The 55,375-nt window shown below is 66.3% G+C and carries 60 protein-coding genes and 1 tRNA gene (2 of these 61 only partly in view); 34 read left to right on the top strand and 27 right to left on the bottom strand.

All coding sequences use genetic code 11. From position 1 onward, the window contains the following. From tpiA to AADH62_RS08935, 3 genes are all read left to right on the top strand, one after another. Window positions 1-505: the 3' portion of a triose-phosphate isomerase gene (tpiA, locus tag AADH62_RS08945; RefSeq protein WP_341579130.1), read on the top strand. Its footprint begins 284 nt before the window's first position; only the last 505 of its 789 coding nucleotides appear in the window; the start codon falls outside the window, past its left edge; its stop codon occupies window positions 503-505. A gap of 145 nt (window positions 506-650) precedes the next feature. Continuing rightward, on the top strand, window positions 651-899 hold the full coding sequence (gene secG, locus AADH62_RS08940) for a preprotein translocase subunit SecG (RefSeq protein ID WP_292711318.1): 249 nt from the start codon (window positions 651-653) through the stop codon (window positions 897-899). After that, window positions 899-1,252 (top strand): RNA polymerase-binding protein RbpA, encoded by a 354-nt coding sequence (locus AADH62_RS08935; protein ID WP_292711320.1) that lies wholly within the window; start codon window positions 899-901, stop codon window positions 1,250-1,252. The genes secG and AADH62_RS08935 overlap by 1 nt, the downstream gene beginning before the upstream one ends. A gap of 77 nt (window positions 1,253-1,329) precedes the next feature. On the opposite strand, the gene pgl is transcribed toward AADH62_RS08935, so the two are convergent. Genes pgl through tkt form a run of 6 tightly spaced genes read right to left on the bottom strand, consistent with a single transcriptional unit; the run spans window position 1,330 to window position 9,473 of the window. Beyond that, entirely contained in the window at window positions 1,330-2,109 is a 780-nt protein-coding gene (gene pgl / locus AADH62_RS08930) for a 6-phosphogluconolactonase (RefSeq protein ID WP_292711322.1), read from the bottom strand. Continuing rightward, the gene (locus tag AADH62_RS08925) at window positions 2,102-3,049 is read right to left on the bottom strand and encodes a glucose-6-phosphate dehydrogenase assembly protein OpcA (protein WP_292711324.1); all 948 of its coding nucleotides are present in this window, start codon (window positions 3,047-3,049) and stop codon (window positions 2,102-2,104) included. Before AADH62_RS08925 ends, pgl begins: the two co-directional genes overlap by 8 nt. After that, the gene (gene zwf, locus AADH62_RS08920) at window positions 3,046-4,596 is read right to left on the bottom strand and encodes a glucose-6-phosphate dehydrogenase (RefSeq protein WP_341579127.1); all 1,551 of its coding nucleotides are present in this window, start codon (window positions 4,594-4,596) and stop codon (window positions 3,046-3,048) included. The genes AADH62_RS08925 and zwf overlap by 4 nt, the downstream gene beginning before the upstream one ends. 13 nt (window positions 4,597-4,609) lie before the next feature. Beyond that, window positions 4,610-6,229, bottom strand: coding sequence for a glucose-6-phosphate isomerase (locus tag AADH62_RS08915; RefSeq protein WP_341579125.1), 1,620 nt, complete (start codon window positions 6,227-6,229; stop codon window positions 4,610-4,612). A gap of 7 nt (window positions 6,230-6,236) precedes the next feature. Next, window positions 6,237-7,346, bottom strand: coding sequence for a transaldolase (tal, locus tag AADH62_RS08910; protein WP_341579124.1), 1,110 nt, complete (start codon window positions 7,344-7,346; stop codon window positions 6,237-6,239). A 27-nt stretch (window positions 7,347-7,373) separates the two neighbouring features. After that, window positions 7,374-9,473, bottom strand: a complete 2,100-nt coding sequence (gene tkt / locus AADH62_RS08905) for a transketolase (protein WP_341579123.1) — start codon at window positions 9,471-9,473, stop codon at window positions 7,374-7,376. Between the two features lie 225 nt (window positions 9,474-9,698). On the opposite strand from tkt, the gene AADH62_RS08900 reads away from it, so the two are divergent. Beyond that, complete coding sequence (locus AADH62_RS08900; RefSeq protein WP_341579121.1) at window positions 9,699-10,619, top strand: heme o synthase; 921 nt, start codon at window positions 9,699-9,701, stop codon at window positions 10,617-10,619. Between the two features lie 99 nt (window positions 10,620-10,718). On the opposite strand, the gene AADH62_RS08895 is transcribed toward AADH62_RS08900, so the two are convergent. Together AADH62_RS08895 and AADH62_RS08890 are read right to left on the bottom strand one after the other, a co-directional pair. Then, on the bottom strand, window positions 10,719-11,159 hold the full coding sequence (locus tag AADH62_RS08895; RefSeq protein ID WP_341579120.1) for a dinucleotide-utilizing enzyme: 441 nt from the start codon (window positions 11,157-11,159) through the stop codon (window positions 10,719-10,721). Between the two features lie 90 nt (window positions 11,160-11,249). Next, the gene (locus AADH62_RS08890; protein ID WP_341579119.1) at window positions 11,250-12,239 is read right to left on the bottom strand and encodes a COX15/CtaA family protein; all 990 of its coding nucleotides are present in this window, start codon (window positions 12,237-12,239) and stop codon (window positions 11,250-11,252) included. Between the two features lie 241 nt (window positions 12,240-12,480). Here AADH62_RS08890 and sufB point away from each other — a divergent pair, with 241 nt between their 5' ends. The 9 genes from sufB to AADH62_RS08845 all read left to right on the top strand — a co-directional run bounded on the left by sufB (window position 12,481) and on the right by AADH62_RS08845 (window position 19,346). Beyond that, complete coding sequence (gene sufB, locus AADH62_RS08885) at window positions 12,481-13,899, top strand: Fe-S cluster assembly protein SufB (protein ID WP_341579118.1); 1,419 nt, start codon at window positions 12,481-12,483, stop codon at window positions 13,897-13,899. A 1-nt stretch (window position 13,900) separates the two neighbouring features. Beyond that, window positions 13,901-15,091 carry a Fe-S cluster assembly protein SufD gene (gene sufD, locus AADH62_RS08880; RefSeq protein ID WP_341579117.1) on the top strand — a complete coding sequence of 397 codons (1,191 nt, stop codon included), beginning with the start codon at window positions 13,901-13,903 and terminating at the stop codon, window positions 15,089-15,091. Next, window positions 15,088-15,429, top strand: a complete 342-nt coding sequence (locus AADH62_RS08875; RefSeq protein ID WP_228179038.1) for a non-heme iron oxygenase ferredoxin subunit — start codon at window positions 15,088-15,090, stop codon at window positions 15,427-15,429. The genes sufD and AADH62_RS08875 overlap by 4 nt, the downstream gene beginning before the upstream one ends. Before the next feature lie 11 nt (window positions 15,430-15,440). Continuing rightward, window positions 15,441-16,211, top strand: a complete 771-nt coding sequence (gene sufC / locus AADH62_RS08870) for a Fe-S cluster assembly ATPase SufC (protein ID WP_341579116.1) — start codon at window positions 15,441-15,443, stop codon at window positions 16,209-16,211. Between the two features lie 9 nt (window positions 16,212-16,220). Beyond that, entirely contained in the window at window positions 16,221-16,550 is a 330-nt protein-coding gene (locus tag AADH62_RS08865) for a metal-sulfur cluster assembly factor (protein WP_195693758.1), read from the top strand. Between the two features lie 59 nt (window positions 16,551-16,609). Then, a complete protein-coding gene (locus AADH62_RS08860) occupies window positions 16,610-17,314 on the top strand; it encodes a lysophospholipid acyltransferase family protein (RefSeq protein ID WP_341579115.1) in 705 nt (234 codons plus the stop codon). 68 nt (window positions 17,315-17,382) lie between these two features. Beyond that, on the top strand, window positions 17,383-17,541 hold the full coding sequence (locus AADH62_RS08855; RefSeq protein ID WP_341579114.1) for a DUF5993 family protein: 159 nt from the start codon (window positions 17,383-17,385) through the stop codon (window positions 17,539-17,541). Then, window positions 17,541-18,131 carry a disulfide bond formation protein B gene (locus AADH62_RS08850; RefSeq protein WP_341579113.1) on the top strand — a complete coding sequence of 197 codons (591 nt, stop codon included), beginning with the start codon at window positions 17,541-17,543 and terminating at the stop codon, window positions 18,129-18,131. The genes AADH62_RS08855 and AADH62_RS08850 overlap by 1 nt, the downstream gene beginning before the upstream one ends. A 60-nt stretch (window positions 18,132-18,191) precedes the next feature. Beyond that, on the top strand, window positions 18,192-19,346 hold the full coding sequence (locus tag AADH62_RS08845) for a MalY/PatB family protein (RefSeq protein WP_341579112.1): 1,155 nt from the start codon (window positions 18,192-18,194) through the stop codon (window positions 19,344-19,346). Window positions 19,347-19,349: 3 nt separating this feature from the next. Here AADH62_RS08845 and AADH62_RS08840 read toward each other — a convergent pair whose 3' ends face one another. After that, entirely contained in the window at window positions 19,350-19,988 is a 639-nt protein-coding gene (locus tag AADH62_RS08840; protein WP_341579111.1) for a biotin transporter BioY, read from the bottom strand. 110 nt (window positions 19,989-20,098) lie between these two features. Between AADH62_RS08840 and AADH62_RS08835 the strand changes: the two genes are divergently transcribed. Next, window positions 20,099-21,697: an ABC-F family ATP-binding cassette domain-containing protein gene (locus tag AADH62_RS08835; protein ID WP_341579186.1), complete on the top strand. Its 1,599-nt coding sequence runs from the start codon at window positions 20,099-20,101 to the stop codon at window positions 21,695-21,697. Window positions 21,698-21,713: 16 nt separating this feature from the next. On the opposite strand, the gene AADH62_RS08830 is transcribed toward AADH62_RS08835, so the two are convergent. The 4 genes from AADH62_RS08830 to AADH62_RS08815 form a co-directional block, all read right to left on the bottom strand. Then, window positions 21,714-22,574 carry an SURF1 family protein gene (locus AADH62_RS08830; RefSeq protein ID WP_425355660.1) on the bottom strand — a complete coding sequence of 287 codons (861 nt, stop codon included), beginning with the start codon at window positions 22,572-22,574 and terminating at the stop codon, window positions 21,714-21,716. Further along, window positions 22,571-22,795: a hypothetical protein gene (locus AADH62_RS08825; RefSeq protein ID WP_341579110.1), complete on the bottom strand. Its 225-nt coding sequence runs from the start codon at window positions 22,793-22,795 to the stop codon at window positions 22,571-22,573. The genes AADH62_RS08830 and AADH62_RS08825 overlap by 4 nt, the downstream gene beginning before the upstream one ends. Continuing rightward, window positions 22,785-23,150: a DUF3099 domain-containing protein gene (locus tag AADH62_RS08820; RefSeq protein WP_341579109.1), complete on the bottom strand. Its 366-nt coding sequence runs from the start codon at window positions 23,148-23,150 to the stop codon at window positions 22,785-22,787. Before AADH62_RS08820 ends, AADH62_RS08825 begins: the two co-directional genes overlap by 11 nt. A gap of 66 nt (window positions 23,151-23,216) precedes the next feature. Next, complete coding sequence (locus AADH62_RS08815) at window positions 23,217-23,678, bottom strand: DUF4190 domain-containing protein (RefSeq protein ID WP_341579108.1); 462 nt, start codon at window positions 23,676-23,678, stop codon at window positions 23,217-23,219. Window positions 23,679-23,819: 141 nt separating this feature from the next. On the opposite strand from AADH62_RS08815, the gene fabG reads away from it, so the two are divergent. Next, window positions 23,820-24,530 (top strand): 3-oxoacyl-ACP reductase FabG, encoded by a 711-nt coding sequence (gene fabG / locus AADH62_RS08810; RefSeq protein ID WP_341579107.1) that lies wholly within the window; start codon window positions 23,820-23,822, stop codon window positions 24,528-24,530. A gap of 6 nt (window positions 24,531-24,536) precedes the next feature. Here the strand turns inward: fabG and AADH62_RS08805 are convergent, their stop codons facing one another. The 3 genes from AADH62_RS08805 to AADH62_RS08795 all read right to left on the bottom strand — a co-directional run bounded on the left by AADH62_RS08805 (window position 24,537) and on the right by AADH62_RS08795 (window position 27,232). After that, on the bottom strand, window positions 24,537-25,235 hold the full coding sequence (locus AADH62_RS08805) for an alpha/beta hydrolase (RefSeq protein ID WP_341579106.1): 699 nt from the start codon (window positions 25,233-25,235) through the stop codon (window positions 24,537-24,539). 70 nt (window positions 25,236-25,305) lie between these two features. Continuing rightward, window positions 25,306-25,944, bottom strand: a complete 639-nt coding sequence (gene serB / locus AADH62_RS08800) for a phosphoserine phosphatase SerB (protein WP_341579105.1) — start codon at window positions 25,942-25,944, stop codon at window positions 25,306-25,308. A gap of 46 nt (window positions 25,945-25,990) precedes the next feature. Beyond that, window positions 25,991-27,232 (bottom strand): glucose-1-phosphate adenylyltransferase, encoded by a 1,242-nt coding sequence (locus tag AADH62_RS08795; RefSeq protein WP_341579104.1) that lies wholly within the window; start codon window positions 27,230-27,232, stop codon window positions 25,991-25,993. A gap of 47 nt (window positions 27,233-27,279) precedes the next feature. Here AADH62_RS08795 and glgA point away from each other — a divergent pair, with 47 nt between their 5' ends. The 4 genes from glgA to AADH62_RS08775 all read left to right on the top strand — a co-directional run bounded on the left by glgA (window position 27,280) and on the right by AADH62_RS08775 (window position 30,643). Then, a complete protein-coding gene (gene glgA, locus AADH62_RS08790) occupies window positions 27,280-28,503 on the top strand; it encodes a glycogen synthase (protein WP_341579102.1) in 1,224 nt (407 codons plus the stop codon). A 10-nt stretch (window positions 28,504-28,513) separates the two neighbouring features. Further along, a complete protein-coding gene (locus AADH62_RS08785) occupies window positions 28,514-29,302 on the top strand; it encodes an ABC transporter ATP-binding protein (protein WP_341579101.1) in 789 nt (262 codons plus the stop codon). 86 nt (window positions 29,303-29,388) lie between these two features. Then, on the top strand, window positions 29,389-29,646 hold the full coding sequence (locus AADH62_RS08780; RefSeq protein WP_292735706.1) for a type B 50S ribosomal protein L31: 258 nt from the start codon (window positions 29,389-29,391) through the stop codon (window positions 29,644-29,646). 97 nt (window positions 29,647-29,743) lie between these two features. Then, complete coding sequence (locus AADH62_RS08775) at window positions 29,744-30,643, top strand: alpha/beta hydrolase (RefSeq protein WP_341579100.1); 900 nt, start codon at window positions 29,744-29,746, stop codon at window positions 30,641-30,643. Here AADH62_RS08775 and AADH62_RS08770 read toward each other — a convergent pair. Next, complete coding sequence (locus tag AADH62_RS08770) at window positions 30,603-31,157, bottom strand: CGNR zinc finger domain-containing protein (protein WP_341579099.1); 555 nt, start codon at window positions 31,155-31,157, stop codon at window positions 30,603-30,605. The two genes, AADH62_RS08775 and AADH62_RS08770, sit on opposite strands and share 41 nt — an antisense overlap. Window positions 31,158-31,245: 88 nt before the next feature. Between AADH62_RS08770 and AADH62_RS08765 the strand changes: the two genes are divergently transcribed. Beyond that, window positions 31,246-32,238 (top strand): DMT family transporter, encoded by a 993-nt coding sequence (locus AADH62_RS08765; RefSeq protein WP_341579098.1) that lies wholly within the window; start codon window positions 31,246-31,248, stop codon window positions 32,236-32,238. On the opposite strand, the gene AADH62_RS08760 is transcribed toward AADH62_RS08765, so the two are convergent. From AADH62_RS08760 to AADH62_RS08750, 3 genes are all read right to left on the bottom strand, one after another. Further along, a complete protein-coding gene (locus tag AADH62_RS08760; RefSeq protein ID WP_341579097.1) occupies window positions 32,210-32,683 on the bottom strand; it encodes an Lrp/AsnC family transcriptional regulator in 474 nt (157 codons plus the stop codon). The genes AADH62_RS08765 and AADH62_RS08760 overlap by 29 nt on opposite strands. 115 nt (window positions 32,684-32,798) lie before the next feature. Then, window positions 32,799-33,407 (bottom strand): histidine phosphatase family protein, encoded by a 609-nt coding sequence (locus tag AADH62_RS08755; protein ID WP_341579096.1) that lies wholly within the window; start codon window positions 33,405-33,407, stop codon window positions 32,799-32,801. Continuing rightward, a complete protein-coding gene (locus AADH62_RS08750; RefSeq protein WP_341579095.1) occupies window positions 33,404-34,288 on the bottom strand; it encodes a Sir2 family NAD-dependent protein deacetylase in 885 nt (294 codons plus the stop codon). The genes AADH62_RS08755 and AADH62_RS08750 overlap by 4 nt, the downstream gene beginning before the upstream one ends. Before the next feature lie 101 nt (window positions 34,289-34,389). On the opposite strand from AADH62_RS08750, the gene AADH62_RS08745 reads away from it, so the two are divergent. After that, the gene (locus tag AADH62_RS08745) at window positions 34,390-35,202 is read left to right on the top strand and encodes an RNA methyltransferase (protein WP_341579094.1); all 813 of its coding nucleotides are present in this window, start codon (window positions 34,390-34,392) and stop codon (window positions 35,200-35,202) included. Here the strand turns inward: AADH62_RS08745 and AADH62_RS08740 are convergent. Further along, window positions 35,177-36,025, bottom strand: a complete 849-nt coding sequence (locus tag AADH62_RS08740) for an SGNH/GDSL hydrolase family protein (RefSeq protein ID WP_341579093.1) — start codon at window positions 36,023-36,025, stop codon at window positions 35,177-35,179. The genes AADH62_RS08745 and AADH62_RS08740 overlap by 26 nt on opposite strands. Window positions 36,026-36,096: 71 nt before the next feature. Between AADH62_RS08740 and AADH62_RS08735 the strand changes: the two genes are divergently transcribed. From AADH62_RS08735 to AADH62_RS08710, 6 genes are all read left to right on the top strand, one after another. Continuing rightward, window positions 36,097-37,944 (top strand): DEAD/DEAH box helicase, encoded by a 1,848-nt coding sequence (locus AADH62_RS08735; protein WP_341579092.1) that lies wholly within the window; start codon window positions 36,097-36,099, stop codon window positions 37,942-37,944. A 99-nt stretch (window positions 37,945-38,043) separates the two neighbouring features. After that, window positions 38,044-39,126, top strand: coding sequence for a VIT1/CCC1 family protein (locus tag AADH62_RS08730; protein WP_341579091.1), 1,083 nt, complete (start codon window positions 38,044-38,046; stop codon window positions 39,124-39,126). A 142-nt stretch (window positions 39,127-39,268) separates the two neighbouring features. Then, window positions 39,269-39,586 (top strand): transposase, encoded by a 318-nt coding sequence (locus AADH62_RS08725; protein WP_341579090.1) that lies wholly within the window; start codon window positions 39,269-39,271, stop codon window positions 39,584-39,586. A gap of 50 nt (window positions 39,587-39,636) precedes the next feature. Further along, window positions 39,637-40,533: an integrase core domain-containing protein gene (locus AADH62_RS08720; protein WP_341579089.1), complete on the top strand. Its 897-nt coding sequence runs from the start codon at window positions 39,637-39,639 to the stop codon at window positions 40,531-40,533. Between the two features lie 24 nt (window positions 40,534-40,557). Beyond that, window positions 40,558-41,196, top strand: a complete 639-nt coding sequence (locus tag AADH62_RS08715; protein ID WP_341579183.1) for a DsbA family oxidoreductase — start codon at window positions 40,558-40,560, stop codon at window positions 41,194-41,196. Further along, window positions 41,193-41,324, top strand: a complete 132-nt coding sequence (locus tag AADH62_RS08710; protein ID WP_341579088.1) for a hypothetical protein — start codon at window positions 41,193-41,195, stop codon at window positions 41,322-41,324. Before AADH62_RS08715 ends, AADH62_RS08710 begins: the two co-directional genes overlap by 4 nt. Before the next feature lie 257 nt (window positions 41,325-41,581). Here the strand turns inward: AADH62_RS08710 and AADH62_RS14590 are convergent, their stop codons facing one another. Then, window positions 41,582-41,770, bottom strand: a complete 189-nt coding sequence (locus AADH62_RS14590) for a twin-arginine translocase TatA/TatE family subunit (RefSeq protein WP_425355659.1) — start codon at window positions 41,768-41,770, stop codon at window positions 41,582-41,584. A gap of 89 nt (window positions 41,771-41,859) precedes the next feature. Then, window positions 41,860-44,166 (bottom strand): MMPL family transporter, encoded by a 2,307-nt coding sequence (locus tag AADH62_RS08705; protein WP_341579087.1) that lies wholly within the window; start codon window positions 44,164-44,166, stop codon window positions 41,860-41,862. A 166-nt stretch (window positions 44,167-44,332) separates the two neighbouring features. On the opposite strand from AADH62_RS08705, the gene AADH62_RS08700 reads away from it, so the two are divergent. The 5 genes from AADH62_RS08700 to mobF all read left to right on the top strand — a co-directional run bounded on the left by AADH62_RS08700 (window position 44,333) and on the right by mobF (window position 51,918). Next, window positions 44,333-44,887, top strand: a complete 555-nt coding sequence (locus tag AADH62_RS08700; protein WP_341579086.1) for a TetR/AcrR family transcriptional regulator — start codon at window positions 44,333-44,335, stop codon at window positions 44,885-44,887. Between the two features lie 30 nt (window positions 44,888-44,917). Beyond that, on the top strand, window positions 44,918-45,706 hold the full coding sequence (locus AADH62_RS08695; RefSeq protein WP_341579085.1) for a patatin-like phospholipase family protein: 789 nt from the start codon (window positions 44,918-44,920) through the stop codon (window positions 45,704-45,706). Next, entirely contained in the window at window positions 45,696-46,892 is a 1,197-nt protein-coding gene (locus AADH62_RS08690; RefSeq protein ID WP_341579084.1) for a glycosyltransferase, read from the top strand. Before AADH62_RS08695 ends, AADH62_RS08690 begins: the two co-directional genes overlap by 11 nt. After that, entirely contained in the window at window positions 46,889-47,995 is a 1,107-nt protein-coding gene (locus AADH62_RS08685; RefSeq protein WP_341579083.1) for a thiamine pyrophosphate-dependent dehydrogenase E1 component subunit alpha, read from the top strand. The genes AADH62_RS08690 and AADH62_RS08685 overlap by 4 nt, the downstream gene beginning before the upstream one ends. Window positions 47,996-48,459: 464 nt before the next feature. Then, entirely contained in the window at window positions 48,460-51,918 is a 3,459-nt protein-coding gene (gene mobF / locus AADH62_RS08680) for a MobF family relaxase (protein ID WP_341579181.1), read from the top strand. Between the two features lie 15 nt (window positions 51,919-51,933). Here mobF and AADH62_RS08675 read toward each other — a convergent pair whose 3' ends face one another. The 3 genes from AADH62_RS08675 to AADH62_RS08665 form a co-directional block, all read right to left on the bottom strand. Next, entirely contained in the window at window positions 51,934-52,716 is a 783-nt protein-coding gene (locus AADH62_RS08675; RefSeq protein WP_341579082.1) for a Fic/DOC family protein, read from the bottom strand. A 21-nt stretch (window positions 52,717-52,737) separates the two neighbouring features. Continuing rightward, on the bottom strand, window positions 52,738-52,938 hold the full coding sequence (locus AADH62_RS08670; RefSeq protein ID WP_341579081.1) for a hypothetical protein: 201 nt from the start codon (window positions 52,936-52,938) through the stop codon (window positions 52,738-52,740). A gap of 110 nt (window positions 52,939-53,048) precedes the next feature. Then, entirely contained in the window at window positions 53,049-53,273 is a 225-nt protein-coding gene (locus AADH62_RS08665; RefSeq protein WP_248539278.1) for a helix-turn-helix domain-containing protein, read from the bottom strand. 98 nt (window positions 53,274-53,371) lie between these two features. Between AADH62_RS08665 and AADH62_RS08660 the strand changes: the two genes are divergently transcribed. Together AADH62_RS08660 and AADH62_RS08655 are read left to right on the top strand one after the other, a co-directional pair. Further along, entirely contained in the window at window positions 53,372-54,025 is a 654-nt protein-coding gene (locus AADH62_RS08660) for a helix-turn-helix transcriptional regulator (RefSeq protein ID WP_341579080.1), read from the top strand. After that, a complete protein-coding gene (locus tag AADH62_RS08655) occupies window positions 54,022-55,284 on the top strand; it encodes a tyrosine-type recombinase/integrase (RefSeq protein WP_341579079.1) in 1,263 nt (420 codons plus the stop codon). The genes AADH62_RS08660 and AADH62_RS08655 overlap by 4 nt, the downstream gene beginning before the upstream one ends. A gap of 79 nt (window positions 55,285-55,363) precedes the next feature. Here AADH62_RS08655 and AADH62_RS08650 read toward each other — a convergent pair. Further along, window positions 55,364-55,375: transfer RNA gene (locus tag AADH62_RS08650), tRNA-Leu, on the bottom strand; it runs 73 nt beyond the window's last position.

Genomic DNA, 55,375 nt, shown 5'->3' with positions numbered 1-55,375 from the left:
CGACGCGCGCTACGTGATCATCGGTCACTCCGAGCGCCGTGAATACCACCACGAGACCGACGAGGTCGTTGCCAGCAAGGTTCAGGCTGCGCTGCGACACGGTCTCGTGCCGGTCATCTGCGTCGGTGAGACCGCGGAGGACCTCGAGAAGTACGGCGCTAGCGCTGTGCCCGTCGGGCAGCTGAAGACCGCTCTTGCTGACGTGCCGGCTGACGCCGACATCGTTGTGGCGTACGAACCGGTCTGGGCGATCGGGTCCGGCCAGGCAGCTACTCCCGACCAGGCTCAGGATGTCTGCGCCAAGCTGCGCGCGGGCGTCGCCGAATCGTTGAGCGCAGACGCTGCCGAGCGCACTCGTGTGCTCTACGGCGGCTCGGTGAAGGCCGCGAACATCGCGAGCTTCATGCGCGAGCCGGATGTCGATGGCGCGCTGGTGGGTGGTGCGAGTCTCGTCGTGGATGAGTTCGCCGCCATCATCCGTTACCAGAAGCACGTCGGCGTCTGAGGCCGTTCCGACTACTGCTGTGGCTGGGCAGCCGGAGGACCGGTCGCCCAGCCACAGCGCGGCGGGCCGAGGCGAAGCGCGCGCCTCTTTCCGTATACTGGACGCTTGTGCGACGAGACACCGTCGCGACGAAAGGTTTCACGTCTTGGCGATTCTCGAACTGATCCTGCAGGTGATCCTCGGCATCACGAGCCTGCTGCTCACCCTGCTGATCCTGCTGCACAAGGGCCGAGGCGGTGGCCTGTCCGACATGTTCGGCGGGGGAATGACGTCGGCTCTGGGGTCCTCGGGTCTGGCTGAACGAAACCTCAACCGATTCACGATCGTGCTGGCCCTCGTATGGTTCATCACCATCGTGGGACTTGGCCTCATTACGAAGTTCCAGGTGATCTGATGGCAACCGGCGGCAATGCAATCCGCGGCACCCGGGTGGGTGCCGGACCCATGGGCGAACAGGATCACGGCTATCACGCAGACCGTGTCGCCGTCTCGTACTGGGATGCCCTGGGCAACGAGACTGTGCGCTACTTCGCGGCTGGCATCCCCGACGAGGAGATCCCCGAGACGATCGATTCGCCGCACTCCGGGCTTCCCGCAGGTCGCGACAAAGACAACCCGCCTCAGCTGGCGAAGGCTGAGCCGTACAAGACGCACCTTGCCTACGTGAAGGAGCGTCGCACGGAAGAAGAAGCCGACGCGCTCCTGGATGACGCGCTGAAGTCCCTGCGCGAGCGCCGCGGCCTCTGAGACTTTTCGCAGGGCAGCCTGCATGACAATGGCCCCGGTCTCCCCTGAGGGAGGTCCGGGGCCATTGTCATGAATGGTCAGTACTCCTGGTCGATCAGCTCCGGGGGAACTTGCTCGGCCGCTTCTCGGTCGACGAAGAACACGGTGCGTCGCCGTCCTTTGGCGCCTCCGGCGGGGACGCTCGTGTAGTTGGCGCCGGCGAGGGCAAGACCGAGAGCTGCGGCCTTGTCAGGGCCGGACATGACCAGCCAGACGCGCTGCGACGCGTTGATCACCGGTCGGGTGAAGGTCACGCGTTCGGGCGGGGGCTTGGGCGAATTCCGGACCGGGAGCACCGCGTGCTCGGTGTCACGGATCTCGGGGTGATCGGGAAACAGCGAAGCGATGTGGGCGTCGGGACCGACCCCGAGAAAGCACATGTCGAACGAGGGCCACGCGGGTCCGCCAGGCTGCCCGTAGCGCGCGAGCTCTGCCGCATAGGCGCGCGCAGCTTCGTCGAGGTCCACGCCTTCATCGCTGGCGGCAACGCTGTGGATGTTGCCTACCGGGATGTCCAGTCGGTCGAGAAGAGCCTCGCGTGCCTGCTTGTCGTTGCGCTCGGAGTCGTGACGTGGGACGAAGCGTTCGTCGCTCCACCAGAAGTGCACATTGTCGAAGCGGAGGCCCGCAAGCCGCGGGCTTGCCGCAGCAGCCTCGAGCACCGCGATGCCCATGGTTCCGCCCGTGAGGGAGACATGAACGGCGGGTTCATCAGCCTGCTTCTCGATACGGCGCAGGAACCGGTTCGCCACGTACTCCGCGAGCGCAGTCCGGTCGGGGCTGATGAGCACCCGCTTCTCGTTCGTGATCTCAGCCATGGGTCTCCTGCGACGGTGTCGGGTCGAGCAGCGCCCAGCCCTCGGTGATCACTCGACCATACAAGAGGTCTGCATCGAGTCGGCGCAGCTCCTCGGCGAGGCACTCGCGCAGTGTACGGCGCGGCAGCACCAGGTCATGCTGCGGTTGCCCGGGCTGCGACAACCGGGCGATCGCGGCTGAGGAACGCTCGAGAACGATGTCTCCGCTGGCGCGTGTGAGGCGGACCGACTTGATGCCGTCGCTCCATTCGTCGGCGGAGAGGTAGTGCCAGTCCACCGGCACGCCGAGAGTGAGACGCAGCCACGCAGCCAACAGCGCAGTCGAGGGCGATGTTGCAGCGCCCCGAACCTCCACGCCGGTGATCGGCTCGTACGGCGGCTGGTCGAGCACGGCGGCGAGCTGCTCGCGCCAGTGCGTGAGGCGCGTCCAGGCGAGGTCGGTGTCGCCCGGCGAGTAGCAGTCGCCGAGGTGTGCGACGCGCGAGGTCTCGTAGGGCACCGTGGAGGCATCCGTGATGCGTCGCTGTGCGATCCGGCCGAGCGGGGAGTGGGAGGGAGTCGCGGGCGGGTTGTCTGGCCACCATACGACGACGGGCGCGTCGGGCAGCAGCAGACCGGTCACGAGGCTCTCGACGTTGGATGCTGCAGCGCCAGAGGCGCGCAACACGACGACCTCGCTCGCGCCGGCGTCGCCGCCCACGCGGATCTCGGCATCCAGCTTCGGCTCGCCCTCGGGGTCGAGGCGCAGGCTGATGACCCGCATGGGATGCTCGCGCGAGGCGTCGTTGGCTGCCTCGATGCCGTCCTCGGTGCCGCCGTTCGTCGTGACGATGATGAGGGTGAGCACTCGTCCCAGCGCTACGGCACCGCCCTCCTCACGCACGTCGATGAGTGCGCGGGAGATTTTGCTGACTGTCGTATCGGGAAGATCGACGATCATGGCCGCCTCCAGGTGCGTCCGTCGCGGGCAAGGAGCTGGTCTGCCGACTTCGGCCCCCAGGACCCAGGTTCGTATTGGTCGAGCGGTCCGCCTTGCTGTGCCCAGAAATCCTCGACCGGGTCGAGGATCTTCCACGAGAGCTCGACCTCTTCGTGGCGCGGGAACAGCGGGGGGTCGCCGAGCAGAACGTCGAGAATGAGCCGCTCGTAGGCCTCGGGGCTGGCCTCGGTGAAGGCGTGCCCGTAGCCGAAGTCCATCGTGACGTCGCGTACGTGGGTGCTCGCGCCGGGCACCTTGGAGCCGAAGCGGATCGTGACGCCCTCATCCGGTTGCACGCGGATCACGAGCGCGTTCTCACCGAGCCCGGATGTCTGCGACCGCGTGAACAGGTGCTCAGGGGCGCGCTTGAACACCACGGCGATCTCGGTCACACGGCGGCCCAGTCGCTTGCCGGTGCGCAGGTAGAAGGGCACGTCGGCCCACCGCCGCGTGTTGATCTCGAGCTTGAGCGCGGCGTACGTCTCGGTCGTCGAATCCGGCTTCATGCCGTCTTCGTCGAGGAATCCGGTGACGTGCTCGCCACCCTGCCAGCCGCCGGCGTACTGGCCGCGCGCTGTCGCGAGCGACAGGTCTGCGGGAAGCGTGACGGCCGCGAGTACCTTCTCTTTCTCGGCACGCAGGTGGCTCGCATCAAAGCTGATGGGCTCCTCCATTGCCGTCAGTGCGAGAAGCTGCAGCAGGTGGTTCTGGATGACATCGCGCGCCGCCCCGATACCGTCGTAGTAGCCGGCGCGGCCGCCCACGCCGATGTCTTCGGCCATCGTGATCTGCACGTGGTCGACGTAGTTGCGGTTCCAGATGGGTTCGAACAGCTCGTTCGCGAACCGCAGCGCGAGGATGTTCTGGACCGTCTCTTTGCCGAGGTAGTGGTCGATCCGGAAAATGGAGTCGGCCGGGAAGGTCGAGCGCAGTGCGTCGTTGAGCTCGCGGGCCGAGGCGAGGTCGTGACCGAACGGCTTTTCGATGACGACTCGGCGCCACCGTTCCGGCCGGTCGGCGGTGTCATCCACGAGGCCCGAGGTGCGCAACTGACGAGCGACAACCGGAAAGTCCTTCGGGGGGATGGACAGGTAGAACGCGTGGTTACCCATGGTGCCGCGCTCTTCGTCCAGGCTCTGCACAGTCTCGCGCAGCCGCGCAAAGGCGTCATCGTCGCCGAACTCGCCCGAAACGAATCGGATGCCCTGCAGCAACTGCTGCCAGGTCTCTTCGCGGAATGCGGTGCGCGCGTGCTGTCGCACCGCATCGTGCACGACCTGGGCGAAGTCCTGATCCTCCCAGTCTCGGCGGGCAAACCCGACGAGACCGAACCCGGGCGGGAGCAGGCCACGGTTCGCGAGGTCGTATACGGCCGGCATGAGCTTCTTACGCGAGAGGTCGCCGGTCACACCGAAGATCACGAGAGCACTGGGCCCCGCGATCCGATTCAGGCGTGCGTCTTCAGGGTCGCGCAGCGGATTGTGCCCGCGAGAGATCTCGACTGTCATCGGGTGGGATGCCTTACTGAGCCGCTTCGAATAGGGAGAGGACCTCGACCTGGGGGTCGGTGAGGGTGAGCGTGACAACGGGACGCCCGTGTGCAGCCAACACCTCAGCGTCGCCCGCGGCCTGCGCGGCGATCAGCTGGCCGAAGGTGAACGGGCGGCCGGGGATCTCGACATCCACGTCGGTGCGCTCCACAATCTGCAGGAACACGCCGTTCGCAGGCCCGCCCTTGTGATACTGCCCTGTTGAGTGCAGGAACCTGGGGCCCCAGCCGAACGTGGCGGGCCTGCCCGAATCCGCCGCGACGAGCTCTCGAAGGCCCTGGAGTTGGGGGATTGCGAGGCGGTTGACGTAAGCCTGCACCGAGACGTAGCCGTCAGCCGGGAGCTGTGCCCACAGTGCGTCGAGGACCCCGGCAATCGTGCCGGATGCCGCGAGGGCGGCATCCGTGACCCGCACCTCGACGCCCTCGACGGTGAACGCCGGTGCCGTTGGTTCGGGCGTGCGCTCGAGGAGTCCCCGCGTCGCCTCCTTGGCAGACTCGACGTCGGGCTGATCAAACGGGTTGATTCCCAGCATCCTGCCCGCGATCGCGGTGGCGTACTCCCACACGACGAACTGGGCCCCGAGGGATCCGCTGACCAGGATCTCGCCCTGGTGGTGCTCGAACAGGTGGAACTCGTTAGCCTCGTCGACCAGGCGCAGCACCCGCAGGTCTGCGGGCTTGGTTTCGAGTTCGGGGGAGACGGGCAGCATGACGACGGGCAGGATGCCGGTGCCGTCCTTCCCGGTGGATTCCGCGATCAGCTGCTCGATCCAGTCGGGCAGCCCCACGATGTGCGTGCCGTCGCTGATGAGGGCGAGCTTGTCGCGTCGTGGATCGCCGCCGGCGATCGCTGCGGCGAGCACCAGCGCGGGGTTCTCGGGGCTGTCGATCGCCACTTCAAGCAGCGTCGCATCGGCTTCGGCGAGCAACTCCTCGATGTCGACACCGGCAAGGCCTGCTGGGACGAGCCCGAAAGCCGTGAGCGCGGAGTACCGCCCGCCGACGTTCGGATCGGCGTTGAACACCCGGTATCCATCGGCGCGAGCTGCTTCGTCGAGGGGTGAACCGGGGTCGGTGACCACGATGATCCGCTCGGTCGGGTCGATACCGAGATCCCGGAAGGCAGCCTCGAAGGCGCGCTTCGCGGAGTCCGTCTCGACCGTGGACCCGGATTTGGACGACACCACGAGAACGGTGCGCTCGAGGCCGCCGGCCTCGGGGTCGCCGTCGAGGGCCGCGAGCACCTGACCGGGTGCTGTCGAGTCCAGGATGACGAGCGGTACTCCGGCGGTCTGCGTGATGACCTCGGGCGCGAGCGAAGAACCTCCCATGCCCGCGAGCACGATGCGTGTCAGTCCCTTGGCAGTGAGCTCCTCGCGGAGCGCGACGATCTGCGGGACCAGTGGCAGCGAGACCGTGACGGCCTCGAGCCACCCAAGCCGGTGGGATGCCTCGGCCTCGGCATCCGGACCCCACAGCGAACTGTCGCCCGCGGTCAGGCCGGAGGCGACGAGATCGCCGATGAGACCGGGCAGCGTCGCCTCGACGACTGACTTGACGTGCCCGGTCAGGTGGATGTCGAATGCCATCGCCGGCTCAGACGTCCGCGTTCTCGAGGGCGGTTGTCACCGTCGCTTGCAGTTCGTGCCACGAGGCGATGAACTTCTCGACGCCTTCGTCCTCGAGCACCTGCGTGACATCGGCGAAATCGATACCCACCGACGCGAGGCCGTCGAAGACGGCGTGAGCATCGGCGTAGTTGCCGGTGATCGTGTCACCGACGACGTCGGCGTGATCGAAGGTCGCCTCGAGGGTCTTCTCGGGCATGGTGTTCACGGTGCCGCGGGCCACGAGCTCGGTGACGTACAGCGTGTCGGGAAGAGCGGGGTCCTTCACTCCCGTGGATGCCCACAGGGGGCGCTGCACGGTGGCGCCGGCGGCCACGAGCGCCGTTGCGCGCTCGGTAGCGAACTCCTTCGCGAACAGCTCGAACGCGAGTCGCGCGTTCGCGATACCCGCGCGTGACTTCAGCGCCTCTGCGGCATCCGTCCCGATAGCCGTGAGCCGCTTGTCGACTTCGGTGTCCACGCGCGATACGAAGAACGAGGCCACCGAGTGAATGGTGCTGATGTCGTGTCCGGCCGCCTTGGCCTGCTCGATACCCGTGAGGTACGCGTCGATGACCGCCGCGTAGCGCTCGAGGCTGAAGATCAGGGTCACGTTGACCGAAATACCCGAAGCGATGGCCTCGGTGATCGCGGGGAGCCCCGCCTTGGTCGCCGGGATCTTGATGAGCGCGTTCGGCCGGTCGACGACCTTCCACAGTTCCTTCGCCTGCGCGATCGTTCCGGCGGTGTCGTGCGCGAGCTCGGGGGAGACCTCGATCGACACACGGCCATCCACGCCGCCGGTCGCGTCGTAGACGGGGCGGAAAATGTCAGCCGCGTCACGCACATCGGTCGTCGTGATGGTGAAGATCGACGTCTCGGTGTCGGCGCCCTGGGACTTCAGCTCCCGGATCGTCTCGTCGTAGGCGCTGCCCTTGGCCAGCGCGCCGGCGAAGATCGTCGGGTTGGTGGTGACGCCGGTGACGTTGCGATCGGTGATCAGCGCTGCCAGGTTGCCGGAGTTGATCCGCTCGCGCGACAGGTCGTCGAGCCAGATGCTGACGCCCTCGGCGACAAGCTTCTCGGTGGGGGTGGTCATGTCTTCTCCTTCGTGTGCAGCCGCGCCTCAGGCGCCGGCGGCAGCAATCGTCTCGTGAGCGGCGGCCACGACTGCTTCGGTCGTGATGCCGAACTTCTGGAACAGCGTCTTGTAGTCGGCCGAGGCACCGAAGTGCTCGATCGACACGGAGCGACCGGCGTCGCCGACGATCCCGCGCCACGGCATCGCGAGGCCCGCCTCGACCGAGACGCGCGCTTTGACGGATGCCGGCAGCACACTCTCGCGGTACGCATCGTCCTGCTCGGCGAACCACTCGAGCGACGGAGCCGAGACGACGCGTGCGCCGATACCCTGCTCGGCAAGCTGCGAGCGAGCGTCCACGGCGAGCTGCACCTCGGAGCCCGTCGCGATGAGCAGCACGTCAACGGTTCCGGTGGGCGAGTCCGCCAGCACGTACGCGCCCTTGGCGGCGAGGTCGGCCGACGCGAACTCGTCGCCGGATGCCTCACCCGTCCCGCGCGCGAACGTGGGAACGTTCTGGCGGGTCAGCGCGATTCCCGCGGGGCCCTCGTGACGGCGGACGAGCTCGAGCCATACGGCCGCGGTTTCGTTCGCGTCTGCCGGGCGGACGACAGCGAAGTTGGGGATCGCCCGCAGTGCCGCGAGCTGCTCGATCGGCTGGTGAGTCGGACCGTCTTCACCCAGCGCGACGGAATCGTGCGTCCATACGAACAGCGTCGGGATGTTCATCAGAGCAGCCAGACGCACCGGGGGGCGCATGTAGTCGCTGAAGATGAGGAACGTGCCGCCGAACGGGCGGGTGGGACCGTGCAGGACGATGCCGTTGAGGATCGAGCCCATCGCGTGCTCCCGGATGCCGAAGTGCAGCACCCGACCGTACGGTGAGCCGCTCCACTCGTGTGTGGACCACTCCTCGGGAATGAACGACGCTGCATTCTTGATCGTCGTCAGGTTCGACTCCGCGAGGTCGGCCGAACCGCCCCACAGCTCGGGCAGTTCGGCAGCGAGTGCGTTGATGACCAGGCCCGACGCTGCACGGGTCGAGACATCCTTGCCCGCCTCAAACTGGGGAAGCGCGTCGGCGATGTCGGCGGGGAGTTCGCGGGCGTGCAGGCGGTCCCACAGCGCCTTGCGCTCCGGGCTCGCCGCAGCCCACGCATCGAACTTCTCCTGCCAGGCAGCCTTTTCGGCCTCGCCGCGCTCGACAAGTGAACGCGTGTGGGCGATGACCTCGTCGGGAACATCGAACGTCGTGTCGGGGTCCCAGCCGAGGACCCTCTTGGTCGCGGCGAGCTCTTCGCCGCCGAGTGCGGCGCCGTGGATCTTGCCGCTGTTCTGCTTGCCGGGGGAGGGCCAGCCGATGATCGTCTTGAGGATGATGAGCGAGGGCTTGTCGGTGACGCCCTTGGCCTTCTCGATTGCCTCGTACAGCTCGTGCACGTCCTCGACGTACTGGCCCGACTTCTTCCAGTCGACGGTCTGCACGTGCCAGTCGTAAGCCTCGTAGCGCGCCGCGACATCCTCGGTGAGGGCGACGTTCGTGTCGTCTTCGATCGAGATCTGGTTTGAGTCGTAGATGACGACGAGGTTGCCGAGCTGCTGGTGTCCAGCAAGCGAGGATGCTTCGCTTGTCACGCCTTCTTCGAGGTCGCCATCTGACGCGATGACGTAGATGAAGTGGTCGAAGGGTGACTCGCCGGCCGGTGCCTCGGGGTCGAAGAGGCCCCGCTCGTACCGCGCGGCGTAGGCGAAGCCGACCGAGGATGCCAGACCCTGGCCGAGCGGCCCTGTCGTGATCTCAACGCCCTTGGTGTGGCCGTACTCGGGGTGGCCCGGGGTCAGCGAGCCCCAGGTGCGCAGCGCCTTCAGGTCGTCGAGCTCGAGGCCGAATCCGCCGAGGTAGAGCTGGACGTACTGCGTGAGCGAGGAGTGACCGCACGAGAGGATGAAGCGGTCGCGGCCGGGCCAGTGCGTGTCAGCCGGGTCGTGCTTCATGACCCGCTGGTACAGCAGATAGGCCGCGGGAGCGAGGCTCATCGCCGTCCCGGGGTGTCCGTTGCCGACCTTCTCTACGGCATCCGCCGCGAGAACACGAGCGGTGTCCACCGCGCGCTTGTCGATCTCATCCCAACGCAGTTCCGTCACCGGATTGCCTTCCGTTCGAGAGGGGTGCGCCCTGAGACCACCGGTCCGCAGACCGCGTCACCACGGGAAGAGCAGCCGGCGCAGAGCGCGCGTGTGCTTTCAGCATAGCGATTCCGCTTCCCCCAGGGGGCCGTGTTTCGAAGCCGCAGAGGGGACCTCAGAGCACCAGCCTGCGGGCGATGCCATAGACTGGAAATCCCTGGGTGACGGCCGATAGTGAGGGCAATGGACATTTCCACGACGACGCGTGCGCAGCTCGCACCCGCATCGTTCGGCCGCACCGTCCGCGCATATGTCGCCCTGACCAAGCCGCGCGTTCTCGAGCTGTTGCTGGTGACGACGGTTCCTGTGATGATCCTTGCGCAGCAGGGGTTCCCGCCGCTGTGGCTGGTTGTCGCCACTGTGATCGGCGGATCGGCAAGCGCCGGATCTGCAGCGGCGTTCAACATGTACCTGGACCGGGATATCGACGCGCACATGCAGCGCACCGAGAACCGTCCCCTCGTCACCGGCGAGGTCTCGCCGCGCGGGGCACTGATCTTCGCCTGGTCGCTCGCGGTCGCCTCGACGCTGTGGCTGGGCTTCACGACGAACTGGCTCGCGGCGGCGCTGTCGGCAGGTGCCATCTTCTTCTATGTCGTCATCTACACGATGATCCTCAAGCGCCGCACCGAACAGAACATCGTGTGGGGCGGCATCGCCGGATGCTTCCCCGTCCTGATCGGCTGGAGCGCCGTCACCGGATCGCTGGCGTGGCCGGCGCTCATCCTGTTCTTGCTCGTGTTCCTGTGGACTCCGCCGCACTACTGGCCGCTGTCGATGAAGTACCGCGACCAGTACGACGAGGTCGACGTTCCCATGCTCGGCGCCACGCGCTCGGGCTCGCAGGTCGGCCTTCAGGTCATCCTCTACGCGTGGGCGACCGTCGTCACCTCCCTCCTTCTGATTCCCGTCGCTTCGATGGGGATCGTCTACACGGCATCAGCGTTGGCGTTCGGCGGCTGGTTCATCTACGAGTCACACGTCCTCTATGCTCGCGCGGTGCGCGGCACGGAGCCGCGGCCGATGCGTGTCTTCCACGCATCCATCACCTACTTGACGCTGCTGTTCGTCGCGATCGCCGTCGACCCGCTGCTTCCGTTCTAGGATCGCCATCGCCCGGGCAGCCGACGCGCACGAGAGAAGGCCCCGTCCGTCGAACGATGTTCGGCGAGCGGGGCCTTCTCTATCGGCCGGGGCCGGAGGTCAGCGGTTCTCCGGTGCCTCAGTGTCGGCCTGAGCGGCGGCGTCTGCTGCAGCGGCGGGCGGGGCGGCATCGGTCGTTGACGTCTCGACATCGGCATCCTCGAAGACCGGAGCCTGCTCGGCGAGAGGAGCCGCCTCCTCGACGATGACGGTTTCTTCGACGAACGCCGTTTCGGCGACGGGGGTGGGCAGGGCCGAGCGGAGCGCGGCGAGGGTCAGCACGAGCAGCAGACCGAGGATGCCGGCGCCCACCAGGACACCGCCGAATCCGATCCACGCGGGGCTCACGTACACCTGCTCGTAGGTGGCCGAACCATCCGCGAGCGTCGCACTCATCTCGCTCACCTTGGTCAGCACGAGCCAGAGCCCGACGCCGATGCTGGCGAGGGAGGCGAGAAGCAGCACCCAGAAGGGGACGCTGCGGGCAAGGCGATTGGTCATAGGGAAACTCCTGCGAAGGGATGGATTACGGTCACGCCGAAGAGATCGGCGCGACCAGTCTGGTCCCTGGACGCGTGCCGCGTCGATGCGTCAGCTATGGATCGCCTGTGCGTGGGCGGGGTCCTCCGCGGTGCCAGAGACGCTGACCGGCTGCTTGAGGTTCAGGACGAGTGCGGTCATCGCTGCGGCCAGAAGGGAAGCCAGCACCATGTGGATGCCTACCGCCAGTGGGGGCAGTCCGTTGCGTGCTTGGAAGAGTCCGACGGCGATCTGAAGCACTTCCACCCCGAGAACTGCCTGGGTCCACGCCACCACGCGCGGGATCTCCCGGCGCCGACGATAGGCGAAACCGAGCAGGACCAGGGTCATCGCGAAAAGCGCGTACGACGGCCAGGCGTGGATGTGTTCGAGGATCTCTGCGTTGAAGCCATTGCGTCCGGCATCTGCGTCGCCCGAGTGTGGGCCGGCCCCGGTGGTCAGAATGCCGAAGAAGATCGTGACAGCCAGCACTGCGGTGGTGGCATGCACCCAGATTGCGTGAGCTTTCGAGACGACGCGTACGCGGGCGCCGCCCGGCGTGCGCATGAGAACGAGGAAGGCGGCACACACCGCAACGAGGATGACCGAAGCGACGTAGTGGAATCCGACGATGAACGGGTTGAGTCCCGTCAGCACCGTGATGCCTCCGACCAGGGCCTGAGCAATGATGCCCAGCAACACCACCAGGGAGAGGACGAAAAGGTCACGGCGTTCGCGCCGCATCTTCAGAACGAAGACTAGGACGATGATCGCGAGGATCCCGACGAGCCCGGTGAGGGTCCGGTTACCGAACTCGATGACCCCGTGTATTCCCATCTCTGGTGTGTTTACGAGCGACTCCGCGGTGCAGGTGGGCCAGGTCGGGCATCCGAGCCCCGACCCGGTCAGACGCACCGCGCCGCCGGTTCCGATGATCAGCACCTCGGCAAGGAACGACAACCACGCGGCGACGCGGACGCGCCGATCGACGTGGTCGGGAAGCCAGGCCCAGAACCTCCCGAGCAATGAAACGCGGGCGGGGGACGGGGACGGTGCGGACACGGTCTTCACTCCTGGGATCGCCCTGTGGGGGCGCGGCGTGCTCGGCCCGGGGCTGGGTCGATGCCTGTAGACTCGAAGGGTCTGATTCCGCGGAGAAATGCCGCAGGATCATCACCAGTCTAGGCGCGAGAATCCGCCGACGACGTGAAAGGGCCCGTAAGCGACATCCCCTCCGGTACTCCGCCGGGGGCGACGGATGTCGGTGCGGATGACACCGCAATGGCCGCGAAGGAGAAAACCGATGTCCGATGTGCTGATCGAGCGCCCGGAGCTCGAAGGCCTGGGAGTCTACGAGTTCGGCTGGCACGACACCGACGCCGCCGGCGCGGTGGCCCAGCGCGGAATCAACGAGGACGTGGTCCGCGGGATCTCGTCGTTGAAGTCCGAGCCCGAGTGGATGCTGAAGACCCGCCTCAAGGGCCTGCAGCTGTTCGCCCGCAAACCCATGCCCACGTGGGGTGCCGACCTCAGCGCGATCGACTTCGACAACATCAAGTACTTCGTGCGCTCCACCGAGAAGCAAGCGCAGACCTGGGAAGACCTTCCCGAAGAGATCCGGAACACCTACGAGCGTCTCGGCATCCCCGAGGCCGAGCGCCAGCGACTGGTCGCCGGTGTTGCGGCGCAGTACGAGTCCGAGGTCGTCTACCACCAGATCCGCGAGGACCTGGAGGCCCAGGGTGTCATCTTCATGGACACCGACACCGCTCTGCGGGAGCACCCCGAGTTCTTCGAGGAGTACTTCGGCACGGTCATCCCTGCCGGCGACAACAAGTTCGCAGCTCTCAACACCGCCGTCTGGTCGGGTGGTTCCTTCGTCTACGTGCCGCCGGGCGTGCACGTCGAGATCCCGCTGCAGGCCTACTTCCGGATCAACACCGAGAACATGGGCCAGTTCGAGCGGACGCTGATCATCGCCGACGAGGGCTCGTACGTCCACTACATCGAGGGCTGCACGGCTCCCATCTACAAGAGTGACTCGCTGCACTCCGCGGTCGTCGAGATCATCGTGAAGAAGAACGCGCGCGTGCGCTACACGACGATCCAGAACTGGTCGAACAACGTCTACAACCTCGTCACCAAGCGTGCCGTTGCCCACGAGGGCGCCACGATGGAATGGATCGACGGCAACATCGGCTCCAAAGTCACGATGAAGTACCCGTCGGTCTTCCTCATGGGAGAGCACGCGAAGGGCGAGACCCTTTCCGTTGCCTTCGCCGGCCCGGGACAGCACCAGGATGCCGGCGCGAAGATGATCCACATGGCGCCGTACACGACATCCTCGATCGTCTCGAAGTCGATCGCGCGTGGCGGTGGACGTGCTGGCTATCGGGGTGAGGTCCGCGTTGACCCGAACGCTCACCACTCCGCCAACACGGTTCGCTGTGACGCGCTGCTGGTCGACACCGTTTCCCGCTCCGACACCTACCCGGCGATCGACATCCGCGTGGACGATGTGCAGCTCGGCCACGAGGCGACGGTCTCGCGCGTCAGCGAGGAACAGCTTTTCTACCTGCAGTCGCGCGGGCTTCCCGAAGACGAGGCGATGGCCATGATCGTGCGCGGATTCATCGAGCCGATCGCGCGTGAACTGCCGATGGAGTACGCGCTGGAGCTGAACAAGCTCATCGAGATGAGCATGGAAGGCAGCGTCGGCTGAGATGACGACTACCGCACAGGCGTCGGCGACGGCGCCCGGATCGACCGCGCACACCGACGGGGGCTGGGACCTCGTTCCCGTCCAGACACGCTCCGAACGCCCGCGTTCCTACGACCCCGCGGCGTTCGGTGCACCGACTGGCCGCGAGGTCAATTGGAAGCACAGCCCCATCGCGGCTGTCGCTCCGCTGTTTGCCGACGAGCCCGGCGACGAGGGTGCTGTCGGCATCACGGTCACCGGCCCGCTCGCTGCCGCTGGCCTCGCCATCGGCGAGGCCCCGCGCGGCGAGGCATTCACGCCCGAGGACCTGCCGAGTGCCATCGCCTGGCAGCGCTCGGCGGAAGCCCTGTACCTGAAGGTGCCAGCTGATGCCGAGCTCGATGAGCCGGTCGAAGTCGTCTTCACGGGGGCTGGCGCGTCGTTGCGTGCACACTCCCACGTCGTGATCGAAGCGGCCCCTCACTCGCGCGCGACAGTCGTGCTGCGCCACGAAGGTTCGGCGCAGTTCGCCCAGAACGTCGAGATCATCGTCCGTGACGGTGCGAACCTGACGCTCGTCTCGCTGCAGCGGTGGGACGACGACGCCGTGCATGTCGCCGCGCACCAGGCTGTTGTGGGACGCGACGCGACCCTGCGCCACACCGTGGTGAGCCTCGGTGGCGCAGTCGTGCGGGTGAACCCGTCGGTCGATCTCGCCGGTGCCGGATCCGAGGGCAATCTCTACGGTCTGTCTTTCGCCGACTCCGGTCAGCACCTTGAAAGCCAGGTGTACGTCCACCACCGCGGCCCCAACACGACGGCCGACGTCCTCTACAAGGGAGCCTTGCAGGGCTTGAGCGCGCGCAGCGTCTGGGTCGGGGATGTGCTCATCGGTCGCGACGCCGTCGGTACCGACTCGTACGAAGCCAACCGCAACCTCGTGCTGACCGACGGTGCGCGCGCGGACTCGATCCCGAACCTCGAGATCGAGACCGGCGACATCCAGGGTGCGGGGCACGCGAGCGCCACCGGCCGTTTCGACGACGAGCAGCTCTTCTACCTGCAGGCACGAGGCATCCCCGAAGAGGAAGCCCGCAGGCTCGTTGTGATCGGGTTCCTCAGCGACATCATCCAGCGCCTCGGCATCCCTGAGCTCGAGGCAGAACTCACCGAGGCGGTCACCGCCGAACTCGAACAGGAGGCGGCTGCGTGAGCGCGACCCGCGTGTGCTCGCTGAGCGAGCTGGAACAGGATGCCGCCAAGCGCGTCGTGATCGACGGTGTCGCGATCGCTGTCGTCAAGGACTCAAACGGTGACGTCCACGCCATCGGCGACACCTGCACGCACGGCGACATTTCGCTGTCGGACGGCTTCGTCGAGGGCGAGACATTGGAATGCTGGGCGCACGGCTCGGCGTTCTCTCTTCTGACAGGCCGCCCACTGAACCTTCCCGCGTACGAGCCGGTGCCGGTGTACGAGGTCACGATCGAGGGCGACGACGTCCTGATCGACCCCGCCGTCACCAAGGCCGTCACCCCAGACATCCACTGAAAAGGAACCCCATGGCTGTTCTCGAGATCCGCGACCTGCACGTCACGGTCGACACGGATGCCGGTGAGACCCAGATCCTCAACGGCATGACCCTCACGATCCGCACCGGGGAGACCCACGCGATCATGGGCCCCAACGGGTCGGGCAAGTCGACCCTCGCGTACACGATCGCCGGGCACCCCAAGTACGCGGTGACGAGCGGCTCGATCACGCTCGATGGTGAAGACGTCCTCGAGATGTCGGTCGACGAGCGTGCACGCGCCGGCCTCTTCCTCGCGATGCAGTACCCCGTCGAGATCCCCGGCGTGACAGTGACGAACTTCTTGCGCACGGCGAAGTCCGCGATCGACGGGCAGGCACCCGCGATCCGCACGTGGACCAAGGACGTCAAGAAGGCCATGGCGGACCTCCGCATGGACGAGAAGTTTGCACAGCGCAATGTCAACGAGGGTTTCTCGGGCGGCGAGAAGAAGCGTCACGAGATCCTCCAGCTCGAACTCCTGAAGCCGAAGATCGCCGTACTCGACGAGACCGACTCGGGCCTGGACGTCGACGCGCTCAAGATCGTTTCCGAGGGCGTCAACCGCGCCAAGGTCGAGACTGACATGGGCGTGCTGCTGATCACGCACTACACCCGCATCCTTCGCTACATCCACCCGGACTTCGTGCACGTCGTTGTCGGGGGGCGCATCGTCGAAGAAGGTGGTCCGGAGCTCGCAGACCGGCTCGAGTCCGAAGGATACGATCGCTTCCTCGAGCCCGCCGCTGGTTCCGGCGCCTAGGATCAAGTCATGACCGCGACTCTCAGCCCTGAGAAGTTCGACGAGGTCACCGAGGCTCTCAAAGACGTGATGGATCCCGAGCTCGGGATCAACGTCGTCGACCTCGGACTGATCTACGACCTCAGCTGGGATGACGAGAACGACGCTCTCGTCATCCACATGACGTTGACCTCTGCCGGGTGCCCGCTCACCGACGTTCTCGAGGAGCAGACCGCACAGGCTCTCGACGATGTCGTGGAACGCTTCCGCATCAACTGGGTGTGGATGCCGCCGTGGGGGCCCGAGCGCATCACCGATGACGGCCGCGACATGATGCGCGCTCTCGGCTTCGCCATCTGAACCGATCACTCGTCCGGCGTCGTGATCTCACGCAGCGGTGCCGCGGATAAGGTGGCGACGTGACAGCTCCCGCTCCGGCTCGCGCCACAACCCGGCCCGGCTTCATCTACTTCCTCGGGCGGCTCGTGCTTCGGCCGCTGTTCTGGATCCTGTATCGCCCGCGCATTGTCGGACGAGTAAACGTGCCCGCACGCGGACCCGTTCTGCTTGCGAGCAACCATCTGTCATCCCTTGACACCGTCATCATCCCGACCTCGGCTGCGCGTCCGGTGCAGTTCCTGATCAAGTCGTCGTACTTCACCCGGTCCGGCGTACTCGGGCGGTTCATGCGCTGGTTTTTCACGTCGATCGGCGGCGTGCCGGTCTATCGGGCAACAGGCCGCGACGCGCGCGCGGCTCTCGACGCCGGTGCCAGCATCCTGCGAGCCGGCAGTGTCTTCGCCGTCTTCCCCGAAGGCACTCGGTCTCGCGACGGCAAGTTGCACGAGGGGCACGGGGGAGCGGCGTGGATGGCGTATGACACCGGCGCGACGGTCGTCCCCGTGGGACTGATTGGTACCGGCACCATCAGGCCCTTTAGTCATCTGGTGCCGGGCAGGCCGCGAATCGAAGTGCGCTTCGGTGAGCCGCTCGACCTCTCCGATCTCGATGGCACCCCGGCAGGCAAGGCGCGACGGGAGACCACTGAGCGCACGATGAGCGCCATCGCCGCCCTCACCGGGCAGGAGCGTTCCGGCCAGGTGAACGCGAGCTCGCGCGACTGAACGCCAGGCGGCGCGCCGGAATCCGCGTTCCTCTGGATGCCGGACTCGGCCCCCACTATGGTGAGGCCGTGGACACCCTCATCTTCGGCCTGCTGCTCGCGGTGGCCCTCGTCATCATCTTCTCCAAGAGTCGGTGGTTGGTAATCGGCTCGTGGGCCATCGCCGCGCTTGCTGTGCTCGGTCTGTTCGCGTACCACGCGACCGACGTGTTGGAGTTGAGCTTCTGATGGCCGTCTCGATCATCGTTCGCAAGCTCTCGTTCTGGGCCTTCGTGGCATTCCTCGTTGCCTATGTCGGCATCCTGTCGATGGCGATGTTCGTCTTCCAGTTCGGGCTCGGCGAACTACCGTGCCCGCTGTGCATCCTGCAGAGGATGGGCATGATGTTGGCAAGCCTCGGCGCGCTGTACGTCGTCGTGCGGGCGCTGCGTGGCGAGCTGCTGCTGCGCGACCTCGCAACGGGCCTCGGACTTGCCATCCTCGGTGCCGTCGTGGGCGCGGCGATCTCGATCCGGCAGATCCTGCTGCACATCCTGCCCGGAGACCCGGGATACGGCGAGGCGGTGCTTGGCCTGCACCTGTACACCTGGGCGCTCATTACGTTCGTGGTCGTCATCGTGTTCGCGGGCGTCGTGGCGGTCTTCGCGCAGGACCTGCTGCCGATCGCTCCCGCCACTGGCTGGCTGCGCACTCTCGCCTGGGTCGTGGTGTGGGCGTTCGTCGCAACGATCGCGATCAACCTCGTTGTCGTGTTCGCCGAAGAGGGCTTCAACTGGGTGCTTCCCGACGACCCGATGCGGTATCTCTTGTTCGGCTGAATCTGATGTCCGCCGGGAAGGGCCACCAGCGGTCTTACCTCGCAGGGCTAGGCTCGGAGAATGACCGTGAGCCCCCTCCAGGCCCTCCCGATCGAGCGACTGCGTGAGCGGACGAGCACGAAATGGCGTGCCTATCCCGCCGACGTGCTGCCCCTCTTCGTCGCCGAGACCGACTTTCCGCTCGCACCGGCCATCACGGCGCGTCTGAGGGCAGCAGTCGAGGTCGGTGACACGGGATACACGCCGCCGAAGCCGGGGATCGCTGAGGCGTACGCCGGGTTCGCGCGGCGGCGATACGGCTGGGAGATCGACCCCGCGCACGTTCGCTCAACCGGCGATGTCGTGATGGGCCTCGTCGAGATCCTGAGGGCCGCGATCTCGCCCGGTGACCGCGTCGTCATCACGCCTCCCGTGTACCCGCCGTTCTATGACCTCATTCCGGAAGCGGGGGGAGTCGTCGAGCGGGTGCCGTTGCTCGCGGATGCCGGATACACGCTCGACCTGGCCGGTATCGACGCGGCACTGGCCGGAGGCGCGCGCGCCGTCCTCCTGTGCAACCCGCACAACCCGACAGGTACCGTGCACTCCCGTGAGACGCTCGCTGAGCTGGCCGAGATCGTCGCACGCCACGGTGCGATCGTCGTCAGCGACGAGATCCACGCGCCCCTGGTTCATGCGCCTGCGACGTTCACGCCGTTTCTGAGCGCATCGCCACTCGCGGCATCCGTCGGATACGCGGTTGCGAGCGCGAGCAAGGCCTTCAATCTTGCGGGTCTGAAGTGCGCGCTCATGCTCACTGCCGCTGATGACACGCGACGTGTCGTGCAGGAGCTGCCGAAGGAGGTCGAGTGGCGAACGGGTCACTTCGGAGCACTGGCAGGCGTTGCGGCCTTCGCGCCCGAGAGCGATGAGTGGCTGGATGCCTTGCTTGCCGCGCTCGACGCGAACCGGCGCCTGCTCGCTGACCTGCTCGCCGAACACGTACCGGCGGCGCGGTATGAGATCCCCGATGCGGGATACCTCGCGTGGGTCGATCTGTCGGGTCTGGGGTGGGGCGAGGACCCCGCAGAGCGGATTCTCACCGAGGCGCGAGTCGCCGTCCACCACGGTCCGACCTTCGGCGACGAGGGTCGAGGGTTCGTGCGGGTCAACTTCGGATGCTCGCCGGAAGTGCTCCGCGACGCGATCGAACGAATCGGCGCCCTTTCCCGCTGAACCTCAGCGCTTCTTTGCGGCGTCGATCCGCCGCACGAGGGCCCACGCGCCGGGGATCAGCAGCGCGGCAAAGCCGGCCTTGATCAGGCCGGGAACGATGAACGGCCATAGACCTGCGTCGAGCACGCCCGCCGGCGAAATATCCTGACCCATCACGGTCGAGAGGATAAAGGCCATGTAGGGGACGCCGATGACGAACGGGATGATGCTGGCGATGACGAATCCCGTGAAGGCGAGCAGGGGCTTTCGATCCCAGGCGCGCTCAGCGAACCATCCGGCGACGAACGCCGCGGGAATGAAACCCAGGATGAACCCGAATGCGGGAGCCAGCAGATAGGCAGGACCTGCGACCGGCCCCGCGAAAACCGGCAGACCGAGCAGACCGACGAACATGTAGGTCGTCATCGCAGCAGCACCTCGAGCAGACCCGAGAGCAGCGCCGACGAGGATGACGCCGAGAGTCTGCCCCGTGATCGGGATCGGCCCGATGAAGAACGACACCTTCGCCAGCAGCGTCACGACGGCGACTCCCGCCAGCACGAGGCCGGCGTCGATGGCGAACGCACGTGCCTGCGAGGAGGGTCGGACGATGATGTCGGCGAGAACCCGGGTGTGCGTGGCCGGTACAGCGGCAGTCGTCATGGTGCTCCTTGGTCGGTGGGAAGCCAGGCAGAGGGGTATTGCGACTTATACTAGGGGGCTGGCCATCGGCCCCCTTGTACCCTTCTCACCGAATGAAACGGAGCTTTGCTGTGCTCTCCGTGCACGACCTCGAGATTCGCGTGGGCGCCCGGGTTCTCATGTCGGACGTCACGTTCCGCGTGGGCGCGGGCGACAAGGTCGGGCTCGTGGGCCGCAATGGTGCAGGCAAGACCACACTCACGAAGGTGCTCTCGGGTGACCTTCTGCCGGCCGCCGGTCGCGTGGACCGCAGCGGGGAGCTCGGGTACCTGCCCCAGGACCCGCGGTCGGGCAATCCCGAAGACCTGGCACGCACCCGCATCCTGGATGCGCGGGGGCTGGGTCAGCTTGCCATCGGGATGCACGAGGCGAGCCTCGCGATGGCCGATGACGGCGACGATGTCGCGGCGCGCGCCATGCGCCGGTATGGATCGCTCACCGAGCGCTTCGAGGCGCTGGGCGGGTACGCCGCCGAGGCCGAAGCCGCCTCGATCGCCCACAACCTCGCGTTGCCTGATCGCATCCTCGACCAGCCCCTGAGTACGCTTTCGGGTGGCCAGCGCCGTCGCATCGAACTTGCCCGCATCCTGTTCTCGGACGCGCAGACGATGATTCTCGATGAGCCGACGAACCACCTGGATGCCGATAGCGTCGTGTGGCTGCGAGAGTTCCTGAAGAACTACAAGGGCGGCCTCATCGTCATTTCGCACGACGTCGAGCTCGTCGGTGAGACCGTCAACCGGGTCTTCTATCTCGACGCGAACCGTCAGGTGATCGACATCTACAACATGTCGTGGAAGAACTACCTGCGCCAGCGGGTCGCCGACGAGGAGCGACGCAAGAAAGAGCGCGCGAACGCCGAGAAGAAGGCGACAGCGCTCCAGCAGCAGGCAGCGAAGTTCGGGGCTAAGGCGACCAAGGCGGCCGCTGCCCACCAGATGCTCGCACGGGCAGAGAAGCTGCTCTCGGGGCTCGACGAGGTGCGGCAAGAAGACCGCGTCGCCAAGCTCCGCTTCCCGAAGCCCGCAGCGTGCGGCAAGACGCCGCTTATGGCGTCCGGCCTGTCGAAGTCGTATGGGTCGCTGGAGATCTTCACGGATGTCGACCTCGCGATCGACCGCGGATCCAAGGTTGTCGTGCTGGGTCTCAACGGCGCCGGGAAGACGACACTGCTGCGCATCCTGGCCGGAGTCGATCGTCCCGACACCGGGCAGATCGAGCCCGGGCACGGTCTGAAGATCGGGTACTACGCGCAGGAGCATGAGAACCTCGACGTGGGTCGCTCCGTACTCGACAACATGATGTCCGCGGCGCCCGACATCACCGCGACCGAAGCGCGCAAGGTGCTCGGGTCGTTCCTGTTCACAGGGGACGACGTGCTCAAGCCCGCCGGCGTGCTCTCCGGCGGGGAGAAGACCCGACTGTCGCTCGCGACACTGGTGGTCTCGAGCGCCAACGTGCTGCTGCTGGATGAGCCGACCAACAACCTCGACCCGGCATCCCGCGACGAGATCCTCGGCGCGCTTGCTCACTACGAGGGTGCCGTCATCCTGGTCTCGCACGACGAGGGTGCTGTCGAGGCGCTCAACCCCGAGCGGGTCCTCATCCTGCCCGACGGCGTCGAGGACATCTGGGGTCGCGACTACATCGACCTCATCACGCTCGCCTAGCGCGGCATCCTCGCGCTTACTGCGGGAGCCGGTCCAGGATCTCGTCTTCCTCGGCCATGTCGCGGTCGCGACGGCGCTGGCCGCGCGGGGGACGGGGGGAGTCGTCTGCTTCCTCCCGACGGTGACGGACCTCGGTGCGAATCACATAACCGATGAAGAAGAAGCCCATGACGGCGAACAGGATCCACTGAATCGCATACGACAGGTAGGGACCGGGGTCATCGGAGGGGGACTCCAGCGGATTCGGGAGGGATGCCGCGGCCGGCGACTCCGAGACCATCACACCGTAGGCGCTGGTGATGAAGGCGGGATCGCCGCCGAACTCTTCCGCGATGAGCGGCAGGTGGATCGTCGGCACTTGGCCCTCGGGGGCGTCGGTACGTCCCGATCGGGGAAGGGACTCGCCCGGCCGCAGCCGTGCGATCACCTCGACGGTCCCCGCCGGGGGCGCGGGGATCGCACTCGGATCACTGTCTTCGGCGGGCGGCACCCAGCCGCGGTTGATGAGCAGGATCCGGCCATCCGTGGTCTGGAACGGCACCAGGACCTCGAAGGCTGCAGTACCGCCGTGGGGGCGGTTCCTCACCAGCACGGTGTCGTCGACGAGATAGGTTCCCTCGAGCGCCACCGGGTGCCACTCGTTGTCGACCGGTAGCTCCCCGGTCTGGGGAACCAGACCATCGAGCGTGCCCGGTTCGGCGTCGTAGTTGGCCTCGACGAGAGCAAGCTGCGTCGAGCGCTCAGCGTTGCGGGTGAACTGCCAGTTGGAGAGAAACCCGCACGCTATCGCGAACAGCACCGCGACGGCGACGTACGCCGTCCACCGCATCGCCGCTGGCGCCTTGTGCTCTGCCGCCGGCGCCTTGTGCCCACTCACGCCTGTTCCGCCGCGAAAGCGTCAACGCTCAGCGGAAACGAGCGGGCAGCGAGGAACTCGCGCAGGTAACCGACATGGTCATCGCAGGCGAGCCAGGTCTTGCTGCGATCTCCCGTGTGGATTCGCGGGTTTCGCCAGCGGATGCTCCAGCGCGCCGTCTCTCGGCATCCGGCGCGCGAACAGATCGTCTCGGAGTTCGGTGACGCGGATTCAGCTCTCACCCGCGCGCTCCTGCGGAGTCTCGTCGATACGAATGACCTGCGGTGTTTGCGTAGCAGCGGGCGATGGTGCCGTGCTGGGCGTGGGAGCCTCGATCATGCGCTCCGGTCCGAGCGCCGTCGGTGCCGTCATATCTGCGCTGACATTGGCGATGACGACGGCCAGATACGGCAGGAATATCGCCATGGCCGCAAAGACCCAGGTGTACCAGCTGTAGGGCGTGACGAACAGGACGAGGGCGAAGCACACGAGACGGATCGCCATCATCACGAGATACGTCGTTGACCGCTTGCCAGCGTCCTCTTTCGGTGCCCGGGGGAGGGACGTCGCCGGTTGCGGCTTTGCTGATGATTTCACGGTGCTACCAGAGTACGCCGCGCGGCCCCGACGGGATCCGTCGGGGCCGTGCTGCTGTGGTACGTCTCAGGAGCGGTAGCTCGTCATCCCCGCGGTGCCGACGGCGACGAAGAACAGGACGAATGCGATGATCCCCAGGATCCACAGGCCGAGCGAGACCCAGCCGATGATGACGCCTGCGAGCCCCAGTCCACGGCCGCCCTCGCCCGTCTGCTTGATCTGGCTCAGCGACATGTGGCCGGTGATGATCCCGACGATCTGGCCGATGATGGGGATCACGAACACGCCGACGAGCGATGACACGAGCGACACGATCGCCAGCGTGTTGGTCTTGGGACCTTGCGGGTACGCGGCGTACGCCGGAGCCGCACCGTAAGCGGGCGGAGCCGCCGGCGCACTGTAGGCGGGGGGTGCTGGCGGGGCCGGCGGCGGATACGCAGCGGGAGCCGTCGGCGCCGGGGCAGGCGGTACCGGAGCTGCCGCTGGCGGCTGTTCCTCGGGGGTTGCGGGGGAGTTCTGGTCGCTCACAGTTCGGCCTTTCTGACACGCATCCGCACGATGGTTCGTGCTGCCACCAGCGTTCCAGTCGCCTCCGGGCGTGTCAACGTGGACGGTAGTCTGGGGCGGTCCCGCTCACCCGCGGGTCGAATCGACCGCAGGAGCTGCTTCATGTCCACCGATCACGTCGTTCTCGTTACCGGAGGCAATCGCGGCATCGGTCGCGCCATCGCCGAGCGTTTCGTCGCGGAGGGGTACCCCGTCGCCGTGACCGCGCGTTCTGGCGAGGGCCCCGCCGGTACGCTGACGGTTCGCGCTGATGTCACGGATGCCGCGGCCGTTGACGCCGCGTTCGCCGAGGTGGAAGAGAAGCTCGGACCCGTGACGATCGTCGTCGCAAACGCCGGGATCACGAAGGACACGTTGCTGCTGCGCATGAGCGAAGACGACTTCGATTCGGTGGTGGCGACGAATCTCGGCGGCGCATTCCGTGTCGTCAAGCGGGCGGCGAAGGGGATGCTGCGAGCAAAGTGGGGACGCGTCATCCTGATCTCGAGCGTCGTCGGCCTTTACGGCTCGCCCGGACAGATCAACTACGCCTCGTCGAAGAGTGGGCTTGTGGGCTTCGCTCGATCGCTGACGCGCGAGTTGGGTGGCCGCGCTATCACCGCGAACGTGGTTGCGCCCGGCTTCATCGAAACCGACATGACTGCTGAGCTCCCGGCGGAGACCCAGGCTCAGTACAAGGCAACGATTCCCGCGGGCCGGTTCGCGACGCCCGACGAGGTCGCCGGCGTCGTCACCTGGCTCGCCTCAGACGATGCCGCCTACATCTCGGGAGCGGTCATCCCGGTCGATGGCGGATTGGGTATGGGGCACTGACGCCGCTCAGGTCTCCCTGATGGCGCTGATGAGGTGCCTCGCGAGCTGATCGGGAACCGAGAACTGCGGCCAGTGGCCCGCGTCGATCTCGACGATTGAGAGGTGCTCGCTGGCGGCGAGCTCTGCTGCCCACGCCGGCGGTTCCTCGAGCAGGCCACTGATCTCGTCGGCGCTGGCAGTACCCATGAGGATGGTCATCGGCACGCGGTGACGTCCCTCGTCGGTGAGCGTGATCGCGTCGGTCGGCACGCGTGCTGGCACCGAGAGCGCCCGCTGCGCTACCTCGGCCCGTACCGCCTCTGAGAGATCCCGGACCTCCGGGGTCTCGAAGGTTTCCCACCCGGGGAACGGCACCACGCCATCGACGATGGGGAACTCCCAGATCATCCCGCCGGGGGTCGGTGGGAGCGTGTCGACCAGGATTACCCGCGCCACCCGGTCCACGCGACGGTCTGCGGCGCCCCATGCGACGTTGCCCCCGCCGCTGTGGCCGACGAGCACGACGTCACCCTCGAGCCCGTCGATCAGATTGACGACGGCATCCACCCAGTCGGCGATGCCGATCTCACCGGATGCGTCGGCCGGTTCGCCAACCCCCGGAAGCGTCACAGGATGCGGCTCGTGGTCGGCATCGCGAAGCGCCGGAACGACGTCGTCCCACGAGGACGCGTCCAGCCAGAGGCCGGGGATCAGGATGATGTGCATGTCGTAACGCTATTCCTGGCATCCGACACCGACCATTGATCGAGGCGCGACCCATGGTGCGCGGTGGCGCTCAGCGGGGGAGGAGCGGCAGGATCTCGCGCAGATCGACCGGGTCGATCACGACATTCGCACGCTCTCGGACTGCCGGCTTCGCGTTGAAAGCCACGCCCAAGCCGGCCGCCGCCATCATCCGTAGATCATTGGCGCCGTCGCCCACCGCGATCGTCCGCGAGAGGGGCAGTGCGAGCGTACGCGCCCACTCGCGCAGGGTTTCTGCTTTGCCCTCGGCATCGACGATCTCACCGTCCACGGCTCCTGTCAGAGCGCCATCGGAGGCGGATAGGCGATTCGCCCGCCAGCGATCCACCCCGAGTACCGGTGCGATGTGATCGAGAATCTCGTGGAAACCGCCGGACACGACGCCCACAACGCCGCCGCGCTCGTGGACGCCCGCGATGAACTCGGATGCCCCGAGCGTCGGCTCCACGCGCGCCAGCACGCGCTCGAACGCATCGAGCGGAACTCCGGTCAGAGCAGCCACGCGGGTTCGCAGGCTCTCGGCGAAGTCCACCTCGCCGCGCATCGCGGCCTCCGTCGCGGCAGCAACCTCGGCACCACGGCCCGCCTCATCGGCGATCAGCTCGATCACCTCGTTGCGCAGCAGTGTCGAATCGGCATCGAGGACGACAAGGAAGCGGGCTGGGATCACCCGACTACGCTACCGGCCCGGCCGTGCTGAGCCGCTACGGGAAGGATCAGCGCTCGACGACGACGCCCTTGCCGACCACCGTGATCCCGGAGTCGGTGACGGTGAACCCACGCTCGAGGTCATGGGCGCGGTCGACCCCGATCGTCGCTCCGTCGGCGACCACGACGTTCTTGTCGAGGATCGCGCGGTGCACACGCGCACCCGGACCAACGCGCACATAGTCGAACAGCACGGCATCCGTGATGGTCGACCCGCCAGCTGCCAGAGTCCACGGCCCGACGACGCTTCGCTCCAGGTGAGTCCCCGACAGCACCGATCCGAGCGAAACCACCGAATCTATGGCGGTCCCGATCCGTCCCACCGAATCGCGCACGAACTTCGCCGGCGGCGAGTTGACAGTCTGCGAGTGAATCGGCCAGTCGGTGTTGTAGAGATTGAAGACCGGGAGCGTCGAGATCAGATCCATGTGCGCGTCGAAGAACGAGTCAATGGTTCCGACGTCGCGCCAGTACGACCGGTCCCGATCCGTAGAGCCCGGAACGTCGTTGAGCTTCATGTCGTACACGCTCGCTTCGCCGCGGTCGACGAAGTAGGGCACGATGTCGCCGCCCATGTCATGGTTCGATGTCGGGATCTCGCCATCGGCCTCGACGGCCTCGACGAGGGCATCCGTGTCGAAGATGTAGTTACCCATCGACGCCAGCACTTCGTGCGGAGCATCCGCCAACCCGCTCGGATTCTGCGGCTTCTCGAGGAACTCGCGGATCCGCGTCGAACCGGGCTCGACATCGATCACACCGAACTGGTTCGCCAGGCCGATCGGTTGGCGGATGCCGGCAATAGTCGCCCGCGCGCCCGAGGCGATGTGGGCGTCGAGCATCTGGCGGAAGTCCATGCGGTAGACGTGGTCGGCGCCGATGACGATGACGATGTCGGGCTGCTCGTCGATGATGAGGTTCATCGACTGCAAGATCGCATCGGCAGACCCCGAGAACCAGCGCTTGCCCAGCCGCTGTTGAGCCGGCACCGACGTCACGTAAGAGCTCAGCATCGGGGACATCCGCCAGGTCTGGGAGATGTGTCGGTCGAGGCTGTGCGACTTGTACTGCGTGAGCACAACGATCTGCCGAAGCCCCGAGTTGATCAGGTTCGAGATTGCGAAGTCGATCAGACGGTACTGACCGCCGAAGGGAACAGCGGGTTTGGCTCGGTCGGCGGTCAGCGGCATCAGCCGCTTGCCCTCTCCACCGGCGAGGACGATTCCAAAGATCTTGGGCGACGTAGCCATACCCCCAACACTATGCCGCCCCACGACCCTGTACTAGCGTTCGACACATGCGCGTCGACATCGTCACCAAGGAGTATCCGCCCGAGATCTACGGGGGCGCTGGCGTCCACGTCGCGGAGCTCGTCAAAGCTCTTCGCGCGCTACCAGCAACCGATGCGCCGGGCGATGAGCCGCTCGAGGTTCAGGTGCGTGCGTTCGGCGCTGACCGCGACGAGACTGACACGACGTCCTACGTCACCCCCGCGGAGTTGCGGGATGCCAACGCGGCGATTCAGACGATGGGCACCGATCTGCTCATCGTCAATGACGTCGCTGGTGCCGCCGTGGTCCACTCTCACACCTGGTACGCCAACTTCGCCGGTCACATCGCCGGCCTTCTCAACGGCATCCCGCACATCGTCACCGCACACAGCCTCGAGCCACTGCGTCCCTGGAAGGCCGAACAGCTCGGTGGCGGGTACGCGGTCTCGAGCGAAATCGAGCGCACCGCCTACCACGGCGCTGCGGCGATCGTTGCGGTCAGCGAAGGCATGCGTGGAGACATCCTGCGCAGCTACCCCGGGCTCGACCCCGCAAGCGTCCGGGTCATCTACAACGGCATCGACACCGAGCAGTGGCATCCGGTCGAGGACGCCGAAACGCTTGCTGCGCTGGGGATCGATCCGACCCGACCCTCCGTCGTCTTCGTCGGGCGCATCACCCGCCAGAAGGGTCTGCCATACCTCCTTCGCGCTGCCGAGCGGTTGGATCCGGAGGTGCAACTGATCCTGTGCGCCGGCGCTCCGGATACACCCGAGATCCTCGCCGAGGTCGAGGGTCTTGTCCGCGGCCTCCAGGAGACTCGGGACGGGGTGGTCTGGATCGACCGCCACCTCAGCCGACACGAGCTGTGCGTAGCGCTGACCGCGGCAACGACCTTCGTCTGCCCCTCGATCTACGAGCCCCTGGGCATCGTGAACCTCGAGGCGATGGCGTGTGGAGCAGCCGTGGTGGGCACCGCCACGGGCGGCATCCCGGAAGTCGTAGTTGACGGTGTCACGGGCAGGCTCGTGCCCATCGAGCAGGTCTCGGACGGCACGGGTACGCCGCTGGACCCCGAGGCGTTCGTCGCGGACTTGGCTCGGGTTCTGAGCGAGGTCGTGAGCGATCGTGAGGCGGCCAAGGCCTACGGGCGGGCGGGTCGAGAGCGCGCGACGACCGCCTTCAGTTGGCAGCGGATCGCGGAGCAAACCGCCGCGCTGTACGCAGAGGTGATCCGCGGCTCCCGATAGGCTTGACGGCATGGCTCAGGTGCTCGAATTCTCCGACGTCGTCGTCCGCAGAAACGCCCGAGACATCATCGATCACATCGACTGGACCGTGTCCGACGATGAGCGGTGGGTCGTCCTCGGTCCCAACGGGGCGGGAAAGACGACTCTGCTCGAGCTCTGTGCATCGCTCCTCCACCCGACCTCCGGTCGCGTGAACATCCTCGGGGAGCGGATCGGACGGACCGACGTCTTCGAGCTGCGCCCGCGCGTGGGTTTTGCCTCGACATCCATGGCGCGTCGCATCCCGCCCGATGAGACAGTGCTGGATGTCGTGATGACCGCCGCCTATGCGGTCATGGGTCGCTGGCGCGAAGAGTACGACCAAGTCGACGTCCGTCGCGCGATGCGGGTCCTTGCCGAGTGGCAACTCGACGATCTCGCAACGCGCACGTTCGGCACGCTCTCGGACGGCGAGCAGAAGCGTGTGCAGATCGCTCGGTCCGTCATGACGAACCCCGAACTGCTGCTGCTGGATGAGCCCACGGCGAGCCTGGACCTGGGCTCGCGCGAGGAACTTCTCACACTTCTGAGTGGTTACGCCGCCGAGCCGACGACTCCCGCCATGGTCATGGTCACCCACCATGTGGAAGAGATCCCGGTGGGCTTCACTCACGTGCTGTTGCTCCGCGACGGTGCCGTCGTGGCTGCGGGACCGCTGCGCGAGACTCTGACCGAGGATGCGCTCAGCACAGCATTCGGGGTGCCGATCGCTCTGCATCAAGAGGCTGGGCGTTACGCGGCGCGAGCGAGGACCTCGTGATCGGCATCCGCACGCGAACCTGGTAGACTCGTCCTTTGGTGCCAGCGCACCGCAGACTTTCTTTCCCCATCTCGGCAAGGAACCCCATGAAGACTGACATTCACCCCGACTACCAGGCTGTCGTGTTCCGCGACCTCGGTTCCGGCGAGACCTTCCTCACGCGTTCGACGGTCAGCAGCGACAAGACGATCGAACTGGACGGCGTGGAGTACCCCGTCATCGACGTCGAAATCTCCTCGGCATCGCACCCGTTCTACACGGGCAAGCAGCGCATCATGGACTCGGCCGGTCGCGTCGAGAAGTTCAACCAGCGCTTCAAGAACTTCGGTGGTTCGAGCAAGTAAGCCCGAATCGCACACGACGAAGACCTCGCTTTCGAGCGGGGTCTTCGTCGTTCTGGGCCTGCCCGACCCCATGAGGTACGGTCACTAGACTCGTCGGGTGCCCGCCCCGCATCCGTACGCCGCGCTCCTGGACGAGATACCGGTCACGCGTCGCGAAGCGCCGGTACTCGGGGGGACCACCGTGTTCTGGGAGTACGGGCCCGCTGACGCGCCGGTCACGATCGTTGCTGTGCACGGCTTTCGAGGCGAACACCACGGTCTCGAGCCTGTCGTCGCCTACCTCCCGGACGTCCGCGTCATCTCGCCGGACCTCCCCGGTTTCGGCGAGACGGCGCCGGTTCCCGCGCGCCGTCACGACCTCGCCCTCTACGCCGAGTGGCTGACTGACTTCGTCGCCCAGATCGCGCCGGGGGCAGTCATCCTCGGTCACTCCTTCGGCTCGATCGTCGTTTCGGCAGCCGTGGCCGGGGGGTTGGCTACGCCCCGGGTGATCCTCGTCAATCCGATCGGCGCACCAGCGCTGGAGGGCCCGCGCGGCGTCCTCACGAGGCTTGCGGTCTTTTACTACTGGGCCGGGGCGCGGATGCCGAGCCGGGCGGGCACGGCCCTGTTGCGCAACGGCGTTGTGGTGCGGGTCATGAGTGTCTCCATGGCCAAGACGAAAGACCCGGAGCTCCGCCGGTTCATCCATGACCAGCACGACACGTACTTCTCCCGCTTTGCCGACCGGGACGTGCTGCACGACGCGTTCGTGACCTCGGTCTCCCACGATGTGCGGGAGTTCGCGCCGCAGATCTCTCAGCCAACGTTGCTGATCGCCGCCGAGCGCGACGACATCACCCCCATCGAGGCCGAGCGTGTGCTCGCGGGACTGTTTGCTGACGCGAACCTCGTGGAGATCCCTGATGTGGGCCACCTCATCCACTATGAGACGCCACAGGTTGCGGCAGCGGCGGTCAGGAGCTTTCTTGGGCTCGACGAGCTCGGTACGCGATGACGTTCATGCGGTTGCCGCAGTTGCCGGTGTCGCAGTAGCGCTTTGAGCGGTTGCGAGAGAAGTCGACTAGAACGCCCTCGCAATCATCGGCCTCGCAGACGAGTACGCGGTCATATTCGTCCATGCGAATGACCTCCACGAACGCCATGGCGGTCTCGACGAGAATGCGGGTAGCCAGGGGTGCGTCGTCATCGGACGCGTGAACATGCCAGTCATAGTCGCCGTGGATCACGAGCTGGGGGAGGGCTTCGCCGTCGCGAAGCATCGCATTGACCAGCGGGACGGCGCTTTCGCGGTCGACATCCCACAGAGCGCGCAGACGAATGCGGATGCTGCGCACCGCCTCCCGCTCCTGCCTCGTGCGCGAGATCCTGCCGCTGTACGGGTACCGCGCAAGGAAGGCTTCGTATTCGTCCGCTGTCGTCAGGGTGTCTTCGTCGCCGTTGAGCGGCAGGGTGTTGACCAGGTCGACGGCCGCTCGCAGGGCCATCTCGGTGTCATGGATAAAGACCATGTTGACTCCTGACATTCCGAGGGCTACTGTTTCGTTCGTGACCAGTGTGTCACGAGTGTCAACCCCTTTCACTCCTGACAGGCCGCCCATGTCCGCTCCGACCACTCCGGTCCCCGTTCTCGTTGCCCCCGCGAGCCGGCACTCGTCGATGGCTGGGCTGGCGATCGGACTCCTCTCCGCCCTGAGCTTCGCATCCTCGGGGAGCTTCATGAAGCCGCTCATGGAGGCGGGCTGGAGCCTGGGCGCGACCCTGTTGCTGCGTATGGGTGGCGCGGCACTGATTCTTGCGCCCGTGCTGATCGTCACAATCCGTCGTCGTCCGGGCTTTCTTCGCAAGCACGGACTGCTGATCATCGCGTTCGGACTCACGGGGGTGGCCGGGTGTCAGATCTTCTACTTCGCTGCGTTGCAACGGATGCCGGTGGCGATGGCCCTGCTCATCCAGTACCTCGCTCCGGTCCTTCTCGTCGGACTCGCCTGGGTTCGCACCCGCCGCGCACCGTCGCGCCGCATCCTCGCGGGCTCCGTTCTTGCGATCGTGGGCCTCGTGCTCGTCGTCGACATCGCCGGTGCGAGCTTCGACCTGATCGGCACCCTGCTGGCTTTGGCGGCTGCTGCCTGTACCGCCGCGTACTTTCTTATCGCCGAGAAGACCGGCGATGACATCCCGCCCCTCGCGCTGGCCTCGGGCGGCCTCATTACCGGCGCTCTTCTCATGGGTGTGCTGGTCGGCACGGGTTTCTTGGCGTTCACCGCACCGGCCGTCGACGTGGTGCTGGCCGGCGTGAGCGTTCCCTGGTACATCCCGATCGTGTGGGTGATCGTCGTGGCAACCGCTGGAGGCTACGCGTTCGGAGTGCGAGCGGGATCGATGCTCGGCTCCCGCGTCGCATCTTTCGTCGGACTCACCGAGGTGCTGTTCGCCCTGCTGATTGCGTGGCTTGTGATCGCCGAGGTCCCGACCCTCATGCAAGCGGTCGGGGGAGCGATGATCTTGGCGGGCGTGATCCTGGTGCGGTCCGACCCGGGCGAGGCCGCCAAGGAGGAAGCGGCTAGCGTTCCTCTCGTGCCAGCTCCATAAGCGGGCGCACCCGGTAACCGATCACTTCCCCCATCGCGAGCGAGGTCTCGGTGCGCTCCACGCCTTCGATCGCGAGGATGCGGGCGTCGGTGTCGAACAGATGCTGTGTGTCGCGGCACGCGACCCGCACGAGCAGATCCACGGTCCCGCTCAGGCCGTGCACCTGAACGATCTCGGGAATCCGCTCGAGTTCTGCAGTGATGCGCGGCAACTCCGCCTGACGGACCGTGACGTTCAGGAACGCTTCGATGGGAAACCCCAGCGCCGTGGGGGAGAGGGCTCGCTCGTACGAGAGAAAGACGCCGGCCTTGTCGAGCCGCGACATCCGCGCCTGCACGGTGTTTCGGGATAGACCGAGACGATCCGAGAGCGCGACCACTGTCGCGCGCGGATCCTCCGCGAGCGCGGCCAAGAGCTCGAGGTCGACATGGTCAAGAGCGGTCATATCGCGGAAGGCTAGCATGTTGCCGATTCGCGGATTGCTCATGTTGCTCACAATGTCATTACGAAACTGAGCGAGCTGCGTAGTGCATTTCAGTGGGTAGATCGGTATGCCCAGCTCAGAGCGAAACCGTGGTGCCGGCGTAATCGATCAGAGCCAGCCCATCGGGCGAGTAGTGGAAGGTGTAGTCGGATCCGTTGGCAAGCCGCTCCTCCCGCGCGGGTAGCCTGCCGTCGCTCACGTGGTGGATCACGGAACGGATGAGTGCGCCGTGGGTGACCACGAAGATGCGTGTGAGATCGGGCTGTGAGCCCAGCGCATCGGTGACGACGGCATCCAATGCCGCGAACGCCCGTAGCTGCAGCTGCTCGCGCGATTCCGCACCCGGCACCTCTGCCGTGTACCAATTGCCCCACCGCACGGCGAAATCATCGACGGTGATCCCCTCGGCTTCGCCATACGCGCGCTCACGGAGGGTCGGGTACGCCAGAGGCGCCGCCGCGCCCCACTGGTCAGCAATGATCTGCGCTGTCTCACGGGCACGGGAGAGGTCGCTGCTGACGATGCGCGCAGCGGTCGGGTTATCCAGCGCGCCGCGCAGCCGTTCGGCGGCCTGCCGGGCTTGCTCGCGCCCCGTGTCGTTGAGGGGTATGTCGGTACTGCCCTGGATGAGCCGAGCGCGATTCCAGTCGGTCTCGCCGTGGCGGATGAGCGTGAGGTGGATCACCTCTCGAGACTACTTGCCAGCTCCCGGTGCCCGGTCGACGCTGCCAGCCCCTCCAGCAGCGCAGTGAGGGCTTCGGAGGTTCCGCCGTCGATCTTCACCGTTGCGCGAGCATCGGCCCGCGTCTGGCCGCGGTTGATGATCACGATCGGGATGCGGCGCCGTCGTGCCCGTTCGAGCAGGCGGATTCCCGAGTTCACGACGAGCGACGACCCGGCGATCACCAGCGCATCGCTGCCCAGGACGAGCTGCTCGGCTTCGCGAAACTTCTCTGACGGGATGTACTCGCCGAAAAAGACGACGTCGGGCTTCAGGGTTCCCGCACACACCGAGCAATCCGGCACGACGAACCCTTCGGTCGTCTCGGGTGTCACGTCACCGTCGGGTCCGAGGGGCAGCTCGTGAGTGGTGACGAGCCACGGGTTGTCGCTCTCCACCCGCGACGAGAGGTCTCGTCGGTCGAAGACCTGACCGCAGCGGATGCAGAACACGCGGCGCATCGTGCCGTGCAGCTCGACGACGCGACGGCTCCCGGCGCGCACATGAAGACCGTCAACGTTCTGCGTGATGACCCCGGTCGCGATCCCGTGCTCTTCGAGTGCGGCGATTGCGCGGTGCCCGGCGTTCGGTTGCGCCGAGGCAAAGCTCCGCCATCCGAGATGCGAGCCGACCCAATAGCGGCGACGCGCCTCATCGCTTCCGAGGAACTGCTCGACCGTCATCGGGCGTCGCGCCGGCGCGCCTTTGCCCCGGTAGTCAGGGATGCCGGAATCGGTTGACACTCCCGCCCCGGTGAGGATCGTCATGGTGCGTCCGTCAAGAACGCGGAGCGCTCGGGCGAGGGCTTCGGGAACGTCCGCGGCAGCACAGTCGATGAGCGACATGCCTGCCTCCTCTGCCTTGCCTCATTCCAGTCTAGGCATCCAGGTTTTCGGGGATGTTTCGTGCTGCTGGGCCTGCACCGCATGAATGAGAGGATCGAGGGATGCAGCGCATCGACGTCCGAGATGCGACGGACCCGCGGCTCGAGGATTACCGGGATCTCACCGATGTCGCCTTGCGCCGCCGCATCGAGCCTGCCGGAGGCCTGTACATCGCGGAGTCTGCGAAGGTGATCGGCCGCGCGTTGGCCGCGGGCCATCGGCCGCGTTCGGTCCTAGTGCAGGAGAAGTGGATCGATGATCTCGTTCCGTTGCTCGCACAGCACCCGACCGTGCCGGTGTACGTTGTCGAGGCCGACCTCGCTGAGCGCCTCACGGGCTACGCCGTGCACCGTGGCGCCTTGGCGGCCATGCACCGGCCGGAGATGCCGCCGCTTCGGGACGTGCTGCGCGAGGCGAGGCTCGTGGTCGTGCTCGAGGAGATCGTTGATCACACCAACGTGGGTGCGATCTTCCGCGCCTGCGCAGGCCTCGGGGCCGATGCGGTGCTCGTCTCGCCGCGCTGTGCAGACCCGCTCTACCGGCGCAGCGTCAGGGTCAGCATGGGAACCGTCTTCCAAGTGCCGTGGACGCGACTGCCCGATTGGGACCAGACGCGCAGCATCCTGCACGAGGAGGGTTTCCAGATCGCGGCTCTCGCGCTGCGTGAGGACGCTGTTTCGCTCGATGACTTCGAGCCGGCCTCCCGCGTGGCGCTCCTGCTGGGCGCCGAGGGTGACGGACTCACACCGAAAGCTCTCGCCACTGCCGACACCGTCGTGACCATCCCGATGGCGGGAGGCGTCGACTCACTGAACGTTGCCGCCGCGAGCGCCGTTGCGCTCTGGGCGCTCAGGCATCCTCGCTCGGCAGAGTGATCGCGCCCGTCGTCGCTACCGGAAGCGGCTGCGGACGTTTGGCCGTCAGGTTGTCTCCCGACGACTGATGACGCAGGCGTCGCAGGACCCAGGGCACAAGGTGCGTGCGCGCCCAGACGAGATCGCCCGCGCGGGCTTCGCGCCACGTGCGGGAAGGGAAGGGATCCGGCTGCATCGGCACAAGATCGTTCGACACGTTCAGCGCGCGCAAGACCATTCGCGCGACCTCGTGGTGACCCAGCGCGTTCAGATGCAGTCTGTCGTCATCGAAGAAGCGCGGGTCCTGAATCTCTTTCAGCGACCACTGGTCGGCGACGATGCAGTCGTAGCGATCGGCGATGGCGCGAAGGTTCTCGTTGTAGATCGCAATCTTGCCGCGAAACGCGCGGAACACCGGGGTGAAACTCGTGTCGATGCCCGTGAAGATCACGACTGTCGCGCCGGTGCTGCTCAAGCGCACGACGGCATCCTCGAACAGCTGGGAGATCTCGTCAGGATCGGTGCCGGGACGGATGACGTCATTGCCGCCGGCGCAGAACGTGATGAGGTCGGGAGAAAGCTCGAGGGCCGGTTCGACCTGCTCGTCGACGATCTGTGCGATGAGCTTGCCGCGCACGGCAAGATTCGCGTACGCGAAGTCCTCGGACTGTGACCCCAGCACGTCGGCGACGCGATCGGCCCAGCCGAGGTGTGATCCGGGATGAGCGGGGTCGGGGTCGCCGATGCCCTCCGTGAACGAGTCGCCAAGAGCGACGAACCGTCGCCAGGGGTGAGGTTCGCTGTTCGCGATGAACGGAGTGCGGTGTTCGTCGGTGGCGGCCATGCTCTGTCCTCCTGGTCGTCTATCGTAGTCGGGCGGTCCGACGTGCGACCGATGTGTGTGGGAGGGGGAGCGTGCACGAGACAGCACCGGTCCCGGCATCCGACCACCCCCGGGGAAGTTTCGCCGCCGAACATCTGTCGCCGTCCTATCCGCAACGCGCGCCCTGGGGAACTGCCGGTCGTCTGCGTGCGTGGCAGGCAGAGGCACTCGATCGGTATTTCGACATGGACGGGCCCGACGGCCCCGGCGGTGGACCTCGAGACTTCCTGGCTGCGGCGACTCCCGGTGCAGGCAAGACGACGTTCGCTCTGCGGCTGGCCACCGAGTTGCTGCGGCGCGGCATCATCGACCGGGTCGTCGTCGTGGCGCCGACGGAGCACCTGAAGACCCAGTGGGCGGATGCCGCAGCCCGCGTCTCGTTACGGCTGGACCCTCATTTCACGAATCGTCACACCCGCCCCGCCCGCCACTACCACGGGGTCGCGGTCACCTACGCGCAGGTCGCCACGAAGGCGTCAGTGCATCAGGGGGTCACGGAGACGGCGCGCACGCTTGTCATCCTCGACGAGGTGCATCACGGCGGTGATGCCCTCAGCTGGGGAGACGCACTCCGCGAGGCTTTCGGACGCGCGACACGACGCCTGCTGCTGTCGGGTACTCCCTTCCGCAGCGACACCGCGCCCATCCCGTTCGTGGAGTATCACCCCACGGCTGAGGGCATCCGGGTGTCCCGTACCGACTACGACTACGGGTATCGGCGTGCGTTGGAAGACGGGGTCGTGCGTCCCGTGCTCTTTCTTGTCTACGCCGGCCACATGCGGTGGCGAACCCGCACCGGCGACGAAATGGAAGCCCAGCTCGGGCAAGACAACACGAAAGACATCACGGCGCAGGCCTGGCGCACAGCTCTCGATCCCGGCGGCGAGTGGATTCCGGCAGTTCTGCGTTCGGCCGATCGCCGGCTTACCGAAGTGCGAGAGCACGTGCCGGATGCCGGTGGCCTGGTGATCGCCACCGATCAGACCGCCGCTCGGGCCTACGCGCAGATCCTGCAGACGGTCACGGGGGAGGAGCCCACCGTCGTGCTCTCGGACGAGCCGGAGGCATCCGCGCGTATCGAGTCATTCGCCGCCGACACGAGCCGTTGGATGGTCGCGGTTCGCATGGTGTCCGAGGGCGTCGATGTGCCGCGACTGTCAGTCGGTGTTTACGCGACCTCTGCGTCGACACCGCTGTTTTTCGCACAAGCCATCGGTCGTTTTGTTCGGGCCCGACGCCGTGGCGAGACCGCCAGTATCTTTCTTCCGCACGTGCCACCGCTTCTGGCTTTGGCCGGTGAGCTCGAACGTCAGCGTGATCACGCCCTCGATCGGCCCTCCGACGAGGACGGCGAATGGTCGGCTGAAGAGGACCTGATGGCGGCTGCCGAGCGCGAGGATGCAGCATCAGACGCGCTGACCGACGAGTTCGAGTACGCCGCGCTCGGCGCCATCGCTCATTTTGACCGTGTGCTTTTTGACGGCAAGGAGTTCGGACAGCTTGCCACGCCCGGTACACCGGAAGAGGAGGAGTTCCTCGGCCTTCCCGGCTTGCTGGAACCGGAACATGTTCACGAGCTGCTGATGCAACGGCAGGCGCGGCAAAGCCGCCACCGTCAAGTGCGGGAGGCGCGGGAGCGCGAGGAGGGGCCGGACGCCGAAGCGCATCCGTCGCCGCCTCCCGCCCTGCACCGCACGCTCAAAGAGCAGCGCCAACTCCTCAACAGCCTCGTCGGGCTATACGCCCGCCAAACGGGAGAGCAGCACGGCCACGTCCATGCCGAGCTTCGCCGCATCTGTGGCGGTCCCGCGGTCTCTCACGCGACTGTTGCTCAGTTGCAGGCGCGTATCGATGTCCTGCGTGCTCGAGTGAGGTCGTAGCCGCACGGATTCGGTGCTCCAAAATGCTGCGAATCCGCGGATTCGGCGTCGAGGCCGCGGCCGCGTCTCCTAGCCTGGGGAGGACCCAGAAGGAGCCCGATGAGTGCCGAAACGACGGCAAACGAGCGGCGGAGGTGGGCTCAGTACCTGGTGGATGAGCGCGCCGAGGCGCGCGTGTACCGTGAGCTGGCTGCTCGCCGCACCGGCGAAGAGCGAGCGATCCTGGAAGCCCTCGCCGACGCGGAGCGGCGGCACGAGTCGCACTGGCTCGAACTGCTCGGCGGTGAGCCGACCACGCTCCCACGGCCCCGCTTGTCAACGCGAATGCTGGCATGGATGGCGCGCCACTTCGGATCGATCTTCGTTCTTGCCCTCGCCCAGAACGCCGAGGCCCGTTCTCCTTACGACAGCGATCCGCATGCGACCTCGCAGATGGCTGCCGACGAGAAGATCCACCACGAGGTCGTTCGCGGACTTGCGGCTCGCGGACGACGGCGATTGTCAGGCACGTTCCGTGCTGCGGTCTTCGGCGCGAACGACGGGCTGGTGTCGAACCTCGCTCTGGTCATGGGAATCGGCGCGACCGGAGTGGCCCCGCAGTTCGTGCTGTTCAGCGGTATCGCGGGTCTTCTCGCGGGTGCCCTGTCGATGGGCGCCGGTGAGTTCGTCTCGGTGAGATCCCAGCGTGAACTGCTGGCGGCGACACAGCCGAACGATTACGCCGACGATGTCTTGTCGTTCCTCGATCTGGATGCGAACGAGTTGGCACTGGTGTTCCGCACGCGCGGGATGCCGGAGGACGAGGCGCTTGCCGCCGCGCGCGCCATCATCGGTGATGCGCAGGCGGCGGGCCCTGGTGCGCTTGCTCGCGGTGGCGTCGGCGGCGAGGATGAGGACGACGTCGTCGGAAGCGCGTGGGGCGCGGCGCTATCGAGCTTCCTGTTCTTCGCGTCGGGCGCGATCATTCCGGTGCTGCCGTGGATCTTCGGGCTGTCGGGCTTCGCGGCAGTGGTGGCAGCGCTGGCGCTGGTCGGCGTGGCGCTCCTGGCAACAGGCGCGACGGTCGGGCTGCTGTCCGGTGGCCCGCCGTTGAAGCGCGCGCTGCGGCAGCTTGCGATCGGATTCGGAGCGGCAGCGGTCACCTACGTCCTCGGACTGCTCTTCGGTGTGACCGTCGGTTGACGTGGCATCCGCACGTGTAGCGGTGGGCGTCGACGGGAATAGTGCTGACAAGTTCACGGTTCGGTGTGACATGAGCGAGTCTTTGTCGCGCGTCAGACTATGTGGCAGGGCTGTTAGTTGAGTCCTGAACGGAGAGTCCGACATGGGAAGACCACCTGTGATTCCGGTGGAGAAGAAGACGAGGATCGTGCTGAGCATCCTCGCTGGCGAGGTCACGATCGCTGAGGCCGCGAGGCGTGAGAAGGTCAGTGAGCAGTCGATCGGCAGGTGGAAGGCGGACTTCCTCGAGGCGGGGAAGACGGGCCTCGCGGCCGGGAAGTCGGGTCTCTCGACCCGGGAGCAGCAGCTCGAGGCCGAGGTCGCGGAGTTAACGCAGGCCCTCGGTGAGGCGGCGGTGGAGATCCGGGTGTGGAAGAAGAGCGCTGAGGGCCGCTTGGGCCCTTCGAGGACCTCGAGGTGATCCGTCTGGAGGCGGGCATGCCGACGTCGAGGTTCTGCAAGCTGACTGGCGTGCCCGAACGGTCGTATCGGCGCTGGCAGGCCAAGGCGAGAGCGGCTCGACCACCGAAGGGGCCGTGGCCGCAGCCCGCGCGTGACGGGGCGCGTGGGCTGGCCACCAAGCATGCGCTGGCCCACCCCGCGTGGGGTCACCGCAAGATCTGGGCGATGACCCGCCACGACGGTCACAAGGTGTCGCAGGCGACCGTGCTGCGGCTGCTGCGCGATGACGGGCTGATCCTCCCGTCCGAGTACCAGAAGCAGCGCCGTCAGCTCGCCGCGGACCGCAAGGCCGCGTTCGCGAAGAACCCGACCGGGCCGAACCAGGTCTGGCAGCTGGACTTCAGCGAGTTCGAGACCACCCGGGGTGGAACCTGGCGGATCGCGGGGTGCCGGGACTGGTATTCCAAGCTCGAGCACCCGTTCCATACCTCGCCGACCGGGAACCAGCATGACGCGATCGCCGCGATCGAGCTGGCCCTGACCGACTACGAGACCATGTTCGGGCGCCCGCTCGTCGACACCTGCCCCGTCGATCCCGAGACCGGGGAGGTGCTGCCAGTCCTCACGATCGTGACAGACAACGGTGGCCCGTTCCGGTCGATGAACTTCGAGCTGTTCATCATGCGCCACCCCGAGCTGCGGCACGTCCGCACCCGGGTGAAAACGCCCGGGCAGAACGGGTCACGCGAACGCGGGTTCGGGACGCTGAAATACGAGCGGCTGTTCCTCGACGACATCCCCGACGCCATGACCCTCGTCGAACGCGCCGAGGACTACCGCATCGAGTACAACACCGTGCGCCCGCACGAGGCCATCGCCTGGAACCGGCCGATCGAGGTCCACCTCGGCCTGGCCGACCCCACCATCCCCAACTTCGAAAACGAAGAAACCCTGCCAACAACTTGACGCGGGACATCTTCTGCTGCCCCGATCAAGGTCGACGTCTGGTCGGATGTGCAATGCCCCTGGTGCTACATCGGAAAGCGACGCTTCGAGAAGGGTGTGCTGGCCTCCGGAGTCCCCGTGGATATCGAGTACCACTCCTTCGAGTTGGCCCCCGACACTCCCGTTGACTACGACGGTTCACCGGTTCAGTACCTCTCCGAGCGCAAGGGCGTCTCGCCTGAGCAGGCGGCGGAGATGGTGGAGCGCGTGACAACGCTCGCCGCGGGCGAGGGTCTCGCCTACGACTACGACCACATCCATCAGACGAACACCATCAAGGCTCATGAGCTGCTGCATTACGCGAAGGAGCACGGTGTGCAGGCAGAGATGAAGGAAGCTCTGCTGAAGGCATACTTCGTCGACGGCGGGCATGTCGGCCGGATAGAGTATCTTGCTGATCTCGCCGCCACCGTCGGGCTCGACCATGATGACGTCGTCCGCGCGCTCGAGTCGGGCCAGTACACGGCAGCGGTGAAGGCGGATGTCGCGCAAGCTGCCGCGTATGGCATCCAGGGTGTGCCTTTCTACGTCTTCGACGGCAAATACGGCGTTTCGGGGGCACAGGAGAGCGCGACCTTCGCCCAGGTCCTTACGCAGGTCGCATCGGAACGGACTCCCGCATGACCGGCACGCCCGGGGCTCCCGCGGCCGCGGCCCAGCCGTTCACGATGCTCGGCGGCGACGGTGTCGTCTGCGAAGGTGACTCGTGCATCATCCCCGGTGCCGTCGCAGACGACGTGGTGACCAGCTAACACTGTGCGCGAGGGGGGTCTTGTCCCCACCGCCACTCCACGGGCGCTCGCGGCAACCCCTCCCGGACAAACGAAAAAGGGCCCCTTTCGGGACCCATTTTCGTTTGTGCGCGAGGGGGGACTTGAACTGACCTCGACACCCTCGCGCCGCGAAACCGTGTAGGGCGTTCTGCCGCATAAAATCAACGATCTAAGGCATGTGACCTGTGGATAACTCCACCGCGATACCCCGACCTACAGGTTGCTTAGCACTTTCGTTAGCACTTCTGCCGCTGCCTGCCCACAGTCTCGGACGAGTCGGAGTCTTGCGTTCGTGTCTCGTTACGGAGTATTCGTAGCGAGGCGCCGACGCCGCGTGCGATTTCTGGGAGTTTGGGGCCAGCGAACACGACGAGGATGAGTGCGGCGAGGATGAGCAGTTCCGGTGTCTCCAGTCCGCGAAGCATTGGCTCTCCTTCGTTTCAGGTCCGCTGACTTTGGGGATGTACATGTCGGGTGGGGCAGGTGATTGCTCGCCTGCCCCACCCCGGTGTGGTTATGCGCGTTCGAGCTGCTTGGTGAGTTTGTCGCCTTCGATGTCGAGGTCGGGAAGAGTACGGTCGAGCCAGCGGGGGAGCCACCAGGCCTTGTCGCCGAAGATCGCCATGACCGAGGGTACGAGGGTCATGCGGACGAGGAACGCGTCGACGAGGATGCCGAACGCGAGCGCGAATCCGACTTGGGCGATCATGGGTTCGGGATTGAAGATGAACCCGGCGAACACGCTGGTCATGATGATCGCGGCGGCGACCACGACGCGGCTGGCGACCGCGAACCCGCGGGTGACGGATTCGGTGCCGTGGTAGCCATGGACATGAGCTTCCTTCATGGAGGACACGAGGAACACCTCGTAGTCCATCGCGAGCCCGTAAAGCACGCCGGTGATGATAATCGGCAGCAGGCTCAGCACGGGCGCAGTGGCGTCCATCCCGAACACCGGCTGCAGCCAGCCCCACTGGAACACCGCGGTCGTGGCTCCGAAGGTCGCCGCGACCGAAAGGAGGAACCCGAGGGTGGCTTTGATGGGCACGATGATGGAACGGAACACGAGCAGCAGCACGATCAGCGAGAGCCCGACAACGACCCCGATGTAGAGGGGCAGGACATCGGCGAGGCGTTCAGAGACGTCGATCGCGAGGGCTGCGAACCCGGTGATACCGAGATCCACGCCGTAATCGTCCGCGAACTCGGGGGCCAGGTCACGGATGTGGGTGACGAGGTCGGCCGTCTCCTGCGAGGTCGGTGCAGTCTCGGGGACGAGAGAGAACACGGCGGTCGTGCCGTCCTCGTCGAGCCCGCCGAGGGAGACCGCTTCGACGCCGTCGATATCGCTCAGGTCGGTGTACAGAGCGGCGAGTTCCGTCGCGGGGATCGTCTCATCGTCCGGGGAGGTGGCAACGACGACGAGAGGGCCGTTGTATCCCTCACCGAAGGCGTCACTGGTGACCTCGAAGCTGTCACGCTGCGGGGTATCCGGGTTGTAGCTCGCCCCGGACGGGAGGCCGAGGTTCATGTCCAGGACGGGCGCGGCGATCACTCCCGCGATGACGAGTGAGCCGACCGCTGCGACCCACCTGTTCTTCACCAGCAACTTTGACCAGGTGTTCGCGACGCGGTGCGAGGAACCGGCGTCGTGCGCGGTGCCCGCGTTCAACCGTGCCTTGTTCGAGCAGATGCGTTCCCCGATGAACCCGAGGAGAGCGGGAAGAAGGGTGAGGGCGGAGAGCACTGCGATGAGCACCGTGGCCGCAGCGGTGAGTGCCATCGTCGTGAGCAACTGGATCTGTACGACCATGAGCGCGAGGAGCGCGATGATGACCGTGGTGCCGGCGAAGAACACGGCACTGCCGGCGGTGCCGATCGCGCGGGCGGTGGCTTCGGGGGCGGTGAGGCGCTGATCGAGGATGAAACGGCGTTGCCGGTTCACGATGAACAGGGCGTAGTCGATCCCGACCGCTAGCCCCAGCATCAATCCGAGCACGGCGGTCAGGGAGTGCATCGGGATGAGGCTGGAGATGGCGAACGCCCCGCCGACACCGACCGCGACACCCGACAGCGCGGACACGAGCGGCAAGCCCGCCGCGACAAGGGAGCCCAGTGTGACGATCAGGACGAGCGCGGCGATGAGCACGCCGACGATCTCGCCGACACCGATCAGTTCAGGGATCTGGATCATCGTCGAGGAGGGCAGCACCTCCACGTTCTCACCCTCGAACGCGGACTCGGCGGCCTCGATCGTGTCGTCGACGGTGCCCTCGGGAAGCTCGAACGTCTGCGCGTCGAACACGAACTGGAACAATGCCGTCTCACCATCGGCAGAAATCACGACTCCGGGGATGGGCATCTGCTCGACGACGAGCGGTGTCGGCGTATCCGATGCGGGTGCGCCTTCGGCCGCTTGCGCCTGCGCGATCGCGCCGGAAGCCTGCAGCAGCAGGCTCTCGGGACCCTTCGCTAGCTCATCAGCCATCACCTCACGGGCATCGATGACGTGCTCCTCGGCGTAGACCTCCTCGACGGCGTCCAACAGTGCGGCGAGGTTGTCGCCCTCGTCGATGCGCTCCCCGTCAGTGGAGTGCAGAGCGAGGATGCCCTGCCCGCCGGACGCATCCGGGAGCCGGTCGGCGAGATCGTCGATCACTTCCTGCGCGGCCGTCCCGTCAATGCGGATCTCGTTGCTGAGCTTCGGGGGGTTCATCACGATCAGGCCCACGATCGCGGCGATCAGCACCACCCAGATCGCGGTGACCCACCATTTTCCTCGGTACGCGAGCGCACCCCATCGATACAGCAGTGACGACATCCGAGATCCTCTTCTCTTTCCGGGCATGCGTGACCCGTGAGGACCGCGCACGCCGCCTCAACGCGAACAAGTGAAAGTGAACTATCAATGTGATAGTCTGGTATCAGTTGGTGGGGTTGTCAAACCGACACGAGAGGAGCAGGCGATGAATGCGGGTGCGATACGAGTGGATGCGGCGGCGAGCATGGCGAAGATTCTCGGCGCCGCGCGCCGGGTGTTCTCCCTCGGCGACGGGTCTGGAACCTTGAATCGGATCGCGAAAGAGGCCGGGGTGGGGATCGCGACCTTGTATCGGCATTTCCCGAACCGGGAGGCGCTGGCTCTCGCGGTCTACGACGAGGTGTTCGCGGCCGAGGTGCAGCCGATCTTCGATGAGTTCGAGAAGACGGACGCGCCCCGCGATGTGCTACTCGAACTCGGAGAACGTCTTCTGGCTGTGCTGGACCGCGAACGGGGCCTGGTGCGCTCGCTCGCAAACCTGGCCGAAGCGACCCGGGAGTTGATGGGCCGCAACGCGGCCGCGATCGAGCAGGCCGTGCGGCGCGCCCAGGCGGCCGGGACGCTGCGGGCAGATATCACCCCGGAGGATATCCCGAACCTGATGACGATGATCGCGGCCGGGTTCGGGTCCATCCCTGTGGGTCCGCACCGCCGCCGCTACCTCAGCCTGCTGCTGGACAGCCTGAACCCCGCCCAAGCCCACCCGCTACCCACTCTCTAACTCCCGCAAGCCTTGGAAAAGGATGATGTGATGCGATCCGTAGGGAACGAGTCCGACTCGCTGGAGTCCGGCACAGTGAGGCCGGTCGTGGGACTTGCGCTCGGTGGTGGCGGTGCACTTGGGGCCGCGCACGTCGGTGTACTGCGCGCGGTGCGCGAACGCGGCATCCACCCGAAAGTCGTCGCGGGGACCAGTGCCGGTGCTCTCGTCGGCGCCGCATATGCCGCGGGTCTTCCGCTGGCGAAGATCGAGCAGACCGTCCGGGAGGCGGACTGGTCCGTGTTCGGACGGTTCCGCCCCAGCCCACGCCTCGGCCTCCTCGACAGCGCCGCCCTGTTGGACACCATCGACCGCCTCGGCGGGGAACCGTTGATCGAGGACACGCCGCGCCGGTTCGCCGCGGTCGCCACCGACCTCCGCACCCGGGAAGGAGTGATCCTCGACCGGGGCCGTCTCGGACCCGCGCTTCGGGCGAGCATCGCCGTGCCCGGAGTGTTCTCACCCATCGTGATCGAGAACAGACTGCTAATCGACGGCGGTCTCGCCGCAAACCTGCCTATCGAAGCCGCACAGCATCTCGGCGCGACCTTCACGATCGCAGTCCGGTTGCGACCGGAGTGGGAGTACGTACCTGTCGTACGCTCCGCGGACGCGATCGCAGAATTGGAAACTCGACCCAACGTGCTCGTGATCCGCCCAGACCTTGCCGGTCTCTCGCAGTGGTCGAGAAACGATGTGCCGCGCATCATCGACGCCGGATATCGTGCCGCTCACGACGCGCTCCAGGATTGGAAGTCCACGCAACGCCATGCCGCATAACACCGGTCCCTTCACCGACAGCCCAGCGACCATCCTGATCGGTGCCGACACGTTCTTCCCCGATGTCAACGGGGCCTCTCGGTTCACTCAAGACCACGCGGTACGCCTCGCCCGCCGAGGCCACGATGTTCACGTCGTCGCCCCCGCCACGAACACGCGGTCCCTCTCCCGGACGGAAGTGTTCGACGGGCAACAGATCACCGTGCACCGGCTCCGGAGTGTGAAGTGGCCGCTCCACGACTGGCTGCGCGTCACTCCGCCCTGGGAAGTACGCGCCCAGGCCCGTCGCATTCTCCTGAATCTCGCACCCGCGGTGGTGCACTTGCAGTCCTTCATCGACATCGGCCGGGGCCTCGCTTACGAAGCACACAAGCTCGGGGTGCCCATCGTCGCGACCAACCACGTCATGCCCGACAACATCGTCGAATTCAGTGGCCTCCCCGAACGCTTCCACCCCCGACTGACCAAGTATGGATGGAACCTCGCTACGAAGGTCTACTCCAAAGCAGACATCGTCACCAGCCCCACGGCGACGGCCGCGAGATACCTCGAAGCACAGACATCACTCCTCGACGTGATCCCCGTCTCCTGCGGTATCGACGTCGACCGCTTCACCCCGAAGCAGACACGACCCGTCGAGAACCGGGTGCTGTTCGTCGGACGCCTTGACCCGGAAAAGAACCTCGCTACCCTCCTGACAGCCTTCAGCCTCATCCCGACAGAACTCCACGCACGCCTGGACATCGTTGGCAGCGGCTCAGAACGCTCCCGCCTCCAAGAACACGCACAAGCCCTCGGCATCACAGACAAAGTCACCTTCCACGGTTACGTCGGTGATGATCAACTCACCGACATACACCGCCGGGCAACCGTGTTTGTCATGCCGTCCACCGCCGAACTGCAATCCATCGCGACCCTCGAAGCTATGGCCTCGGGAACCCCCGTCATCCTCGCTGACGCAATGGCCCTCCCACATCTCGTCACCTCCGGGCGCGAGGGATACCTCGTACACCCACGAAACGCTCGCGAGTTCGCCGACCGCATCGAACGCCTCCTGCGCCTCGAACCCGAAATGTACATGCGGATGAGCGAGGCCGCCCTCGCGACCGCCCGCACCCACGACGCTCTCACCGTTACCGCGCAGTATGAACAGCTCTACCGCCAAACCTGGACCCCTGCGGCATGAACGAGCACGAGCCCGCACCGATCCAGTTCCTCACCCCACAAGGGCGATACCAACCAAACGCGGTCGCGAAACCGTATGCGACAGACGCCGAGGCGCTCAGCACCGACGATCTCCTACTGTTCTACCGGGAGATGACGCTCACCCGTCGGCTCGACGACGCATCCACTGCGCTCCAACGACAAGGTGAGCTCGCACTGTGGATCCCCTCCTACGGTCAAGAAGCCGCGCAAACCGGATCCGCACACGCACTGAGCCCCCTCGATACGGTCTTCCCTTCCTACCGGGAACATGGCGTCGCACTCGCGCGCGGCATCGACTTCGTCGACATCCTCGCCGTGCTCCGCGGCAACACCTTCCGCGGCTGGGACCCCGAACAAACCCGGTTCCGGCTCTACACCATCGTGCTCGCCGCCCAAGCTCTCCACGCCACCGGGTACGCGATGGGCATCAGTCTCGACCAGCGAGCCGGACGGAAGCCCGAAGGCGAAGAAGCCGTGATCGTTTACATCGGTGACGGTGCCATGTCCGAAGGAGACGCCAGCGAAGCACTCATCTTCGCCCGCACCTACAACGCACCCGTACTGTTCTTCGTTCAGAACAACCAGTACGCGATCTCCACCCCCTCGGCCACGCAAACCGCCGTGTCCTACGCCAACCGTGCAGAAGGATTCGGGATACCCGGATACCGCATCGACGGCAACGACGTGATCGCCAGCTATACCATCACCAAACACGTCATGGACCAAGTGCGCAACGGTACCGGCCCGGCCCTCATCGAAGCAGTCACCTACCGCCTCGGCCCACACACCTCCTCCGACGACCCCACCAAATACCGCAGCGCAGAAGAACACGAGCACTGGCAGAAACGCGACCCCATCCCGCGCCTACGCACCCACCTGCAAGACCAAGGGACCACTGACGAAGTCCTCGACCGGATCGACGCAGACAACAACACTCGCGCCATCGATGTCCGTCAACGACTCCTCAGCCTGCCGAACCCTCACCCCACGGACATGTTCGACCATGTCTACAGCGACCCCCACCCCACCACCACAGAACAACGAGACTGGCTTACACGCTACGAAGCATCATTCGAATCGTGATGGTGGCGAACGCCCCAACTGCCTGGCACGGAACATGACTTATAGCACCGAACTCGCGTCCGAAGAACATCCGCGACGTCATTCACAACACCTGCACCACAGACCCGCCTAGCGAGTATCGGCGCACCGTCCGCATGCACGGAGGGTGCGCGTCCGCAACGTCGTCTACGGCATCGGTAAAGACCATGGCGGCGAGGTGCTGCACATCATGGTCGACGAGGGCACCGCGACGTTCTGAAGCACCCACACAGGGGAACTTATCGCCGAGCATCCCATCCCCGAACCCGGCGTCAAGCACGTCGGCTTCGTCCGCTCCAACCGCAAGCCCCCGACATTCGAGCCCACCCACCCAGACTCCCAAGTGTCACCAATGTCCTGAGACATCACACCCTCCTCCGAATGAACGTATGCTACCATGGTAGATATCATAGTTTCCGTAGTAGAAATCATAGGCGGTGAGTCTCATGCATGGCGGTGTGATCCTGTTCCGGGGAACCGGGGCCGACGCGCGCCGCTATGTCGAGGCCGACCGCTCTCGCGCCGATGACTACTACTTCGGCGCTGACACATCCGTAGCGCAGTTCACCGCGCTCGACGGCGACGGGAACGTGACCGCAGCTCTGGGTCTTGACCCCGAGGCGTATGCAGGCTGGGTGGACTGGATCAATCCGCTCACCGAGGAGTCGATGGGCAGGCCACGTCTGCCGGGCGAGGGGAGGCAGGGCTCACCACGGTTCGCGGAGATGGTCGTGAACGCCCCGAAATCGCTGTCGATCGCCGCAGCTCTCCACCCGGAAGTCTCCGACGCTCTCGACCGGGCGCAGCAGGACGCCGTGAGCGAGATTCAACGGTGGCTCGCTCAGCACTCCGTGACCCGTGTGGGGCCGCGCGGCAAGCAGGAAGTTGTGCCCGTCTCGCAGTTGCAGACGGTGGCGGTGTCGCACCGCACGAGCCGGGCTGGTGATCCGCACCGGCATATTCACTTCCAGATCGGCACCCGCGTCTGGGCGGCCGGAAAGTGGCGTGCGCTGGACACCGCGGCACTGTTCCGGCAACAGGGCGCGATCCGTGCCCTCGGCACCGCCGTCATCGCCGCGCACCCGGAGCTTACGGAGGTGCTGGATCGGCACAGCCTGACGCTTGATCCAGTGTCGGGTGAGGTGGTCGAGCTCGAGCGGTTCAACGGTGTGATGAGCAAGCGCGGCGAGCAAGTACGCCGACACCTGGAACGGCTCGAAGCGGAATGGGAGGCGGCGCATACAGGCGAGGCGATGGGGCCGGTCGTCTCCGCGCGTCTCGCGGCGAAAGCGTGGGCGTACGAGCGGCCCGCGAAGAAGCCCACCACACTCAGCGAAGAACAAGCCTGGGTGACCGAGTTGCGGGAGGCCGGCTACGACCCCGACACGTTGCGCCGACCCGCGCACCGTGCGCCGGCGTCGCTCGATGACCTCTCGGTGCAGACCGTTGCAAACCGGGCGCTGGATCGCTGCGCCGCCGGTAGTTCGGCGTGGACGCGGCATACGGTGCAGGAGCACGCGACCCGGATCATGACCGAGTATGGCGTGCAGGCTGCACCGGCCGAGATACGCGAGTTCGTGCAGGTTGCAACACTGTTGGCGATGGAGGATTGCTTCTCGATCCTCCCGTCCGGCGCACCGGCCCCGGAGCATGTGGCGCATCTCACGTCGCTCAGGGTGGTGCAGGCGGAGACGGAGCTGCGCGACCTGATCGCCGCGCGCCTCCTGCAACAAGATCCTGGGCACCCGGACGTGCGCAAGGCGGCGCGCAAGCGCGGCCTGGACGCCGGGCAGGAGCGCGCCGCCGCCGCGGTCGCATCGACCGACTCGCTCGTGGTTGTGGAAGGTGCAGCGGGGAGTGGGAAGACGACGATGCTCGGCGTTGCAATCGAAGTCGCTACACGACAGGGGCGGGCGTCGCGGGTGGTTGCGCCGACGTTGCGCGCCGCACAGGTCGCACACGACGAACTCGGCGTGCCCGCAACATCGGTTGCGGCGCTCGTGCACGCGCACGGTTGGCGATGGAACAGCGACGGCGTATGGACGCGCCTCGCACCCGGCGACACCGACCCCGAAACCGGACGCACCTACCGCGGCCCGGCAGAGGGCGCACGGCTGGTACGGGGTGAGCGGGTGATCGTGGACGAGGCCGGGATGCTCGACCAAGACACCGCAATCGCGTTGCTCACCGTCACCTCAGAGGCGGGCGCGACCGTCGCGCTCGTCGGTGACCGGGCGCAGCTCGCCGCAGTCGGGCGCGGCGGGGTGCTCGATATGGCCGCACAGCTCCGAGGACGCACGTTCGACATGGCCGAGGCGCATCGCTTCACCGACCCCGCTTACGCCGAGGTCACGGTGCGGATGCGCGACAGGCGCGACCCTGGCGAGGTGTTCGATCGGCTCACCGCGCTCGGCCTTGTGCGCCTACACGCGAGCGACGAGGAGGTGCGCGAGCACATCGCCGGACACCGCCGGGAGGGAGAGGCGGTCACGGTCACGTCCAACGACGAGGCCCGCGCTGTCAACGCGCGTATCCGTGACGAGCGCGCGGCGCGCGGCGAGGTCGACGGCCACCGCACTGCGACCGGCAGCGACGGCCTCCCCATCGGGGTCGGGGACGTGATCCAGACGCGCAAGAACAACACCGGCATTGGTGTGGCGAACCGGCAGAACTGGATCGTGCAACACGTCGAGCAGGACGGCACGCTCAGAGTGCGCGAGGCGGGGAACGGGCGGAAGCGGCAGCGCACCGTGCTCCTACCCGCCGAGTACGTGGCAGAGCACGCGCACCTGTCATACGCGGCAACTGCCTACGGGGCGCAGGGCGCAACCGTCACCGGGTCGCACACGATCCTCACCGACGCGACCAGCGCCGCGGGGGTCTATGTCGGCATGACCCGGGGCAGGGAAGAGAACCTGTTGCACGTCGTCGCCGAGAGCCAGGAGCAGGCGCGGGAGCAGTTCGTCGCGGCGATGGAACGCGACCGCGCCGACCGCGGCCTCACCGACGCGACCGAACGCGCAGCGGACGCCGTGCGGGGGCTCGTGGAGGATGGGCCGGTGCGTCTCGTACAGACCGAGCGGGCACGCCTCACCCAGGTCATCGAACGCGCGGAACAGCACGCGGCCGTGTTCGAGGACGCCGCCGCGCGATTCGTCGCGCAGAAGCAAGCGCAGCACGTCGAGGCCGAGGAGCACGCCGCGCGTGTGACCCACGCGAAGGAGACTGCCGAGCACACCCGCCACACGGTCACCACAGAGGTGGAGACGCGAGCACGCACCGACGGGCAAGAACTCGTAGAAGCTCGCGCGCGCCTCCACGCCGCGCGCGATGAGGCGCGGGCGGCAAGATTCGGGCGCAGGCGCGCCGCCGCCCGGAACATAGACACCGCGGCGGAGTCGGTCGAGAAGATCGAGGAGCGCGTCACCCAGACCTGGGGCACCGCGCCCTCTTTCTTGCGGCCCGCCACCGAGTGGGCGCAGACGATCGCAACGCAACGGGCCGCCGCCCATCCCGAGGTGCGGGCGGCTGAACAGGCCCTCAGCGACACCGAGGCCGCGAAGCAGCAGGCGGCCCAGCGGCAGGCCGTCGAGCGGGAGCGTCTCACCGTCCAGTTGTACGGGGCGGAGCAGGCGCGGCAGATGCGGGGCACGTTCCGAATCCCCAACCCCAGAGCAGACGCCGAGCACGCCAGACGGCGCGCGGCCGAAGCGCGGCGGGTCATTGCGGAGCTGGACGCGCGCCCTGTCGCGGAGGCCGCCGAATGGCTCACCCAGCGACGCGAGCAGCAACGAGCCGAACGCGAAGCCCTGCAAGCCCGTCAGGAAGCCCTCACGCGCCGCAACGACGGGCTGACGAGAACCGGCCCGGATCAGCGGCGAGAAAGCCCGGGGCGCAGCTTGTGATCTGGTCTGGTGAGGCTACAGAGACAGCCCGCCGTGGGGCGTTGGGGGTTCCGGGCGGCGTGTCTCCGTACTGAACGGCTCCGGGGTCGGGTGAGTACGTCGGCGGCGGGCTGCGTCGAGTTCGCGATCCAGCGCGTCCGGTATCCGGGAGATGCCCCGTGCTTGGAAGCTGCGCACCTGCTCGGCCGTCAATGCCTCCGCAGGTGGCCTGCCTGCGTCGAGCCGGTGGAGGTTCGGTCGGATCAGCGCGTCGATGCCTGTGTGGTCTTCCACGATGGCGAGGGTGCGGGCGTGGGCGAACACGTCGCCGGGAATCTGCGACCAGTCGATGACCCATCCGGCGTCGCGGGCGAGCTGGTTGAACATGATGTGCTGGCTGCGGGTGTTCACGTCGCGGAACGGGTGGATCGCCGTCGTCTCACCCCACGCCCATGCCAGCTGATCGGAGAACGCATCCGCGTCCAGTCCGCGGAGGTGGTCGCGGGCGGCGAGTTCGCCGAAGACGCGCTCGGCCTCGGGCACGATGAACGGCGGGCGGCAGTGCGCGATGCCCGTGCCGCCGGGGTGCGTGTCGGTGTCGCGGATGTCGCCGCCCCAGACATACAGGTCGTGCGTCAGATGCCGGTGGATGGCCTGCAAGTGTGGGAGGTCGTATCGGCCGGGGATCGGGTGTTCGGTGAGTTCGACCATGCGCTGATGGATCGCGGCCGTCTCGACGGCTTTCCATCGGTCGTAGTCGGTGATGCCGAGTTTGTTGATCAGAACCAGGCTGTTCGGGTAGCTGTAGCGGTCGGGCACTGGTGCTCCTGCCCGGACGGGTTACTTCTCGGGGAAGCGGTCAAGCGTCGCCGCGATCGCCTCGCGCACTGCCTCGTCCGCGGACAGCTCGCCGCGCACCTGGCGGCGGGCGATCTCCCGATCCGTCTCAGAAACGACGGCACCGGCCGTGACCTGCCCGGCTTCGACCTCCGCGAGCACGCGCCGGACATGAGCCTCGGATACCGGAGTCTTGAGAGCCATGCGGGTGCCTCCTTGTGGTTGGCGTTCTGGGGCTAGTTTACGTCGCTCCTCCGACATTCACCGGGAAGCCGGACACGGGGGTGCCGAATCGGCACCGCCGTATCCGAGTGTCAGGACTCGCCGGTATCGGTCACGGCATCGGCGAAGAGGGCGAGGAACTTCTCGCGCGGGATCACGATGCGCCGCCCGAGCTTGACATGCGGGATCGTGCCCTCGTTGATGCTCGTGGTGATCGTGCGGGGATCGACGCCGAGGGCTTCGGCGGCTTCCTTGCGGGTGATGACCAGGCTGCGCCGCTTGCGGAGGTCGTCCATGTCGAGGGTGCTCTGCCGCATGTCGCACCATCCGTTCGTGTCAGCGCCGAGAAATGTGGTTCATCCCACCGTAGAGAATCGCACTTGCGCTGTCAAGCATTGCGTTGTAGTTTTCTACTATGGAAACCGAGAGGGTGCGGGGCAACCCCGCAGGCATCACGAACACGCACGTCGCGCAGAACATCCGCGCGGCACGTCAAGCAATCGGGATGGACTTGCGCACCATGTCCGACGGGCTGAAAGCCGCTGGGCGCAAGCTCTCCACTTCGGGCATCAGCAAGCTGGAGGCCGGGGATCGCCGCGTGGACGTGGACGACCTGACCGTGATCGCCTACCTGCTCCGCACTACCCCTGCCGCACTCCTGACGCCCCCGGACGAGCAGACGACGCTGACCGGGGTGCCGGAGGGGTATGAGCCGGAAGAGATCGACAGGTGGATGCGCGGGGAACTCGTCCTCACCGACGAGGGGCTGTTCAACTACTGGCAGCAGGAATGGGTGATCTGCACCGACCGCATCCATCACCTCGAAACCACCCTCGCAGGCATGACCGCCCCAAGCCCGGACGCCCCCGAGAAGCCCAGCGCGCACCCGAAGACCATCGCCGCCTACCAGGAACGCTTGGAGGCGGCGCGGGCACGCGCGCGCGTGATCCAGGAGCGGGGCGTGCAGCTCGACCCGGAGGGGCGCGTGTTCAACGCCGCCGACTACGCCGAGAACTACGCCGACAGCCACCGGCCTGGCAAGACCACGGCAAGGAGCACCCTGTCATGACAAAGAAACAGCACGCCGACACAGGCGGCGAGGGTGAGAAGCAGCAGCGGCGTTCCCGTTCGCGGCAGCCAGGCTCTATCCAGGCCTACGACACCGACGCAGGGAAGCGGTGGCGGTTCCAGATCTACGTCCTGAAAGACCCCGAGTACCCCGAGATGGGATCGCGCAGGCTCACCCGCTCCGGGTTCACCAGCACCGACGAGGCCAACGACGCCTTGCAGGAGGCGTTGAAGCAGCGGAAGCAGAACGAGAAGTTCGGCAACAAAGTCCCGACCGTGGGCACCTATGCGGACGAATGGGTGGCGGGGCTCAAACTCGCAGCCTCCACGATCACGGGGTACAAGAAGATCATCCGCAACCACATCCGCCCCCAGCTCGGCGCGATCCGGCTCGACAAGCTCACCGCCACGAGGATCGCCCGCCACTACCGCGACCTCGAAGACCACGGCCGCAACGACGAATACGGCAAAGGACAGCCGCTCTCGGCCAACTCGGTTCACAAGGTGCACGTCGTGCTCGGGGCGATCCTCGACGCCGCGATCGACGACGGGCACCTGACCGTGAACCCGGCGAAGAAGAAGCGCACCGTGAAGCCCCCGAAGTCCAGCGAGGTGCGGGCGCAGAAACCCGAGATCGCGACATGGACAGCCGAGCAGTTGCAGACCTTCCTCACCTGGAACCGCGACACGCTCGAAGACGAGCTGTTCCCGCTGTGGCGACTCATCGCCTACACCGGCATGCGCCGCTCCGAAGCCCTCGCCCTGAAATGGTCGGACATCAACACCAAGACGATGCGCGTCAGCATCCGCCGCGCCGTCGATACCGACGACTGGACGAAGACGAAGACCACCAAGACCGGGCAAGCCCGCGTCATCGACATCGACGCCGAAACTCTCAAGGTGCTCGCCTCGTTCAAGGTGGCACGCGCCGAGGTGTCGTTCGAGCTTGCGAAAGCTGACGCCTACATCTTCGGCGACGACGACGGGAAGCTCCGCTCCCCCGACGCGATGACCAGCCGATGGGATCGCCGCCTCCAGTGGGCCACCGCGACGTTCGACTCCCTGCACCGCGTCACGATCAAAGGGCTACGTCACACCCACGCGACCCTGCTGCTCGAACTCGGAGAACACCCCAAGGTCGTACAAGAACGACTCGGACACTCAACGATCACCACGACGATGAACATCTACTCCCACGTCACCCCGACCATGCAGAGGTCGGCAGTTGACCGTTTCGCGGCCCATCTCGGCAAGGCTTAGCACTTTTTCTAGCACTTCCGACGAAAACGACCCCCAACCTGGAACATAAAATCCCAGGTCAGGGGCCATTTCATTCGCGTGCGCGAGGGGG

This window comes from Microbacterium schleiferi (genome assembly GCF_038150145.1).
Taxonomy (GTDB): Bacteria; Actinomycetota; Actinomycetes; order Actinomycetales; family Microbacteriaceae; genus Microbacterium; species Microbacterium schleiferi_B.
The sequence above is the reverse complement of the archived record's forward strand: the minus strand, read 5'-3'. Positions and strand labels throughout refer to the sequence as shown.

Coding starts and splice junctions, on each gene's coding strand:
- AADH62_RS08935 (WP_292711320.1), top strand. CDS start 899: ATGGCAACCGGCGGCAATGCAATCCGCGGCACCCGGGTGGGTGCCGGA.
- pgl (WP_292711322.1), bottom strand. CDS start 2,109: ATGGCTGAGATCACGAACGAGAAGCGGGTGCTCATCAGCCCCGACCGG.
- AADH62_RS08925 (WP_292711324.1), bottom strand. CDS start 3,049: ATGATCGTCGATCTTCCCGATACGACAGTCAGCAAAATCTCCCGCGCA.
- zwf (WP_341579127.1), bottom strand. CDS start 4,596: ATGACAGTCGAGATCTCTCGCGGGCACAATCCGCTGCGCGACCCTGAA.
- AADH62_RS08915 (WP_341579125.1), bottom strand. CDS start 6,229: ATGGCATTCGACATCCACCTGACCGGGCACGTCAAGTCAGTCGTCGAG.
- tal (WP_341579124.1), bottom strand. CDS start 7,346: ATGACCACCCCCACCGAGAAGCTTGTCGCCGAGGGCGTCAGCATCTGG.
- AADH62_RS08900 (WP_341579121.1), top strand. CDS start 9,699: ATGGACATTTCCACGACGACGCGTGCGCAGCTCGCACCCGCATCGTTC.
- AADH62_RS08895 (WP_341579120.1), bottom strand. CDS start 11,159: ATGACCAATCGCCTTGCCCGCAGCGTCCCCTTCTGGGTGCTGCTTCTC.
- sufB (WP_341579118.1), top strand. CDS start 12,481: ATGTCCGATGTGCTGATCGAGCGCCCGGAGCTCGAAGGCCTGGGAGTC.
- sufD (WP_341579117.1), top strand. CDS start 13,901: ATGACGACTACCGCACAGGCGTCGGCGACGGCGCCCGGATCGACCGCG.
- sufC (WP_341579116.1), top strand. CDS start 15,441: ATGGCTGTTCTCGAGATCCGCGACCTGCACGTCACGGTCGACACGGAT.
- AADH62_RS08865 (WP_195693758.1), top strand. CDS start 16,221: ATGACCGCGACTCTCAGCCCTGAGAAGTTCGACGAGGTCACCGAGGCT.
- AADH62_RS08850 (WP_341579113.1), top strand. CDS start 17,541: ATGGCCGTCTCGATCATCGTTCGCAAGCTCTCGTTCTGGGCCTTCGTG.
- AADH62_RS08845 (WP_341579112.1), top strand. CDS start 18,192: ATGACCGTGAGCCCCCTCCAGGCCCTCCCGATCGAGCGACTGCGTGAG.
- AADH62_RS08840 (WP_341579111.1), bottom strand. CDS start 19,988: ATGACGACTGCCGCTGTACCGGCCACGCACACCCGGGTTCTCGCCGAC.
- fabG (WP_341579107.1), top strand. CDS start 23,820: ATGTCCACCGATCACGTCGTTCTCGTTACCGGAGGCAATCGCGGCATC.
- AADH62_RS08805 (WP_341579106.1), bottom strand. CDS start 25,235: ATGCACATCATCCTGATCCCCGGCCTCTGGCTGGACGCGTCCTCGTGG.
- AADH62_RS08795 (WP_341579104.1), bottom strand. CDS start 27,232: ATGGCTACGTCGCCCAAGATCTTTGGAATCGTCCTCGCCGGTGGAGAG.
- glgA (WP_341579102.1), top strand. CDS start 27,280: ATGCGCGTCGACATCGTCACCAAGGAGTATCCGCCCGAGATCTACGGG.
- AADH62_RS08785 (WP_341579101.1), top strand. CDS start 28,514: ATGGCTCAGGTGCTCGAATTCTCCGACGTCGTCGTCCGCAGAAACGCC.
- AADH62_RS08780 (WP_292735706.1), top strand. CDS start 29,389: ATGAAGACTGACATTCACCCCGACTACCAGGCTGTCGTGTTCCGCGAC.
- AADH62_RS08770 (WP_341579099.1), bottom strand. CDS start 31,157: ATGGTCTTTATCCATGACACCGAGATGGCCCTGCGAGCGGCCGTCGAC.
- AADH62_RS08765 (WP_341579098.1), top strand. CDS start 31,246: ATGTCCGCTCCGACCACTCCGGTCCCCGTTCTCGTTGCCCCCGCGAGC.
- AADH62_RS08760 (WP_341579097.1), bottom strand. CDS start 32,683: ATGACCGCTCTTGACCATGTCGACCTCGAGCTCTTGGCCGCGCTCGCG.
- AADH62_RS08750 (WP_341579095.1), bottom strand. CDS start 34,288: ATGTCGCTCATCGACTGTGCTGCCGCGGACGTTCCCGAAGCCCTCGCC.
- AADH62_RS08745 (WP_341579094.1), top strand. CDS start 34,390: ATGCAGCGCATCGACGTCCGAGATGCGACGGACCCGCGGCTCGAGGAT.
- AADH62_RS08740 (WP_341579093.1), bottom strand. CDS start 36,025: ATGGCCGCCACCGACGAACACCGCACTCCGTTCATCGCGAACAGCGAA.
- AADH62_RS08730 (WP_341579091.1), top strand. CDS start 38,044: ATGAGTGCCGAAACGACGGCAAACGAGCGGCGGAGGTGGGCTCAGTAC.
- AADH62_RS08725 (WP_341579090.1), top strand. CDS start 39,269: ATGGGAAGACCACCTGTGATTCCGGTGGAGAAGAAGACGAGGATCGTG.
- AADH62_RS08710 (WP_341579088.1), top strand. CDS start 41,193: ATGACCGGCACGCCCGGGGCTCCCGCGGCCGCGGCCCAGCCGTTCACG.
- AADH62_RS14590 (WP_425355659.1), bottom strand. CDS start 41,770: ATGCTTCGCGGACTGGAGACACCGGAACTGCTCATCCTCGCCGCACTC.
- AADH62_RS08705 (WP_341579087.1), bottom strand. CDS start 44,166: ATGTCGTCACTGCTGTATCGATGGGGTGCGCTCGCGTACCGAGGAAAA.
- AADH62_RS08695 (WP_341579085.1), top strand. CDS start 44,918: ATGCGATCCGTAGGGAACGAGTCCGACTCGCTGGAGTCCGGCACAGTG.
- AADH62_RS08690 (WP_341579084.1), top strand. CDS start 45,696: ATGCCGCATAACACCGGTCCCTTCACCGACAGCCCAGCGACCATCCTG.
- AADH62_RS08685 (WP_341579083.1), top strand. CDS start 46,889: ATGAACGAGCACGAGCCCGCACCGATCCAGTTCCTCACCCCACAAGGG.
- mobF (WP_341579181.1), top strand. CDS start 48,460: ATGCATGGCGGTGTGATCCTGTTCCGGGGAACCGGGGCCGACGCGCGC.
- AADH62_RS08670 (WP_341579081.1), bottom strand. CDS start 52,938: ATGGCTCTCAAGACTCCGGTATCCGAGGCTCATGTCCGGCGCGTGCTC.
- AADH62_RS08665 (WP_248539278.1), bottom strand. CDS start 53,273: ATGCGGCAGAGCACCCTCGACATGGACGACCTCCGCAAGCGGCGCAGC.
- AADH62_RS08660 (WP_341579080.1), top strand. CDS start 53,372: ATGGAAACCGAGAGGGTGCGGGGCAACCCCGCAGGCATCACGAACACG.
- AADH62_RS08655 (WP_341579079.1), top strand. CDS start 54,022: ATGACAAAGAAACAGCACGCCGACACAGGCGGCGAGGGTGAGAAGCAG.